General features: G+C 42.4%; 65 protein-coding genes and 1 tRNA gene (1 of these 66 running past the window's edge). 5 read left to right on the forward strand and 61 right to left on the reverse strand.

The features are described from left to right. From ACYQ5K_RS00315 to rpsJ, 46 genes are all read right to left on the reverse strand, one after another. A protein-coding gene (locus ACYQ5K_RS00315; protein ID WP_173687319.1) for a LacI family DNA-binding transcriptional regulator crosses the window boundary here: on the reverse strand, window positions 1–266 show its start. It extends 724 nt beyond the left edge of the window; 266 of the gene's 990 nt are visible here — the first part of the coding sequence; it begins with the start codon at window positions 264–266; the stop codon falls past the left edge of the window. A 270-nt stretch (window positions 267–536) separates the two neighbouring features. Next, entirely contained in the window at window positions 537–2,036 is a 1,500-nt protein-coding gene (gene araA, locus ACYQ5K_RS00320) for an L-arabinose isomerase (protein WP_173687318.1), read from the reverse strand. A 398-nt stretch (window positions 2,037–2,434) separates the two neighbouring features. Further along, complete coding sequence (araD, locus tag ACYQ5K_RS00325) at window positions 2,435–3,121, reverse strand: L-ribulose-5-phosphate 4-epimerase (RefSeq protein WP_173687317.1); 687 nt, start codon at window positions 3,119–3,121, stop codon at window positions 2,435–2,437. Window positions 3,122–3,160: 39 nt separating this feature from the next. Beyond that, window positions 3,161–4,756 (reverse strand): xylulokinase, encoded by a 1,596-nt coding sequence (locus ACYQ5K_RS00330; RefSeq protein WP_173687316.1) that lies wholly within the window; start codon window positions 4,754–4,756, stop codon window positions 3,161–3,163. 50 nt (window positions 4,757–4,806) lie between these two features. Continuing rightward, the gene (locus ACYQ5K_RS00335) at window positions 4,807–5,913 is read right to left on the reverse strand and encodes a GntR family transcriptional regulator (protein ID WP_179963079.1); all 1,107 of its coding nucleotides are present in this window, start codon (window positions 5,911–5,913) and stop codon (window positions 4,807–4,809) included. Between the two features lie 430 nt (window positions 5,914–6,343). Beyond that, on the reverse strand, window positions 6,344–6,787 hold the full coding sequence (rpiB, locus tag ACYQ5K_RS00340) for a ribose 5-phosphate isomerase B (RefSeq protein WP_173687315.1): 444 nt from the start codon (window positions 6,785–6,787) through the stop codon (window positions 6,344–6,346). A gap of 174 nt (window positions 6,788–6,961) precedes the next feature. Beyond that, window positions 6,962–7,987: an ABC transporter permease subunit gene (locus ACYQ5K_RS00345; protein WP_178025577.1), complete on the reverse strand. Its 1,026-nt coding sequence runs from the start codon at window positions 7,985–7,987 to the stop codon at window positions 6,962–6,964. Beyond that, window positions 7,987–9,054, reverse strand: a complete 1,068-nt coding sequence (locus ACYQ5K_RS00350) for an ABC transporter permease (RefSeq protein WP_459777153.1) — start codon at window positions 9,052–9,054, stop codon at window positions 7,987–7,989. The genes ACYQ5K_RS00345 and ACYQ5K_RS00350 overlap by 1 nt, the downstream gene beginning before the upstream one ends. Next, window positions 9,054–10,565: a sugar ABC transporter ATP-binding protein gene (locus tag ACYQ5K_RS00355; protein WP_459777154.1), complete on the reverse strand. Its 1,512-nt coding sequence runs from the start codon at window positions 10,563–10,565 to the stop codon at window positions 9,054–9,056. Before ACYQ5K_RS00355 ends, ACYQ5K_RS00350 begins: the two co-directional genes overlap by 1 nt. A gap of 142 nt (window positions 10,566–10,707) precedes the next feature. After that, window positions 10,708–11,805, reverse strand: a complete 1,098-nt coding sequence (locus tag ACYQ5K_RS00360; RefSeq protein ID WP_459777155.1) for an ABC transporter substrate-binding protein — start codon at window positions 11,803–11,805, stop codon at window positions 10,708–10,710. Between the two features lie 137 nt (window positions 11,806–11,942). Further along, window positions 11,943–13,430: a sensor histidine kinase gene (locus ACYQ5K_RS00365; protein WP_459777156.1), complete on the reverse strand. Its 1,488-nt coding sequence runs from the start codon at window positions 13,428–13,430 to the stop codon at window positions 11,943–11,945. Between the two features lie 3 nt (window positions 13,431–13,433). Continuing rightward, window positions 13,434–14,129 carry a helix-turn-helix domain-containing protein gene (locus ACYQ5K_RS00370; RefSeq protein ID WP_459777157.1) on the reverse strand — a complete coding sequence of 232 codons (696 nt, stop codon included), beginning with the start codon at window positions 14,127–14,129 and terminating at the stop codon, window positions 13,434–13,436. After that, the gene (locus ACYQ5K_RS00375; protein WP_459777158.1) at window positions 14,130–15,050 is read right to left on the reverse strand and encodes a response regulator; all 921 of its coding nucleotides are present in this window, start codon (window positions 15,048–15,050) and stop codon (window positions 14,130–14,132) included. It abuts the gene before it with no gap. Window positions 15,051–15,065: 15 nt separating this feature from the next. Next, window positions 15,066–16,403 (reverse strand): substrate-binding domain-containing protein, encoded by a 1,338-nt coding sequence (locus ACYQ5K_RS00380; RefSeq protein WP_178025576.1) that lies wholly within the window; start codon window positions 16,401–16,403, stop codon window positions 15,066–15,068. 159 nt (window positions 16,404–16,562) lie between these two features. Beyond that, the gene (locus tag ACYQ5K_RS00385) at window positions 16,563–17,099 is read right to left on the reverse strand and encodes a bL17 family ribosomal protein (protein ID WP_022220184.1); all 537 of its coding nucleotides are present in this window, start codon (window positions 17,097–17,099) and stop codon (window positions 16,563–16,565) included. Window positions 17,100–17,246: 147 nt separating this feature from the next. Next, a complete protein-coding gene (locus ACYQ5K_RS00390; RefSeq protein WP_008372575.1) occupies window positions 17,247–18,206 on the reverse strand; it encodes a DNA-directed RNA polymerase subunit alpha in 960 nt (319 codons plus the stop codon). A gap of 146 nt (window positions 18,207–18,352) precedes the next feature. Continuing rightward, window positions 18,353–18,946 carry a 30S ribosomal protein S4 gene (rpsD, locus tag ACYQ5K_RS00395; protein ID WP_022220185.1) on the reverse strand — a complete coding sequence of 198 codons (594 nt, stop codon included), beginning with the start codon at window positions 18,944–18,946 and terminating at the stop codon, window positions 18,353–18,355. A gap of 26 nt (window positions 18,947–18,972) precedes the next feature. Then, on the reverse strand, window positions 18,973–19,368 hold the full coding sequence (gene rpsK, locus ACYQ5K_RS00400; protein ID WP_008372572.1) for a 30S ribosomal protein S11: 396 nt from the start codon (window positions 19,366–19,368) through the stop codon (window positions 18,973–18,975). A 41-nt stretch (window positions 19,369–19,409) separates the two neighbouring features. After that, on the reverse strand, window positions 19,410–19,778 hold the full coding sequence (gene rpsM, locus ACYQ5K_RS00405) for a 30S ribosomal protein S13 (protein WP_022220186.1): 369 nt from the start codon (window positions 19,776–19,778) through the stop codon (window positions 19,410–19,412). Window positions 19,779–20,230: 452 nt separating this feature from the next. Then, entirely contained in the window at window positions 20,231–20,344 is a 114-nt protein-coding gene (gene rpmJ / locus ACYQ5K_RS00410; RefSeq protein ID WP_005339020.1) for a 50S ribosomal protein L36, read from the reverse strand. 119 nt (window positions 20,345–20,463) lie between these two features. Beyond that, the gene (gene infA / locus ACYQ5K_RS00415; RefSeq protein WP_004607275.1) at window positions 20,464–20,682 is read right to left on the reverse strand and encodes a translation initiation factor IF-1; all 219 of its coding nucleotides are present in this window, start codon (window positions 20,680–20,682) and stop codon (window positions 20,464–20,466) included. Beyond that, a complete protein-coding gene (locus ACYQ5K_RS00420; RefSeq protein WP_173687309.1) occupies window positions 20,683–20,943 on the reverse strand; it encodes a KOW domain-containing RNA-binding protein in 261 nt (86 codons plus the stop codon). A gap of 19 nt (window positions 20,944–20,962) precedes the next feature. After that, complete coding sequence (map, locus tag ACYQ5K_RS00425; protein ID WP_173687308.1) at window positions 20,963–21,727, reverse strand: type I methionyl aminopeptidase; 765 nt, start codon at window positions 21,725–21,727, stop codon at window positions 20,963–20,965. Between the two features lie 3 nt (window positions 21,728–21,730). Then, complete coding sequence (locus ACYQ5K_RS00430; RefSeq protein ID WP_173687307.1) at window positions 21,731–22,375, reverse strand: adenylate kinase; 645 nt, start codon at window positions 22,373–22,375, stop codon at window positions 21,731–21,733. Between the two features lie 86 nt (window positions 22,376–22,461). Then, window positions 22,462–23,814 carry a preprotein translocase subunit SecY gene (gene secY / locus ACYQ5K_RS00435; protein WP_173687306.1) on the reverse strand — a complete coding sequence of 451 codons (1,353 nt, stop codon included), beginning with the start codon at window positions 23,812–23,814 and terminating at the stop codon, window positions 22,462–22,464. Further along, window positions 23,814–24,254 (reverse strand): 50S ribosomal protein L15, encoded by a 441-nt coding sequence (gene rplO / locus ACYQ5K_RS00440; RefSeq protein WP_008372558.1) that lies wholly within the window; start codon window positions 24,252–24,254, stop codon window positions 23,814–23,816. The genes secY and rplO overlap by 1 nt, the downstream gene beginning before the upstream one ends. A 22-nt stretch (window positions 24,255–24,276) precedes the next feature. Next, window positions 24,277–24,459, reverse strand: coding sequence for a 50S ribosomal protein L30 (gene rpmD / locus ACYQ5K_RS00445; protein WP_008372557.1), 183 nt, complete (start codon window positions 24,457–24,459; stop codon window positions 24,277–24,279). Between the two features lie 13 nt (window positions 24,460–24,472). Next, complete coding sequence (gene rpsE, locus ACYQ5K_RS00450) at window positions 24,473–24,982, reverse strand: 30S ribosomal protein S5 (protein WP_055297548.1); 510 nt, start codon at window positions 24,980–24,982, stop codon at window positions 24,473–24,475. Window positions 24,983–24,997: 15 nt separating this feature from the next. Further along, window positions 24,998–25,366, reverse strand: a complete 369-nt coding sequence (rplR, locus tag ACYQ5K_RS00455) for a 50S ribosomal protein L18 (RefSeq protein ID WP_008372552.1) — start codon at window positions 25,364–25,366, stop codon at window positions 24,998–25,000. A gap of 19 nt (window positions 25,367–25,385) precedes the next feature. Beyond that, window positions 25,386–25,928 carry a 50S ribosomal protein L6 gene (rplF, locus tag ACYQ5K_RS00460; protein WP_173687305.1) on the reverse strand — a complete coding sequence of 181 codons (543 nt, stop codon included), beginning with the start codon at window positions 25,926–25,928 and terminating at the stop codon, window positions 25,386–25,388. 132 nt (window positions 25,929–26,060) lie between these two features. Further along, window positions 26,061–26,462 (reverse strand): 30S ribosomal protein S8, encoded by a 402-nt coding sequence (rpsH, locus tag ACYQ5K_RS00465; protein ID WP_008372548.1) that lies wholly within the window; start codon window positions 26,460–26,462, stop codon window positions 26,061–26,063. Window positions 26,463–26,481: 19 nt separating this feature from the next. Beyond that, window positions 26,482–26,667, reverse strand: a complete 186-nt coding sequence (locus ACYQ5K_RS00470; RefSeq protein ID WP_008372546.1) for a type Z 30S ribosomal protein S14 — start codon at window positions 26,665–26,667, stop codon at window positions 26,482–26,484. A 13-nt stretch (window positions 26,668–26,680) separates the two neighbouring features. After that, window positions 26,681–27,220 carry a 50S ribosomal protein L5 gene (gene rplE, locus ACYQ5K_RS00475; RefSeq protein WP_008372545.1) on the reverse strand — a complete coding sequence of 180 codons (540 nt, stop codon included), beginning with the start codon at window positions 27,218–27,220 and terminating at the stop codon, window positions 26,681–26,683. A gap of 23 nt (window positions 27,221–27,243) precedes the next feature. After that, entirely contained in the window at window positions 27,244–27,555 is a 312-nt protein-coding gene (gene rplX, locus ACYQ5K_RS00480; protein ID WP_022220190.1) for a 50S ribosomal protein L24, read from the reverse strand. Window positions 27,556–27,567: 12 nt separating this feature from the next. Then, the gene (gene rplN, locus ACYQ5K_RS00485) at window positions 27,568–27,936 is read right to left on the reverse strand and encodes a 50S ribosomal protein L14 (protein WP_008372541.1); all 369 of its coding nucleotides are present in this window, start codon (window positions 27,934–27,936) and stop codon (window positions 27,568–27,570) included. Between the two features lie 36 nt (window positions 27,937–27,972). Further along, complete coding sequence (rpsQ, locus tag ACYQ5K_RS00490) at window positions 27,973–28,227, reverse strand: 30S ribosomal protein S17 (protein ID WP_022220191.1); 255 nt, start codon at window positions 28,225–28,227, stop codon at window positions 27,973–27,975. Between the two features lie 29 nt (window positions 28,228–28,256). Continuing rightward, window positions 28,257–28,463 (reverse strand): 50S ribosomal protein L29, encoded by a 207-nt coding sequence (gene rpmC / locus ACYQ5K_RS00495; RefSeq protein ID WP_008372537.1) that lies wholly within the window; start codon window positions 28,461–28,463, stop codon window positions 28,257–28,259. Then, a complete protein-coding gene (gene rplP, locus ACYQ5K_RS00500) occupies window positions 28,453–28,890 on the reverse strand; it encodes a 50S ribosomal protein L16 (RefSeq protein WP_008372535.1) in 438 nt (145 codons plus the stop codon). Before rplP ends, rpmC begins: the two co-directional genes overlap by 11 nt. Further along, window positions 28,890–29,546 carry a 30S ribosomal protein S3 gene (rpsC, locus tag ACYQ5K_RS00505; RefSeq protein WP_008372532.1) on the reverse strand — a complete coding sequence of 219 codons (657 nt, stop codon included), beginning with the start codon at window positions 29,544–29,546 and terminating at the stop codon, window positions 28,890–28,892. Before rpsC ends, rplP begins: the two co-directional genes overlap by 1 nt. Before the next feature lie 11 nt (window positions 29,547–29,557). Next, the gene (gene rplV / locus ACYQ5K_RS00510; RefSeq protein WP_008372530.1) at window positions 29,558–29,944 is read right to left on the reverse strand and encodes a 50S ribosomal protein L22; all 387 of its coding nucleotides are present in this window, start codon (window positions 29,942–29,944) and stop codon (window positions 29,558–29,560) included. Window positions 29,945–29,975: 31 nt separating this feature from the next. Next, on the reverse strand, window positions 29,976–30,257 hold the full coding sequence (gene rpsS, locus ACYQ5K_RS00515) for a 30S ribosomal protein S19 (RefSeq protein WP_008372528.1): 282 nt from the start codon (window positions 30,255–30,257) through the stop codon (window positions 29,976–29,978). Window positions 30,258–30,282: 25 nt separating this feature from the next. Continuing rightward, window positions 30,283–31,125, reverse strand: coding sequence for a 50S ribosomal protein L2 (rplB, locus tag ACYQ5K_RS00520; RefSeq protein WP_055261675.1), 843 nt, complete (start codon window positions 31,123–31,125; stop codon window positions 30,283–30,285). A 69-nt stretch (window positions 31,126–31,194) separates the two neighbouring features. Beyond that, the gene (gene rplW / locus ACYQ5K_RS00525; protein WP_008372525.1) at window positions 31,195–31,500 is read right to left on the reverse strand and encodes a 50S ribosomal protein L23; all 306 of its coding nucleotides are present in this window, start codon (window positions 31,498–31,500) and stop codon (window positions 31,195–31,197) included. Beyond that, entirely contained in the window at window positions 31,500–32,120 is a 621-nt protein-coding gene (gene rplD / locus ACYQ5K_RS00530; RefSeq protein ID WP_008372524.1) for a 50S ribosomal protein L4, read from the reverse strand. The genes rplW and rplD overlap by 1 nt, the downstream gene beginning before the upstream one ends. A gap of 30 nt (window positions 32,121–32,150) precedes the next feature. Continuing rightward, the gene (gene rplC, locus ACYQ5K_RS00535) at window positions 32,151–32,831 is read right to left on the reverse strand and encodes a 50S ribosomal protein L3 (protein WP_173687304.1); all 681 of its coding nucleotides are present in this window, start codon (window positions 32,829–32,831) and stop codon (window positions 32,151–32,153) included. 90 nt (window positions 32,832–32,921) lie between these two features. Beyond that, on the reverse strand, window positions 32,922–33,239 hold the full coding sequence (gene rpsJ / locus ACYQ5K_RS00540; protein ID WP_195230272.1) for a 30S ribosomal protein S10: 318 nt from the start codon (window positions 33,237–33,239) through the stop codon (window positions 32,922–32,924). A 470-nt stretch (window positions 33,240–33,709) separates the two neighbouring features. Here rpsJ and ACYQ5K_RS00545 point away from each other — a divergent pair, with 470 nt between their 5' ends. Both ACYQ5K_RS00545 and ACYQ5K_RS00550 read left to right on the forward strand, forming a co-directional pair. Then, a complete protein-coding gene (locus ACYQ5K_RS00545; protein WP_459777159.1) occupies window positions 33,710–34,252 on the forward strand; it encodes a nitroreductase family protein in 543 nt (180 codons plus the stop codon). A 427-nt stretch (window positions 34,253–34,679) separates the two neighbouring features. Then, entirely contained in the window at window positions 34,680–34,871 is a 192-nt protein-coding gene (locus tag ACYQ5K_RS00550; protein WP_117834853.1) for a hypothetical protein, read from the forward strand. Window positions 34,872–35,378: 507 nt separating this feature from the next. On the opposite strand, the gene ACYQ5K_RS00555 is transcribed toward ACYQ5K_RS00550, so the two are convergent. Beyond that, window positions 35,379–37,919, reverse strand: coding sequence for a hypothetical protein (locus ACYQ5K_RS00555; protein WP_173687302.1), 2,541 nt, complete (start codon window positions 37,917–37,919; stop codon window positions 35,379–35,381). 196 nt (window positions 37,920–38,115) lie between these two features. Between ACYQ5K_RS00555 and ACYQ5K_RS00560 the strand changes: the two genes are divergently transcribed. Continuing rightward, on the forward strand, window positions 38,116–38,745 hold the full coding sequence (locus tag ACYQ5K_RS00560) for a TetR/AcrR family transcriptional regulator (protein WP_173687301.1): 630 nt from the start codon (window positions 38,116–38,118) through the stop codon (window positions 38,743–38,745). 195 nt (window positions 38,746–38,940) lie between these two features. On the opposite strand, the gene ACYQ5K_RS00565 is transcribed toward ACYQ5K_RS00560, so the two are convergent. From ACYQ5K_RS00565 to ACYQ5K_RS00595, 7 genes are all read right to left on the reverse strand, one after another. Then, complete coding sequence (locus ACYQ5K_RS00565) at window positions 38,941–39,414, reverse strand: glycine/sarcosine/betaine reductase component B subunit (protein WP_173687300.1); 474 nt, start codon at window positions 39,412–39,414, stop codon at window positions 38,941–38,943. 11 nt (window positions 39,415–39,425) lie between these two features. Next, a complete protein-coding gene (prdD, locus tag ACYQ5K_RS00570; RefSeq protein WP_173687299.1) occupies window positions 39,426–40,190 on the reverse strand; it encodes a proline reductase cluster protein PrdD in 765 nt (254 codons plus the stop codon). Window positions 40,191–40,463: 273 nt separating this feature from the next. Next, window positions 40,464–41,189 (reverse strand): D-proline reductase (dithiol) protein PrdB, encoded by a 726-nt coding sequence (gene prdB, locus ACYQ5K_RS00575; protein ID WP_173687298.1) that lies wholly within the window; start codon window positions 41,187–41,189, stop codon window positions 40,464–40,466. 21 nt (window positions 41,190–41,210) lie between these two features. Next, a complete protein-coding gene (locus ACYQ5K_RS00580) occupies window positions 41,211–41,495 on the reverse strand; it encodes a CBO2463/CBO2479 domain-containing protein (RefSeq protein ID WP_420314992.1) in 285 nt (94 codons plus the stop codon). 5 nt (window positions 41,496–41,500) lie between these two features. Next, window positions 41,501–43,372, reverse strand: coding sequence for a D-proline reductase (dithiol) proprotein PrdA (gene prdA, locus ACYQ5K_RS00585; protein WP_459777160.1), 1,872 nt, complete (start codon window positions 43,370–43,372; stop codon window positions 41,501–41,503). A gap of 77 nt (window positions 43,373–43,449) precedes the next feature. Beyond that, the gene (gene prdC / locus ACYQ5K_RS00590; protein WP_173687295.1) at window positions 43,450–44,778 is read right to left on the reverse strand and encodes a proline reductase-associated electron transfer protein PrdC; all 1,329 of its coding nucleotides are present in this window, start codon (window positions 44,776–44,778) and stop codon (window positions 43,450–43,452) included. A gap of 421 nt (window positions 44,779–45,199) precedes the next feature. Continuing rightward, window positions 45,200–45,297, reverse strand: a tRNA-Sec gene (locus tag ACYQ5K_RS00595). Window positions 45,298–45,442: 145 nt separating this feature from the next. On the opposite strand from ACYQ5K_RS00595, the gene ACYQ5K_RS00600 reads away from it, so the two are divergent. Together ACYQ5K_RS00600 and ACYQ5K_RS00605 are read left to right on the forward strand one after the other, a co-directional pair. Then, window positions 45,443–46,474, forward strand: a complete 1,032-nt coding sequence (locus ACYQ5K_RS00600) for a proline racemase family protein (protein WP_173687294.1) — start codon at window positions 45,443–45,445, stop codon at window positions 46,472–46,474. Window positions 46,475–46,610: 136 nt separating this feature from the next. Further along, window positions 46,611–47,198 (forward strand): TetR/AcrR family transcriptional regulator, encoded by a 588-nt coding sequence (locus tag ACYQ5K_RS00605; RefSeq protein WP_173687293.1) that lies wholly within the window; start codon window positions 46,611–46,613, stop codon window positions 47,196–47,198. 143 nt (window positions 47,199–47,341) lie between these two features. Here the strand turns inward: ACYQ5K_RS00605 and ACYQ5K_RS00610 are convergent, their stop codons facing one another. The 7 genes from ACYQ5K_RS00610 to ACYQ5K_RS00640 form a co-directional block, all read right to left on the reverse strand. After that, window positions 47,342–48,544 (reverse strand): Wadjet anti-phage system protein JetD domain-containing protein, encoded by a 1,203-nt coding sequence (locus ACYQ5K_RS00610; RefSeq protein WP_173687292.1) that lies wholly within the window; start codon window positions 48,542–48,544, stop codon window positions 47,342–47,344. 6 nt (window positions 48,545–48,550) lie between these two features. Beyond that, window positions 48,551–51,919, reverse strand: coding sequence for an ATP-binding protein (locus ACYQ5K_RS00615; RefSeq protein WP_330613976.1), 3,369 nt, complete (start codon window positions 51,917–51,919; stop codon window positions 48,551–48,553). Then, a complete protein-coding gene (locus ACYQ5K_RS00620) occupies window positions 51,903–52,529 on the reverse strand; it encodes a DUF4194 domain-containing protein (RefSeq protein WP_173687291.1) in 627 nt (208 codons plus the stop codon). Before ACYQ5K_RS00620 ends, ACYQ5K_RS00615 begins: the two co-directional genes overlap by 17 nt. A 27-nt stretch (window positions 52,530–52,556) precedes the next feature. Further along, window positions 52,557–53,915 (reverse strand): Wadjet anti-phage system protein JetA family protein, encoded by a 1,359-nt coding sequence (locus ACYQ5K_RS00625; protein WP_173687290.1) that lies wholly within the window; start codon window positions 53,913–53,915, stop codon window positions 52,557–52,559. 226 nt (window positions 53,916–54,141) lie between these two features. Continuing rightward, window positions 54,142–54,768 carry a L(+)-tartrate dehydratase subunit beta gene (gene ttdB / locus ACYQ5K_RS00630; protein WP_173687289.1) on the reverse strand — a complete coding sequence of 209 codons (627 nt, stop codon included), beginning with the start codon at window positions 54,766–54,768 and terminating at the stop codon, window positions 54,142–54,144. Next, complete coding sequence (ttdA, locus tag ACYQ5K_RS00635; RefSeq protein ID WP_173687288.1) at window positions 54,768–55,667, reverse strand: L(+)-tartrate dehydratase subunit alpha; 900 nt, start codon at window positions 55,665–55,667, stop codon at window positions 54,768–54,770. Before ttdA ends, ttdB begins: the two co-directional genes overlap by 1 nt. A gap of 56 nt (window positions 55,668–55,723) precedes the next feature. Then, window positions 55,724–56,992 (reverse strand): SLC13 family permease, encoded by a 1,269-nt coding sequence (locus ACYQ5K_RS00640; protein WP_173687287.1) that lies wholly within the window; start codon window positions 56,990–56,992, stop codon window positions 55,724–55,726. Between the last annotated feature and the right edge of the window lie 252 nt (window positions 56,993–57,244).

Genomic DNA, 57,244 nt, shown 5'->3' on the forward strand with positions numbered 1-57,244 from the left:
AGTTTTTTTTCTATAGCAAGTCTGATACAAAGATAATAAGGATCTTGAAGTTCTTCTTCAGGAGAATAAGAATAAAATACACCTATCTTCAGTTTTCGCCTTCGTTTTTTCTGTGCGCGTACTTCGTATTCTAATTCCTCCGCAATTTCAAAAATTCTTTTTTTTGTTTCTTCCTGCGCATTCAAAGTTTCATCATGATTCAACACTCTGGATACTGTCGCTATTGAAACCCCCGCTTTTGCCGCAATGTCCTTAATCGTCGCCATGTCCTTCCCCATTATTTCTCTTTCTTTTTATTTTCTTTCAATATTGCCTTAATGCATTTTCCCTTGATGACTTTCCTTTGCAATTTATTTAATTCATTATAGCACACATTTCGGAGAAATAAATCACTTTAGTAAAATTTAACTTTTTTACTGTTCTGTTTTCCAACTTTTACTTTACCTAGAACTTTATACGTTGTAAAAAACCGGGCAGTTCACTTTTAAATGTGCTTCTGCCCGGCTTTCTATTCCTTAGAATTCATCTGCTGCCATTTATTTTCTATACGCAGCTTCATTCCATCTTAATTCATTTTTGAAATCTCTGATCTTTGTATCTTTATCAATATAAACAGCTTCAATTCCCATTTCTTCTGCCCAGTCACCCATCTGTTCCGGTGTCAGGTCATAAGAGAATGCTGTATGGTGAGCTCCACCTGCCAGAATCCAAGCTTCTGCGCCTGTTCTGAGGTCTGGCTGTGGTGTCCAGAATGCAGTTGCAACCGGAAGCTTCGGCATCGGTTTCTCTGTCTTCTTGCAGTCTACACTGTTGATGATCAGGCGGAATCTGTCGCCAAGATCAACAAGTGATGTTGCGATAGCCGGTCCTTCTTTGGCTGTAAATACAAGACGTGTAGGATCTTCTCTGTCACCCATGCTAAGTGGCTGGCACTTGATGCTGATCGGTCCGTCTGCGATTGTCGGGCAAACTTCCAGCATATGAGCTTCCAGGATGCCTTCTTTTCCAGGTACAAGGTTGTATGTGTAGTCTTCCATGAAGGAAGTTCCCTTTGCATCTTTCTTGCCCTGTGTCATGATCTTCATTACACGGACCATAGCTGCTGTCTTCCAGTCACCTTCCGCACCGAAACCATATCCTTTTTCCATCAGTCTCTGCATTGCAAGTCCCGGAAGCTGCTGAAGTGATCCAAGATCTCCGAAGTGTGTAACAATTGCCTGATAATTGTTTGCTTCGAGGAATCTTTCAAATCCAAGTTCGATCTGAGCCTGAACTGCTACATGTTTTCTGAATTCAGCTTCATCTCTTCCTTCAAGAAGGATCTGATATTTGTCATAATATTCTTCAACAAGAGCATTTACATCGCCCTGTCCAACCTGAGCTACTGCGTCAGCAACTTCATTTACCGGGTAAGCATCAACTTCCCATCCGAATTTGATCTGAGCCTCTACTTTGTCACCTTCTGTTACGGCAACGTTTCTCATGTTGTCAGCTACACGCATAACACGTACATGGCTGCTTTCGATGACGCCAACTGCTGTACGCATCCAGTCACCGATTCTTTCCTGTATTTCTTTGTCTTCCCAGTAACCCATGATGACTTTACGGTTCTTATGAAGGCGTGTGAAAATGTGTCCGAATTCACGGTCGCCATGAGCTGCCTGGTTCTCATTCATAAAGTCCATATCGATGGTGTCGTATGGGATTTCACGGTTGAACTGTGTATGAAGATGAAGTAATGGTTTTCTCAGTTCCTTTAATCCGAGGATCCATGATTTTGCCGGTGAGAATGTATGGCACCATGTAATAACACCTGCACAGTTTTCATCTGTATTTGCTTCGTTGAAGGTTCTTCTGATTACTTCATTCGTGATCAGGGTTGGTTTCCAGACTACTTCGTATGGAAGAATTCCTGATTCGTTGAGGGCTTTTACGATGATCTGTGAATGTTCTGCTACGTGTGCGAGGCATTCATCTCCGTATAAATCCTGTGATCCTGTGCAAAACCAAAATTTGTAATCTTTCTGTACTAACATGTTTTTATTCTCCTTTTTATTTAATTTCTTTGTTGAATGATTTACTACGCTATGTGGGCGCATCTCGCGAGCACAGCTCGTTCGATGCTCATTGGCATTCGCATGAAAACCGTAAGATAGCTAACTGTCAGCAAGCTGACTGTGTTGTCTGAATGATTTACTCTATCTTCCCAACACAAGTTCGGTCTTACTAAGCTCGCGGTCGCATACGCTCCCGCTCACTAAGTGCGCCGAACAGGCAACGCACTAAATTCATGTGTCGAATGATTTACTACGCTATGTGGGCCATCTCACGAGCACAGCTCGTTCGATGCTCATTGGCATTCGCATGAAAACCGTAAGATAGCTAACTGTCAGCAAGCTGACGCCAGCTATCTCCCGGTTTTCGCCCTCATAGCTTATTGTCCATAGTACGCGTCTTTACCGTGTTTTCTGTAGTAGTGTTTATCCTGTAATTCCTGTGGGGCAGGTTTTACGTCTGGATTGATCATTTCACAGCGGGCTGCCATTTTTGCTACTTCTTCGAGTACGACTGCGTTGTGAACTGCATTGTGAGGATCGGTTCCCCAGGTGAACGGTCCGTGGTTCTTGCAGAGTACTGCAGGCATTGCCATGTATTCTGTGTCTTTGAAATGTTCCACAATGAGAACTCCTGTATTCTTCTCATATGCTTCGTCGATTTCTTCTTTTGTCAGATTGCGGACACATGGGATCTCACCGTACATATAGTCGGCATGTGTGGTTCCGTAGCAAGGAATTCCTCTTCCTGCCTGTGCCCAGCTGGTTGCCCATGGGGAATGTGTATGGACGATACCCCCCATCTCCGGGAACGCTTTATAGAGTTCCAGATGTGTTGCCGTATCAGAAGACGGATTTAAGTTGCCTTCCACGCGGTTTCCTTCCAGGTCTACAACAACCATGTCATCTGCTGTCATTTTGTCATAATCCACACCGCTCGGTTTGATCACAACAAGCCCGCTTTCACGGTCGATTCCGCTGACATTGCCCCAGGTAAATGTGACAAGTCCATACTTAGGCAGAAGCATATTGGCTTCATAAACCTCTTTTTTCAGTTCTTCTAACATTACTTTAGCCTCCTGTGTTTATGTAAAATATTTCGGGTTCTATTTCATAGTCTCTGTTGCAGCTTTCATGATCGGAAGCGTCTTCTTGAAGCGTTCGATAAATGCATTGTATCCTTCTACATCCTTCGGATCCGGATTCATCTTTGTACCCTTCTGTCCTGCAAATACTTTTGCATCCAGATAATCATCCAGAGCCTCGCCTTCTGCCTTGTTGTTCATGTAAGATGCAAGAAGTGCGATTCCCCATGCTCCGCCTTCTCCGGCTGTCTCCATAACAGATACCGGTGTGTCAAGTGCTGCTGCCAGGATGCTCTGTCCAACGCCTTTTGTCTTAAAGAGTCCGCCGTGTCCGAGGATCTCATCAACAGCTACTTTCTCTTCTTTCAGAAGAATGTCCATTCCGACTTTCAGGACTTCCAGAGATGCATATAAGTTTGCTCTCATGAAGTTTGCAAGATTGAATTTGCTGTCCGGCATACGAACAAATAACGGACGTCCTTCGTCAAATCCAACAACCGGTTCTCCTGCGAAGAAGTTATAAGACATCAGACCGCCACAGTCTGCGTCACCTTCCAGAGCTTTGTTGTAAAGAGTTCCGAACAGATCGTTCATATCGACTTTCATACCGAATGCTTCTGCAAATTCTTTGAAAATATTTACCCATGCATTCAGATCTGAAGTACAGTTGTTGCAGTGAACCATTGCCACGGCATCTCCTGCAGGTGTTGTTACCATATCGATCTCTTCATGTACTTTCACAAGTGCTTTTTCAAGAACAACCATTGCAAATACGCTGGTTCCTGCTGATACATTACCGGTGCGGACTCTGACGCTGTTCGTAGCTGCCATACCGGTTCCTGCATCACCTTCCGGAGGGCATACCGGAATGCCTGCCTGAAGCTTTCCTGTTGGGTCCAGAAGCTTTGCACCTTCTTCGGTAAGTGTTCCTGCCTTTTCACCTGCAACCAGGACTTTCGGAAGGATATCTTCTACTTTCCAAGGATATCCCTTCGGTGCAACCAGTTCATCGAACTTGGCAAGCATCTCTTTATTCCAGTTACGTGTTGTGCTGTCGATCGGGAACATTCCGGATGCGTCACCAACCCCAAGGACTTTCTCCCCTGTCAGTTTCCAGTGTACATAACCTGCAAGCGTTGTAATAAAATCAATATCCTTTACATGCTCTTCTTTGTTCAGGATTGCCTGATACAGATGTGCTCCGCTCCATCTCTGTGGCATATTGAACTGGAATAATTCTGTCAGTTCTTTTGCTGCCTGCTCTGTCATTGTATTTCTCCATGTACGGAACGGTACAAGCTGTTCTCCTGCTTTGTCAAATACCATATATCCATGCATCATGGCACTGAATCCAAGTGCTCCGACAGTAGTAAGCTCAACGCCATACTGCTTCTTCACATCTTCGGCAAGATCTTTGTAGCAGTCCTGAAGACCTGTCCAGATATCCTCTAACGTGTAAGTCCAGACACCGTTGTCAAGACGGTTCTCCCATTCATGGCTTCCCGAAGCAATCGGTGCATTATCTTCTCCTACCAGAACTGCTTTGATTCGTGTGGAACCAAACTCGATTCCAAGGGAAGTCTTTCCTGCTTCGATCATACTCTTTACATCACTCATTTTTTCTTTACCTTTCCTTTCATAAAATATATTTGATTTGATAAATATTTTTATTTGATAATTTTTACAGAACTCCGGTTGATAATCTCCGGTTTCAGTTCCACACTGTCCGGCACTTCTTTCTCCTGCATAAGATCAAGGATCTCTTCTGCTGCCTTCTTCGCAAGCTCCCGGATCGGATTTTTCACAGAAGCAAGCGGTACTTCGCAATAATTTGCCAGATCAGAATCATCGATTCCAATGATCGACATCTTGTCCGGCACTTTGATCTTCTGTTCCAGACATGTCGCTGCAAGACTGCTCGCGACCTCATCGTTGTAGCATACACATGCCGTACATCCCTGGATCCTTCTTAAGATCCAGCTGCTTTCCTCACGCATATTGCGATTGCGCACATCTTCGGTATCAATCCAGACAACCCGTTCATCTTTGATCCTGATATCTGCTTCCATCAAAGCTTCGATATAACCGGCATACCTTCTGTGTCCCTGCCCGTCATCTGCCTTGAAAATCGCTGCGATCTCACGGTGTCCGCACTGGATCAGATATTCCGTCGCCATCTTTCCTGCCATCTTGTCATCAAGACTTACATGCGGCGCTTTCAGTTCCGGATAATAGCTGTTGATAAAGATTACCGGGATTCCCTGCTCCATGATATGCCTGTACAGATCAAGATTTGGATTAGGAAGACCACTCTTTGTCGGTTCCGCTATAATTCCATCCACTCTTTTCTTATCCAGAATGCTTTTCAATATAAAACGTTCTTTTTCTACAGAATTGTTGGTGATGGAAATCTGGATTCCATATCCGGCGCTTGACATCTTGTTCTCGATTTCCTGAATAATACCAGAAAAAATGTATTCCTGAACAAAAGTTGTCATCACTGCGATCTGCATCGTCTTTTTTCGTCTCACCCCGATGATGCCACTTTCCTTTATATAAGTCCCACTTCCACGGCGTTTCTCGATCATACCTTCTTTTTCCAGAACAGCGATCGCATGTCGGACGGTCTGACGACTTACCCCAAAACGGTCACAAAGCTGGTATTCCGACTCTATCCGCTCTCCCGGCTGCAGTTCTTCCGCTTCAATCTGTTCTCGGATCCATCTTACAATTCCTTCATACTTTGCTGATGTTTCTTTCACTTTTTTCTTCATCCCCCCTGATTTACGTACAAATCCCCTGCTCTCGTTATCTCTAATATACCTTAAAAAACACCTGATTTTCAACCCGTAATATGTTACAAATTATCGTACAACTTTTGTATGTTTTTGCTAAGTTGTATTTATCATATGCGTACAACTTGAATACATATTTGCATTTTATTGCCGTTCCAACTTGTATTCTTCTTTTTGTACCTTTTGTACACTTCTTATAAAACATTAAGTAATATGGAATTGTTTTTTGACACCACCAAAACAAGTATAACAAGCTTTTTCCGGTTCCTGCACTCCTGTAACACCTTCCCTTCACCAGATACAGAACCTTGTGCAGCCACAAATCTGCACTTGGCTCACCGTATACACAAAAAGAGCAGATAAAAGCTTTTTCATTGCCTTTATCCGCTCTTTTTGTTTTTCATCCACTCTACTGATTATCTTCGATCGCCATAATCATATCTACACGATCCTGGTGACGTCCCCCAAGGAACTCTGCACCAAGAAATGTATCAAGGATCATCTTTGCCATCTCGATTCCAATTACTCTTGCACCAAACGCAATCACATTTGCATTGTTATGTTCTCTTGCCATCTTTGCCGTATATGGTTCAGAACATACCGCTGCGCGAACACCGTGAACCTTATTGGCTGCCATTGAAATTCCAAGACCGGTACCACAGATTGCAACTCCGAGATCCACTTCTCCGTCTGCAACTGCTTTTCCAATCTTTTCTCCATATTTCGGATAAGGACAGCTCTCATAAGAATCTGTTCCGTAATTGACAACTTCGTATCCTTTTTCCACAAGATACTCTACCACCTGCTTTTTCATATCCACTGCAGAATGGTCATTCGCAATCCCAATTTTCATATCTTATCTTTCTCCTTCCACTTTATACTCAATACTTACAAAAAGAACACCGGATGTACGATATGAACATCCGGTGTTTAAATCCTACTTTTTTATTATAGGCAATTAAAAAGTTTCCGTCAATACCCGTCGTTTTCTCTTTTCGCCTGTAATGTTTAAAGTACTGTTCTTTCTTTAGTTTTTCTTCTTCAGGCTTGCAAATACAGACTGCAGAACGATGAAGAAGCAGAGGAGTGCGGAAAGTACGATTCGTACCCACCAGCTTGAAAGTGTTCCCTGTGTTGTGATCAGGCTGGAAATCGTTCCTTTGATCAATACACCGAACAGGGTTCCGAATGGAGTTCCGACACCACCACTAAGCAGTGTACCACCGATAACGGCGGATGAAATCGCATCCATCTCAAGACCTTTTGCCTGCTCTACGAATCCGGCACAGCTGTTCATACAGAAGAGGAATCCACCAAGTCCTGCAAGGAAGCCGTCCAGAAGGTATGCACACATTTTTGTTTTCTTAACATTCAGTCCCATCATAAGTGCACTCTGTTCATTTCCACCGATCGCATATACAGAACGTCCGAATTTTGTATACTTCATAATGATCATGATCACGATCAGAACGATGATTGCGATGATAACCGTCGGGTAAATATATGCCGGGAGGAATTTTCCTCTCTTACTGTAAGAACCAAACGGCATGTAAATTTTGTATTTAGCCCATGCCATGAAAGTTGCATTTTTGATAGAAATCATATCTGTACTGATGATCGATGTCATACCACGTCCAAAGAACATACCTGCCAGTGTTACGATGAATGGCTGGATCTCCAGATAAGATACCAGGAATCCCTGAACCAGACCAAAGAGAAGTCCGATCACCAGTGCCATAAGAAGTGCTGTATAAGCGCTTGCGCCGTGATTTTCCATCTGGTTTGCAGCAACCATACATACAAGTGCTGTAACGGAACCAACTGAGATATCGATTCCGGCTGTGATCATAACAATTGTTTCACCCATTGCAATGACCAGAAGACCTGCATTGGAAATGAACAGGTTCAGGAACATCTGCGGTTTCGCAAAACCTTTATCGTTGAACACGATCATACCTGCTGCATACATTACAACAAACAGTAAAATTGTGATCATAAGGAGGAATGTCGTTCCGTTAATTTTCTTTTTTGTTCCGGATACTTTTGCTTTCATTAGTTAGCTCCTCCTTTCACTGCAGCCTTTGATGTTCTTTTTTCTTTCTGTACTGCAATAAATTTCTTGAATACCGGGCTCTGAAGGACAACGATGACTACAACAACGATTGCCTTGTAGACTGGAAGCTGATCGGCTGATACATTCAGTCCGTAAAGAACTGTTGTAAGTGCCTGGATTGTATAAGCTCCGATTACAGATCCCATCAGGCTGAACTTACCACCACCAAGGGCGTTTCCACCGAGGGAAACTGCAAGGATGGCATCCATTTCAAGGTTCAGACCAATGTTGTTGGCGTCTGCAGAATAGATACGGCTGGAAGCCACAAATCCTGCAACACCTGCAAGTACACCACAGATCAGGTAAGTAAGGAATTTGATCATGGTTGAGTTCAGTCCGACCAGTCTGGATGCGGTTCCGTTAATACCAACACTCTCGATGTAAAGTCCAAGAGCTGTCTTTTTCAAAATTGCATATGCAATGATAACTACGATAATCGCAATTACAACCGGCATCGGAATCGGGAATTTTCCAACGTAGCTTCCGAATACCTGGTAAGATTTTACACGGATATATGTAATCTGTCCGTCTGTGATCAGCTGTGCGATACCACGTCCTGCTGTGTAAAGGATCAATGTTGCGACCATCGGCTGAATGTTCAGCTTTGCAACCAGAAATCCGTTAAATGCACCGCAGATTCCTGAAGCAACCAGTGCTGCAAGAAATGCAACGATGATCGGTGCTGACAGAGAGTTTACAGATACTTCTCCACCGGAAAGGATCTGGCAGCATACAGCTGCGGCAACTGCCATAACAGCTCCGACACTGATATCCTGTCCTCCGGATGCTGCTGTAACAAGTGTCATACCAACAGCCAGGATAACCAGCTCGGACGCACGGTTGATAACATCGACCGGATATCCGTATGGAACTCCATTTTTAAGAGATATGCTTAAGAATCCCGGAATTGTAATTGTTGCTACGATAATGATTGCAAGCAGACATACCAGTGGCATGAAAAGCCTCATAGAGGTAAGCTTTTTCCATCCTGATTTATTTGTGCTCATTACTCTTCACCTCCTGCGATTGCTTTCATGATGCCTTCCTGTGATAATTCATCACCGGAAATTTCTCCAACCTTCCTGCCGTCTCGCATGACTGCCATACGTGAGCAGGTACGGAGCATTTCTTCTACTTCAGAAGAAATAAATGCAACCGACATTCCCTGATCTGCAAGATCAAGTACCAGCTTCTGGATCTCTGTCTTGGTTCCGATATCAATACCTCTTGTAGGTTCGTCCAGGATCAGGAAATCCGGATTTGTAAGAAGCCATCTTCCGATGATAACCTTCTGCTGGTTACCACCTGACAGACTCTTGATCGGAGTCTCGCGGCTTGCTGTCTTAATCTGAAGCATCTTGATGTATTTATCTGCTGCTTCATCCATCTCTTTTCTGCTCATTGGATGGAACATACCTTTTTTCGCCTGAAGTGCGATAATGATGTTTTCACGCACAGACAGGTCTGCAATGATACCATCTTTCTTTCTGTCCTCCGGAAGATATGCCATACCAAGCTTCATTGCATCGATTGGAGCATGGATCTTTACTTCTTTTCCATTTACTTTCAATTTACCGGAATCTGCTTTATCAGCTCCGTAAATTGCACGGACAAGTTCAGAACGTCCGGATCCAAGAAGTCCTGTAAATCCGACAACCTCACCTTTATTGATCGTCATATCGAACGGTTTGATCGTTCCTTTATGGCCAAGTCCCTCAGCTTCGATAACCGGGATAAACTCTTTGAGTTCTGCATGATCACCTTTGATATCTGCAAGATCATCAAAGTCTTTACCCATCATCTTGGCTACAAGCATAACTCTTGGCAGATCTTTGACTTCATATTCTCCAACCAGTTCACCATTTCGCAAAACAGTGATCCTGTCGCAGACTTCATATACCTGCTCCAGGAAGTGTGTTACGAAAATAATACCTACGCCTTCTCCTTTCAGTCTGTTCATCAGTTTGAACAGCTTTGCAACCTCATCATCATCCAGAGATGAAGTTGGTTCATCAAGGATCAGAACCTTACATTTCATATCAACTGCACGTGCGATTGCGATCATCTGCTGTCTTGCCAGAGAAACCTCTTCCAGCTTCTGTGTTGCTGAAGCATCGATTTCAAGACTTTCAAGCAATTCTGTTGCACGCTTGTTCATTGTACGCCAGTCAATAAATCCTGCTTTTCTTGGTTCGCGTCCAATAAACAGATTTTCTGCCACCGTCAGGTTCGGACAAAGGTTAACTTCCTGATATACAGTACTGATACCATTATTCTGTGCGTCCTGTGGTGATCTATTGATAATCGGACCGTCTTTTCCATCCAGACGGATCTCGCCATTTTCAAATTCATGTACACCGGTAAGAACTTTGATCAGTGTAGATTTTCCTGCACCGTTCTCACCCATCAGAGCGTGAATCTCGCCCTTGCGAAGTGTAAAATCAACATGCTGCAATGCTTTTACACCGGGAAATGTCTTGGAAATATCCCGCATTGTAAGTACAACATTACCCTCCATACTCTTCCACCTGCTTTCCTTTTTTCAATAAAGAGGGCGTAGTATAAATACCCGGCACATTCCGATTATTATCTACCACGCCTCTCTATTAGTTCACCCTTATGTGTCTGTCAGATGATGTATCCGACTCTCCTACTGCATCTTAGTATGCACGTCCGTCAAGAATATCCTGTGTAAGTGGTGTTACATCAAAATCTTTTTCTTCGTCTAAGCTGTTTGTAGCTTTTACAGATTTAACTGTGTCATCTTTAGCAAAGATTTCTTCATCTACATAGTTCAGTTTTTCAACGTCTTCGCCAGCTTCAAGTTTTTTGATAAGTTCTTCAGCACGTGGTCCGTGAAGTGGGTTACACTCAACGTCACATTCGATCTTTCCGTCAAGAACATCCTGAAGTCCTGCATGTGTTGTATCGAAAGAAATTACCATGATTTCGCCGTTTGTGATATCAGATCCAACTGTCTTACCAGCTGCTTCAATTGCGTCGATTGCTCCGAATGCTTCGTTATCATTCTCGCAGTATACTACGTTGATGTTGTCATACTGTTTCAGCATAGACTCCATAACTTCCTGACCTTTAGCCTGTGTAAATTCACCTGTCTGCTGAGCTACAAGATCCCATCCGTATTTGTCAACGCCTTCTTCAAGACCTTTTGTACGTCCGATCTGAGCTGTAGAGCCGATTGTTCCCTGGATATCAGCGATATGGATATCAGATGCTGCGATTCCTTTTGCTTCTGCAAATCCGTTCAGCCATTCAGCTGCTTTACGGCCTTCGCAAAGAGCATCGGTTCCGATCCATGTTGTGTAAAGGCTGTCATCAGATACATCAACCATACGGTCAACGATGATTACCGGGATGTCTGCATCTTTTGCTTCCTGAAGAACTGTATCCCATCCTGTCTCTGTAACAGGTGCAAGAAGGATGTAATCAACCTCCTGCTGGATGAAGTTACGGATTGCTGTGATCTGGTTCTCCTGTTTCTGCTGAGCATCATCAAAGATCAGGTCATATCCGTTTTCTTTGCTGAATGTGTCTTTCATTGACTGAGAGTTTGCTGTACGCCAGTCAGATTCCGCACCTACCTGTGAAAAACCTACTGTGATCACATCATCGGATGAGCTTGATGAATCACTGCTCTTTTCGCTGCTGTCAGATCCTTTACTTCCACCGCATCCAACTGCTAAAGCTGCTGTCATCGCTGCACATAACAATACTGCTAACACTTTTCTTTTTTTCATTTTACATGTTCCTCCTTTATTGGGTTTCCTCAACCTCTTGATGTACTTATAATAATAAAAAATATATAATTTTTAAACGGACATTTTTCCTTTATTTGTTAAAAATCTTCCACTTTTCAGCAAAAAAGTAGGATTTTTTATGATGGAGGTTGAATATTTTTCGCTGCTATAATGATCGTTGCATTCGTACCTTCATTTTCCTTACTTTCAAAGAACACTCCGTATTCATCCCCGTAATAATACTTGATTCTCTGATTGACATTTGACACACCAAAGCCCTTTTCCTCATTTCCTGTATCTGTTCCTGCCATCTTTTTCCGGAGATTGTTCAGCTCCTCTTCCGTCATTCCTTTTCCATTATCAACAACCTGGAAAATGATCTTATCCCCCTGTTTTTCCCCGGTGATCAGGATTTTCCCTTTTCCACGCTTATTCTTAATTCCATGATAAAGTGCATTTTCAACCAGGGGCTGAAGTGTCAGTTTCGGTATGATATAACCATAGATCTCCTCATTCATCCGGATCTCATAATCCAGAATATCCTGATACCGGAACTGCTGGATCTCCAGATAACTCTCGATATGGGTTCTCTCTTCCTTCACAGTAATGTAATCATGTCCTTTGCTCAAAGTTGTGCGGAAGAAATCGGAAAGGGAAGTTACCATTTTTACGACCTCTGCGCTTTTGTTTTCTTCAGCAAGCCATACAATTGCATCAAGCGTGTTATAAAGAAAATGTGGATTGATCTGCTCCTGCAGAAGCCGATTCTCAATGATTCTGAGATTCTCCTGTTTCTTCCGGATATCATCTACCAGAATTCCGATCTCTTCCGTCATATCATTAAAGCTTCGTGTGAGTACTGCAATCTCATCTCCCGTTTCAACCTGTGTTTTTACAGAGAAATCTCCACCGGCGACCTTTTCAGTCAGATTACACAAATCATGGATCGGTCTGGTCACACTTCTGGAAGCCCGTCCGCTTAACAACAGAGAAATGCTCATTGCAACGATCGCCACCCCGATTGCCAGCATCGTTGAATGACGGTTATTCCGGTTCAACTCTGTCTGTACTGTCACAAAATTAGATGTTTCCAGATAAACATAGTCCTGGATTCCGGCCTGTACCAGTGTCGTCAGATCTTTGACATTACTGTTAAAATATTCCATTCTCTCATCATAAGGAGTCCGTTCTTTAATCTGTTTATCCAGATCCTGTACACAATAACGGAGTGAAGACAGTGAATTTTTAATACGTCTTGCCTGTGACTGGTTAAGCGGAACCGTCGCATTTTGCGTCATCTTATCACACGCCTCTTCCATCTCCGTAATATAGTCGTATGGATTCACCGTCACTACTCCGTTTACCGTCGTAACTCCATCTCCGACCTCCTTAAGCTGCATATTACTTACCACAGCAAGATACATGCTGTAATCCAGCCGGCTTTTAAAGTCTTTCACATAACGGTTGGCATAGGCAACACTTTTTGTAATCTCAGAATAGGCTGATGCCGCATTATTTAAAGACACGATCAGATAGGCGGCCAGAATTACCATCGGCAGAAATGCTGACAGCGAAATGGAAAGCAGTTTCTTATTGATCGACCAGTTCTTATATTTCACCTTCATATTCTATCCCCTTCCTCTTGAACGGAATTCCTTCGGCGAACATCCCTGTGTCTTTTTGAATATGTAGCTGAAATAATGGGAATCCTTGTATCCCACCTCATATCCGATGTCCGATGTCCTCTTATCCGAACACATCAGAAGCTCTTTTGCTTTTTCCATACGGACGCCCGTCAGATATTCTACAAAGGTTGAGCCAACCTCCTGACTAAACAAAGAGCTAAAATAGCTCGGACTGATGTTGACACTCGCAGCCACCAGGTTCAGTGAAATATTCTCTGACATATAATTCTGTCCGATATAATCTCTCGCTTTTTCGATAATTTCTGAATAGCGTCTGCCCGATGCCTGCTCTCTTAACCGGATCATTCGTCTGACTATATTTTCCAGATATTTTCTCGTTGCCCCCAGTTCCTGCACATACTGCGATACCTCCCGTACATCGCCAAGCTCCCTTTCAATATCTTCTTTTTCAATGTTCAGACTGTCTCCCAGACTTTGGACGCTGATAAAGGTATCCATTACAATATACTGTCTCAGCATCATCGACTGCAGGTTCTGCTCACCAACTGCATCAAAATATGCATCCATAAAACTATTTACTTCATTTTCTGTTCCTGTCTTCAGGAAACGCTCCAGCATTTTCCGGTTCTCCGCCATGGTTCCGAGTCTGTGCATCTCAACGTCATTCTGAACCCCCACCTAATGAACCTCTAAATAACTCACAAACTGGCTCAAGCTTCTTGAAAAACGCTCTGCAAAGGCTCTGTTTGCATCATTGTAGGATTTTTTAATCTCACTGAACCGCCCCACCTGACTTCCAATTCCTCCAAAATATCCCAGATTTTTATATTTTTCCAGAACTTTTTCAAGATCTCCCCTAAACGTCTGAGCTCTTGCAGTCAGTTCTTCCCCAATAGCTCCCTGTGCAATAAATCCCCATCCTTCTACACCTCTCCGGAACCACAGGAGCTTTTCTGTCTGCTCACTCAGATTTTCTATATCTTCAGTTGCACTTACAATATCCTCGTTATAATCCATCGGATGATCGATCATAATGATCTTAAAGAGAATCACACAATATCCCTCTGCACTTATTTCAATTCCCAGCTGCTTTCCCTGCTCCAGGCATTCTCCAAATGGCATACTTCCTGCAAACACCTGATTGAAAAACTGAAACTTTTCTCTTTCTTTGTTTTCCTGCATTTCACGGGCATATTGATTCATCTGCTCTTTTTCACTTTGCTCTTTCCGAATTTCTTCTGCTACTTTGTTAACTGCCTCCAACAATTTTTCTGAAGAAATTGGCTTGAGAAGGTAATCGGTTACACCGATCTTGATTGCCATCTTTGCATAATCAAACTCATTGTATCCACTCAGAATCATAATTTTCGTAGCCGGAAGTGCTTTTTTTACCTGCTCACTGAGTTCCAGTCCATCCATAAAAGGCATCTTAATATCCGTGATCAGGATGTCTGGTTTCTTTTCAAGAATCATCGGTAACGCAAGTTCTCCATCACTTGCCTCTCCGACAAAGTCATATCCATGCATTTCCCAGTCAATACTGTTCTTAATCCCGTTTCTGATAATAATTTCATCCTCAACCAAAAATACTTTTATCATTTCTCTTTCCTGCCTTTAATATGTTCTGTTGTCTATAATTTCATCCAAATCCATAGTTGTATCGAAATATGTTTCTTCCACGTACTGTTCCTTATCAATGGAAATATCGGATTCCAGTCTCTGGATCAGTTCTGCCGCTTTCGGTCCCTGGTTTGGATTGCATTCAAAGGTTACATTCAATTTACCTTCTTTTACAGCTTCGATCCCTGCTTTGCTTCCCCCAAATGAAATCACAATAATATCTCCATCCTCTCCGCAGGTCTTTACGGATTCCTCGATCGCATCGATGGCTCCCAGTGCCATCTCGTCACTCTCTGCAAACACTACCCGTAAATCCGGTTCCTGCTCAAGAAACAGTTTCATGACTTTCTGTGCCTCTTCTCTGGAATTGTCACCGGTCTGCTGTGCCACCATCTCCCAGTCCGAATACTTCTCCAGCATAGTCTGATATCCCTGTGCTCTCGTCAGCTGCTCTTCCGAGCCGATGGATTCCTGAATCGCGGCAATCTTGATGGTAATGTCTTCTTCTGTCTGCTCCTCCTCTGTCGAATCCGTCTGGTCTTTCGCTGACGAACTACCTTTTATAATCTTATTCAGAATAGATGTACTGCTGTCTGATGACTCAGTCCTGGTGTTGCCCGATATATTTGAACTGCTATCGGTTGTTTTAGAACCATCCACTGATGTTTTGCTATCTGTCGCTTTGGAACTATCTGACGCCTTACTATCCATTTTCTGAGAATCCTCCGCCGAATCCTCTACCGCTTCACTTTCCGTCTGTTCTGCTTCTCTCTGTGCATCAGCAGCCGCCTTTTCTTCCTCTGCCTTTTTCTCGTCCTCTTCTTTCAGATATTCATCCAGCCATTTTCCTGCCTTTTTCATCTGTTTACCGTAATCACTTCCAAGCATGCACGAATAAAGGCTGCTGTCATCCGTATCAATACCATTATTTACAAGGATTACAGGAATATGTGCCTTTTTCGCATCTTCCAACACATCATCCCAGCCAATTTCTGAAATCGGATTCAGAATGATATAGTCCACGCCCTGTTTTATAAATCCTTCCACATCTTCAATCTGTTTTTCCTGATCGCTACCTGCATCTGCATACACCGCTTCATAGCCGTTTGATTTGACAAATGTATCCATAAAAGACGCTGTATTTGCATCCTTCCATGAGCTTTCTTCTCCACTCTGTGAAATTCCCACTGTGATCAGATAATCAAACTCGCTTTGCAGATTATCCCCATTTCTGGTCTCTCCTGTAAACAAAGAAAGTGCAAATGTACCCGCCGATACAATCAATATCAATACTGCCGCAACCTTTAAAATAAATCGTCCTACACGTCCCATGTCGTTCCTCCTTCACGTCTGCTAAAGGACATTCTTTTCAGATGTTTTCTATTATACACTGACTTTTATCAGAAAGAAAGGTAGAAATCGAGCAGGCCGGCTCACTATATACACAAAAAGCCACAGGCATAAATGCCTGTGGCTTTCGATCTCATTTGATTATACAAGCTCAAGAATAACTTCCATTGCAGCGTCACCTTTACGCTGTCCAATTTTGATGATTCTTGTGTATCCGCCGTTGCGGTCTGCATACTTAGGAGCGATCTCTGTAAACAGTTTGTCTACCAGATCAACTTCTTTTGTATTTTTCTTCTTTCCAGCTGCAGCAGTCGGAACTTCTGTTACAGGGTAAAGTACTTTCAGCATCTGACGTCTTGCATGAAGTCTTGACGGATTGTCTTTTTTGATTGTCTTTTCAACTTCTTCGTATACAGTAACTTTCTTACCATCTACTACTTCTTTAACTCTCTTGCCTTCTGCATCTTTCTTAGCAACTTTAGCTTTGATTGTAACTTCTTCGAAGTTATCTTTTTCTTTTACAGCTGAAGCGATAAGACCTTCTGCGATCTTACGGATTTCTTTAGCTTTAGCTTCTGTTGTTCTGATTTTTCCGTGCTGAAGAAGCATTGTTACCTGATTTCTCAGTAATGCTTTTCTCTGACTTGCTGTTCTTCCAAGTTTTCTATACTTTGCCATTTTTTTAATCCTCCATTATTCGGGACATACCGGCATGCACCTTCGGTCTTACTGCGGATATGCCATCTGGTTATGCTTTCATCGGGCTTACTAGCCAGATCGTGTGTCAGTGTTTCTGCCTGTATTCACATGCGAAACGGGAACTTCTTATTCGTCTCCCTGGCTGAGTTCAAGACCAAGTTCTTTTAATTTAGCAAGAACTTCTTCAAGAGATTTACGTCCAAGGTTACGAACTTTCATCATATCTTCTGATGTTCTGTTTGTAAGTTCTTCTACAGTATTGATTCCTGCTCTCTTCAGACAGTTGTATGAACGAACAGAAAGTTCAAGTTCATCAATACTCATTTCAAGAACTTTTTCTTTTTCATCGTCTTCCTTTTCAATCATAACTTCCGCTGACTGAGCAACTTCAGAAAGATCAATAAAGAGCTTGAGATGTTCATTTAATACTTTTGCAGCAAGGCTGACTGCTTCATCCGGTGCAAGAGTACCATTTGTATAAACATCAAGTGTGAGTTTATCATAATCGGTAATCTGTCCGACACGAGTATTCTGAACTGTAAGATTTACACGCTCAACCGGTGTATAGATAGAGTCGATCGGAATCACACCAATCGGCATATCTTCTGTCTTATTCTTATCAGAACCTACATATCCTCTTCCCTTTGTGATAGTCAGTTCCATATAAAGCTTGCTGTCTGCACCACCGTTAAGTGTAGCGATTACAGTTTCCGGATTCATGATTTCAATATCAGAATCTGCCTGAATATCAGCAGCTGTAACTACGCCCTCTCCCTCAAATTCGATGTAAGCTGTCTTCGGCTCATCTGTCTCGGAAGAATTCTTAATTGCGAGTGTTTTTAAGTTCATGATAATTTCAGTTACGTCTTCCTTTACGCCCGGAATAGAACTGAACTCATGCAATACTCCGTCGATTTTAATCTGGCTGATTGCAGCTCCCGGCAGAGAAGAAAGCATAATTCTTCTCAGAGAGTTTCCAAGTGTTGTACCATATCCTCTTTCGAGTGGTTCTACAACAAATCTGCCATACTTCTTATCATCTGAAATCTCTGCAATTTCAATATTAGGTTTATTAAAATCAAACACTATTTTAGTCCCTCCTTATGGGTTTTTGTATGTTGAGGGTGTCAGTTTTTGTCCTGTTTTCGATAAAAAACAGGATATTTCCTAACAGAACCTTAACGAACCCAGAAATCAGGTCCGTTAAGTATTGCATTTTATATAAATGCGTTCTATTTAGAATATAACTCGACGATCATCATTTCGTCAACTGGAACATCGATTGCTTCACGAGTAGGAAGTTCTTTAACTGTTCCTTTCAGGTTTTCGATATCTGATTCAAGCCATTCCGGAACAAGACGTCCGCCTGTAACTTCTACGATATCTTTGTATCTCTGTGAAGACTTTTTGCCTTCTTTGATTTCGATTACGTCACCAGCTTTGATGAGGTAAGAAGGGATGTTAACCTGTTTTCCGTTAACAAGAACCTGTTTGTGATCAACGATCTGTCTTGCTTCACGTCTTGTTCTTGCAAATCCAAGACGGAATACTACGTTATCCAGTCTTGATTCAAGAAGAACCATCAGGTTTTCACCTGTCATTCCGCTCATCTGATCTGCTTTCTTGAAGTAGTTCAGGAACGGTTTTTCTAATACACCATAGATGAATTTAGCTTTCTGTTTTTCACGTAACTGAAGACCATACTCGCTCATTTTTCTATTGGATCTCTTTAACTGTCTGTTAGACTTTTTATCAATTCCAAGATATACCGGATCCATTCCAAGGGAACGGCATCTTTTAAGAACCGGGACTCTATTTACTGCCATGTTCGTATCCTCCTATAATAATTCGACTAGACTCTTCTTCTCTTCGGCGGGCGGCATCCATTGTGTGGTACCGGTGTTACGTCTCTGATGCTTGTTACATCAATTCCGCATGCCTGAAGAGCACGGATTGCTGCTTCTCTTCCTGAACCTGGTCCTTTTACGAATACGTCTACTGATTTAAGACCATGCGGCAGAGCTGCTTTAGCTGCTGTTTCAGCTGCCATCTGAGCTGCGTATGGAGTAGATTTTCTTGAACCTCTAAAACCAAGACCACCGGCACTTGCCCATGATAAAGCATTTCCCTGTGCATCTGTCAAAGTAACGATTGTATTATTGAAAGATGACTGGATATGTGCCTGTCCGCGTTCAACGTTTTTCTTGACACGTTTTTTTGTCACTTTTTTTGTAACTTTCTTAGCCATTTAAACTAACCTACACTTTCCTTATTTATTATTTGTCGAAATTATTTCTTCTTGTTTGCTACTGTTCTCTTAGGACCTTTTCTTGTTCTTGCATTGGTCTTTGTCTTCTGACCACGAACCGGAAGTCCTTTTCTGTGACGGATTCCTCTATAGCATCCGATTTCCTGAAGTCTCTTGATGTTAAGAGCGATCTCTCTTCTAAGATCACCTTCAACAGTCTGAGTTTCATCGATCACTGCACTGATCTTTTTAACTTCGTCGTCTGTAAGATCTCTGCAGCGAGTATCAGGATTAACTCCTGCTTCTGCGAGAATACGGGTTGCACTTGTTCTTCCGATTCCATAGATATAAGTCAATCCGATTTCTACACGTTTGTCTCTTGGTAAATCTACACCTGCAATACGAGCCATTTGTGATTTCCTCCATTTTCTTTCTTTTTTTGGTTTCACATTGTCCTATAATGAGGCTGCGGGCATCCCGTTATCAAAAAGAGCCCTACCGGACTTTTCAAAATGTATCCAATGCCTCAGATACGTCCGATATCCCAGCCCAGATGCGGTTCGGTATCCGCATCCTTTCCGGCAACCGATCTCTCGGCTAATGACCGCCGGTTTTTAAGCAATATACTAGAAACCACTTGCCCGTGGTGTTCATGTATATTAAATAGTGGATAGCGCTCTACACACACCCTGGCGTATCCTCTATCAGCCGCCTAATTAAGTTTACATAAATCTGTCTTTCGCTGCTCCGTGCGCCTAAGTTCCTCTGTCGCCTACGGCTCGTCGTCACTAAGGCTTGGGAGCGGCTTTTACACTAAATTCAAGCTGCGCCTGAAGGCTTGCTTTCATTAAGTGTAAAATGCCTATCCCTGACGCTGTTTATGTTTCGGATTCTCGCAGATAATTCTGACGCTTCCTTTTCTCTTGATAACTTTGCATTTTTCGCAAATCGGTTTTACTGATGATCTAACCTTCACGTCAAATCCTCCTTTCATACCTTGCCTGGTCTGCATTTTCCCCCTGTGCGCAAAAAAAGTCCTTCGCACAGTTCGCATAAAATTATATCACCTGGCTTTTGGTTTTGTCAAGTAATATTTTATTTATCTCTCCAGATAATTCTTCCTTTAGATAAATCGTATGGTGACAGTTCCAGAGTAACTTTGTCACCCGGTAAAATTTTGATAAAGTTCATACGCAGCTTTCCGCTGATATGAGCAAGTACCTGATGTCCATTTTCCAGTTCTACCTGAAACATGGCATTCGGAAGTTTTTCTACTACTGTTCCTTCGATTTCAATTACATCTGCTTTAGACATTTATTTGTCCTCCTTCTTTTCTGACATCTTATATTCTTTTAATATCCGTTTCAGCTTTACATCATCCGCTTCGGAAATCTCATGTTTTTCTCTAATGAGCTGTACATGTTTCTTTTTCTTTTTCTTTGGACTCTGAAGCGTTTTCCTCTCCCCGTCTGCAAGATATGTATACTGTTCATCCAGTCCGACGATCACATATACCTTATCTTTATCATGACCGGCCAGAGATTTCGCAAGCATTCCTGTTTCCCATCTATCCATTTTCTGTTCCTCTGTTCTGTTATACATTTCCATCTGCAATCGACAGGATCTTCGGTTCGTCTTTTGTGATCAGAATTGTATTTTCATAATGTGCTGATGCTTTTCCGTCTGCCGTCACCACTGTCCAGTTATCACTCATCCAGCGGATCCGCTCAGTTCCGAGATTGATCATCGGCTCAATTGCCAGTGTCATTCCGGCTTTCAGTTTCGGTCCTCTTCTTCGCATCTGGAAATTCGGAATCTCCGGTGACTCATGAAGACCGGTCCCTATTCCATGTCCGCACAGTTCCCTGACAACACCGTATCCAAAGCTTTCCGCATACTCACCGATCGCTCTGGATATATCATATAGATGATTGCCTTCTTTTGCGAACTTTATTCCTTCGAAAAAGCTTTCCCGCGTTACATCGATCAGTTTCTGAAGATCCGGTCTGATCTCGCCGACAGCATGTGTCCTCGCAGCATCAGAATGGTAACCTTTGTAGATCACTCCTGCGTCCAGGCTCACGATATCACCTTCTTTTATGATATGCTTTGCTGACGGGATCCCGTGAACGATTTCATCATTTACAGAAACACAGATAGACGCCGGATATCCATTGTAATTCAGAAAAGAAGGTTCGCAGCCATAGCTGCGAATAACTTCTTCACCTAATGCATCGATATCCAGTGTACTCATTCCTGGTTTTAATGCCTTCTCCAGTTCCTTATGTACGATCCCCAGAATCCTTCCGGCTTCTGTCATCAGTTCAATTTCTCTTTCTGATTTAATCGTAATCGGCATCTGTTACTCTCCTAATATAGAAACAATGGCTCCGAATACATCTTCCATATCCACTGTTCCATCAACGCTTTTCAGAATTCCCGCTTTTGTATAATAATCGATCAGCGGCTGTGTCTGTTCATGATATACATGCAGTCTCTTTTCAACTGTCTCCGGTTTGTCATCATCACGAAGGATCAGTTCTCCTCCGCAGACATCACAGATTCCGTCTTTCTTCGGTGCTGCATATACAAGATGGTAAGTTGCGCCACATCCTACGCATGCGCGTCTTCCACCCATACGCTTTACAATATTTTCGTCCGGAACATCTACATCGATTGCATAGTCCATCTTCTGTCCCTTCGCTTCCAGTGCCTTATCAAGCGCCTCAGCCTGTGGAATTGTACGTGGAAAACCGTCCAGTACATATCCCTTCGTACAGTCATCCTGACTCACACGGTCTACAACCAGATCTACGACCAGTTCATCCGGAACAAGAAGTCCCTGATCCATATAAGTCTTCGCTTTCTTTCCAAGTTCTGTTCCGTTCTTAATATTTGCGCGGAAAATATCTCCTGTTGAAATATGAGGAATTCCGTACTTAGCGGCAATTTTTTTTGCCTGTGTACCTTTTCCTGCACCAGGAGCACCTAACATAATGATTTTCATTTTACTATTCCTCCTTCAAATGTCATAATGGCAAAAGAGCCCGTTGTCTTTGATTATACTCTAAAAGACAACGGGCTACAATTGTTTTAATATCCAAGAAAACTATTTTTCATAGATTTTCCTTTGACATTCAAAAATCCTGTGTAATTACGAACGAGCATCTGAGACTCAATCTGTTTGAGTGTCTCAAGAACAACACCGATGATAATGATCAGGGAAGTTCCACCGAATGATACATTCGCTCCAAACACACCATTGAACACAAACGGAATTACCTGTACAATTACAAGTCCGCATGCACCAATAAAGATAATATAATTCAATATCTTATTTAAGTAGTCCACAGTAGGTTTTCCTGGTCTGATACCTGGGATAAATCCACCGCTTTTTTTCATATTATTTGCAATTTCCAACGGGTTAAAAGTAATGCTCGTATAGAAATATGCAAAGAAAATCGTAAGTACGATATATACTATAAGTCCCCAGGAATAGTAAATCTTATCCGGATTACACCAGTTTCCTGAACTTAAGCCTCTGAGGATTTCACTTCCGATGCCTTTTCCGTTGCCCTTGCCCATAAATGAAGCAATAACAACCGGGAACTGCATAATAGATGAAGCGAAAATAACCGGAATTACTCCGGCGGTATTAACCTTCAGCGGAATGTTCGTTGACTGTCCACCTACTGATTTTCTTCCCTGTACTTTCTGCGAATACTGAACCGGAATTCGTCTCTCCGCATCCTGAAGTATTACCGTAAATACTACAAGTACGAGAATGATTGCAATGATAATGATCGCTGCAAGTCCTCCACTGGCAAGACCTTTGCCACTGATGAACTTCTCATACAGTGAAGTCATATCACTTGGAATACGTGATAAAATGTTAATGAGCAGGACGATAGAAATACCATTTCCCACTCCTTTTTCTGTAATTCGTTCCCCGATCCACATAAGGAATGCAGATCCTGCAGTTAATGTAAGAACTACAATTGCAGCATTTACAAAATTGAACTTTTCCAGAAGTCCCTGACGTCCAAATCCGACAGCCATAGCAGTAGATTCGATCAGAGCAAGCACAACTGTCACATAGCGAGTTAATGCAGTAAGCTTCTTCCTTCCATCTTCTCCTTCTTTCTGCATTTCCTCAAGTTTCGGAATTGCAATCGTAAGAAGCTGGATGATAATGGAAGATGTGATATACGGGGTAATACTCAATGCAAAGATGGACATTGTCTCAAACGAACCACCGGTGAAAGCGTTAAAGAAGTTAAACGAATCACCGGTCTGGTTCGCAAAGAAATTCTGAATATAGGTCGGATCAACTCCCGGTGTCGGAAGCTGAGATCCGAGTCTTACTACAAACAACATTGCAAGGGTATACAATATTTTTCTCCGTATGTCTTCAATCTGAAATGCTTTACGGAATGTTTGTAGCATTAGATCACCTCTGCTTTTCCACCAACAGCTTCAATCTTTTCTACAGCACCTGCGCTGAATGCATTTGCCTGAACAGTAAGCTTTTTGGTTAACTCTCCATTTCCAAGAATTTTAACACCATCTCTGGCATGTTTTACGATTCCTGCTTCAATCAGAGTTTCAACTGAAACTACTGCATCGTTGTCAAATACTTCGAGAGCACTGACATTGATTCCAACGATTTCCTTAGAGTTTCTGCAAGTGAAACCTCTCTTAGGAATACGTCTGTATAATGGCATCTGTCCACCTTCGAAACCTGGTCTCGGAGCTCCGGAACGAGCTTTCTGACCTTTGTGTCCCTTACCAGCAGTCTTACCATTTCCTGAGCCGTGTCCACGACCTCTTCTGAAATTATCACTATGTTTTGATCCGTCAGCCGGTCTTAAATTAGATAAGTCCATTGTGACACCTCCTATCTAAGATTTATGCTTCTTCTTCTACTTTTACCAGATGTCTTACCTGCTGAACCATTCCTCTGGTTGCAGCGTTATCCGGAAGGACAACTGTCTTATTAACCTTCTTAAGGCCTAATGCTTCTACTGTTCTTCTGTGTTTCGGAACAGCACCGATTGTTGATTTTACTAATGTGATTTTTAAATTTGCCATTGTAATCTCCTCCCTAGCCTAAGATCTCTTCTACAGTTTTACCGCGAAGTTTAGCTACGTCTTCTGGAGCTTTCAGCTGACTTAAACCTTCGATAGTAGCAAGTACTACGTTCTGTTTATTGTTAGATCCGAGAGATTTTGTACGGATGTTCTTGATACCTGCAAGTTCGATTACGGCACGAGCCGGTCCACCTGCGATAACACCAGTACCTTCCGGAGCTTTCTTCAGAAGTACAGAAGCACTTCCGAATTTTCCAATATAATCATGTGTAATACTTTCATTTTCATCTAAAGTAACTTTGATAAGTTTCTTCATAGCATCTTCTTTTCCTTTGCGGATTGCTTCCGGAATTTCAGCTGCTTTTCCTAAACCTGCACCAACATGGCCGTTTCCGTCGCCAACAACTACTAAAGCTGTGAATCTCATGTTACGACCACCCTTAACAACTTTGGTAACACGTTTGATTGATACTACTTTTTCGGTAAGTTCTAACTGATTAGCATCAATACGTTCCTGTTTCATGTGTCCGTCCTCCTTCTAGAAATTCAAACCAGCTTCTCTTGCTGCGTCTGCTAATGCTTTGATTTTTCCGTGATAGATAAATCCTCCTCTGTCAAATACAACAGAAGTGATACCTTTCTCGATTGCTTTCTTTGCAATTACTGTTCCAAGGTATGCTGCTGCTTCAACGTTGTTGGTTTTTTCCAGTTCAGCTTTCACATCTTTCTGAAGAGTGGAAGCGGAAACCAGAGTGTTTCCAACTGTATCGTCAATAATCTGAGCATACATATGATTATTACTTCTAAACACAGCGAGACGCGGTCTTTCAGCTGTACCACTGAAACGGTTACGCAGTTTTCTATGTTTATTTACACGAACTTCGCTTCTTGATTTCTTACTAACCATTTGTTCACACTCTCCTTACTTATTTTTTACCAGTTTTACCAACTTTACGTCTGATAACTTCATCAGCATATTTGATTCCCTTGCCCTTATAAGGTTCCGGTCTTCTCTTATCTCTGATTTCAGCTGCGTACTGGCCAACTTTTTCTTTACTGATTCCCTTAACGATGATTTTGTTCTGTCCGTCAAGAACAGTTTCGATTCCTTCCGGATCTTCCATCTCAACCGGGTGAGAGTATCCCAAATTCAATGTTAATTTGTTTCCAGATTTGGAAGCTCTGTAACCTACACCGTTTACTTCAAGAACTTTTTCATATCCTTCAGTAACACCGATTACCATGTTGTTGATCAGTGTTCTTGTAAGACCATGAAGAGATTTCATCTTCTTGAGATCGTTCGGTCTTGTTACGATAACTTCTTCGCCTTCTTTTTTGATTTCCATTTCAACTGGAAGTTCTCTTACGAGAGTTCCCTTAGGACCTGTTACAGTCACTACATTGTTCTCTGCGATTTCAACAGTTACGCCTGCCGGGATCGCTACTGGATGTCTTCCGATACGTGACATACCCTTTACCTCCTACACTTACATTTTCGGAACAGCACCTTTTGGCTGCTCTGTTTTCAGTTGCAATTTATTGAGTATCGAATGAAATCACAGAAACATGATTCCATTCGTTTTCTCCATTTTATCTGGTTATTACCATACGAAGCAAAGAACTTCTCCGCCTACGCCGAGCTTTCTTGCTTCTTTGTCTGTAATCACGCCCTGGTTTGTAGAGATGATTGCAGTTCCAAGTCCTCCAAGTACTCTCGGAAGTTCGTCTTTACCAGCGTAAACACGAAGACCTGGTTTAGAAATCTTTTTGATTCCAGAAATAACTTTTTCGTTCTTATCTGCACCATATTTTAATGTGATGCGGATTGTATTGAAGTTTCCTTCTTCAACGATATCATATTTTGTGATGTATCCTTCGTTAACAAGAATGTCAGCGATAGCAATCTTCATCTTTGAAGCCGGAACATCTACTGTATCATGTTTTGCAGTGTTTGCGTTACGAATTCTTGTAAGCATATCTGCAATTGGATCACTCATAGTCATTGTGGATTATCCTCCTTTTCTACCAACTTGCTTTCTTTACGCCCGGAATTTCACCTTTGTATGCCAGTTCACGGAAGCATACACGGCAGATTCCATATTTTCTTAAATATGCATGTGGACGTCCACAGATTCTGCAACGATTATATTCTCTAGTAGAGAATTTCTGTTTGCGCTGCTGTTTCAGTTTCATTGCTGTCTTTGCCATGAAAATTTCCTCCTTATTTTGTGAATGGCATGTTGAACTGTGTTAACAATTCACGTGCTTCTTCGTCTGTGTTAGCAGTTGTTACGAAGATAACATCCATACCTCTAACCTTATCTACTTTATCATATTCGATTTCCGGGAAGATAAGCTGCTCTTTGATACCAAGAGCGTAGTTACCTCTTCCGTCGAATGCGTTCGGATTAACTCCTCTGAAGTCACGTACACGAGGCAGTGCAAGGTTGATGAGACGATCAACGAACTCATACATCTTTTCTCCTCTTAAAGTAACTTTGCATCCGATAGCCATTCCTTCACGGATCTTGAAGTTAGCTACTGAATTTTTAGCTCTGGTCAGAACTGCTTTCTGTCCAGTGATCTTTTCCATATCAGCTACAGCTGAGTCTAATGCTTTTGCATTGTCTTTTGCTTCGCCAACGCCCATGTTGATAACAACTTTGTCGAGCTTCGGCACTTCCATAATATTCTTATAACCAAATTTCTTGATCATTGCGTCAATGATCTCGTTCTGGTACTGTTCTTTAAGTCTACTCAAAGCCTTTGACCTCCTTCCTAGAACTAATCAATTACTTCGCCTGTTGATTTTGCAACACGTACTTTTTTGTCTCCATCAAGTTTGAAGCCTACTCTTGTAGCTTTTCCCTTGTGAACATACATTACGTTAGATGCATCGATCGGTCCTTCCTGATGAAGGATTCCACCTTCCGGATTAGAAGCGCTTGGTTTAGCATGTTTTGTTCTCATGTTAACGCCTTCTACCAGGACTGTACCGTTTTTCTGATCTACTGCGATTACTTTGCCTTCTTTGTCTTTATCTTTTCCAGCGATAACTTTAACGGTGTCGCCTTTTTTGATCTTCATTGTTGACATACTCGAACCTCCTTACAGTACTTCCGGAGCCAGTGAAACAATTTTCATAAACTGTTTCTCACGAAGTTCTCTGGCTACAGGTCCAAAAATACGAGTTCCTTTTGGGTTTTTGTCATCTTTAATAATAACAGCAGCGTTTTCATCGAATCTGATGTATGATCCATCTTTACGACGAGTGCTGTTTACAGTACGAACAACTACAGCCTTAACGACATCACCTTTTTTAACAACGCCGCCTGGTGTTGCATCTTTAACCGAAGCAACGATTACATCACCGATAGCTGCATATCTTCTTGTAGAACCGCCTAATACACGGATACAGAGTAATTCTTTAGCACCTGTATTATCTGCTACTTTTAATCTGCTTTCTTGCTGTATCATGCAGGTAAACCTCCTTATACTTTTATCAAAGTCAAATTATTTAACTTTTTCTACGATTTCAACAAGTCTCCATCTCTTATCTTTAGATAACGGTCTTGTCTCCATAACTTTTACTCTATCACCAATATTGCATTCATTATTTTCATCATGCGCTTTCAGTTTGTAAGTTCTTTTTACGATCTTATTGTAAAGCGGATGTTTTACATGGTCTTCTACTGCAACGACGATTGTTTTGTCCATCTTGTTGCTTACAACCTTACCAACTCTCGTTTTTCTCAGGTTTCTTTCCACGGTTATACTCCTTTCTGAATATCACCTAATTAAGCATTCTGGCTTTTTTCTGTGATCACTGTCTGGATTCTTGCGATATTCTTTCTTACTTCTTTGATTCTGCTTGTATTATCTAACTGATTTGTTGCGTTCTGGAATCTCAGATTGAAGAGTTCCTTTTTAGCAGCTACTAATTCTTCATTTAATTCTGCAACAGATTTTGCTTTTAAATCTTCTACAAATGTCTTAATTTTCACTGTTATCACCGCCTTCTAAGTCTGCACGAGAAACGATTTTACATTTACATGGTAATTTGTGCATAGCAAGACGTAATGCTTCTTTCGCAACTTCTTCAGGTACTCCTGCAAGTTCGAACATTACACGTCCTGGCTTAACTACAGCTACCCAGTATTCAAGAGTTCCTTTTCCAGAACCCATACGTGTCTCAGCCGGTTTCGTTGTTACTGGTTTATCAGGGAAGATCTTGATCCAAACCTTACCACCACGTTTGATGTAACGTGTCATAGCGATACGGGCAGCTTCAATCTGGTTAGATCTGATCCAACATGGTTCCATTGCTACAAGACCATATTCACCGTTTGTGATCTTGTTTCCTCTTAATGCTTTACCTTTCATGGAGCCACGGAACTGTTTTCTACGTTTTACTCTTTTTGGCATTAACATTATTTATCGCTCCCTTCCTTACCTGCCTTTGTTGGAAGTACTTCGCCTTTGTAAATCCATACCTTAACACCAACTTTTCCGTAAGTTGTGTCTGCTTCAGCGAAGCCATAGTCAATGTCTGCTCTCAGTGTCTGAAGCGGAATAGTTCCTTCGCTGTAGAACTCTGTACGAGCCATATCAGCTCCGCCGAGACGTCCGGATACGGATGTCTTAACACCAAGTGCTCCTGATTTCATAGTTCTTGACATGCAAGATTTCATTGCACGACGGAAGGAAATACGATTTTCCAGCTGCTGTGCGATGTTTTCAGCAACGAGCTGAGCATCTTTGTCAGGTCTTTTTACTTCTTTGATGTCAACGATAACTTTCTTATCTGTCATTTTCTGAAGTTCAGCTTTTACTTTTTCGATCTCAGAACCGCCTTTACCGATTACAACACCCGGTTTAGCAGTATAAACGATGATCTTAACACGATCAGAAGCTCTTTCGATTTCAATCTTAGAAACTCCTGCGCTGTATAATTTATTCTTCAGAAATTTTCTGATTTTATGATCTTCTACTAAATAGTCAGCAAAATCTTTTTCTGCATACCATTTAGAGTCCCAGTCTTTGATAACACCGACTCTTAAGCCATGAGGATTAACTTTCTGTCCCATTATTGCCCTCCTTATCTTTCATTAAGCACAAGTGTAATATGACTCATTCTCTTTTCGATTCTGTAAGCTCTGCCCTGTGCTCTCGGTCTGATTCTCTTCATTGTTGGTCCTTTATTTGCGTAGCATTCCTCAATATAAAGGTTTTCAACACTCATACCGTTGTTATTCTCAGCATTTGCGATAGCTGATTCCAATAATTTCTTTATAATGCTTGAAGCGTATCTTGGATTGTATGTTAAAATACCAAGCGCTGTTGTTACATCCTTACCTCTGATGGCATCTAATACGAAGCATGCTTTCTGAACAGAAACTCTGGCGTAAGATAACTTAGCTGAAGGTCTGGTGTCCTTGTTTGCATTTCTTTCTCTCTTAATTTGACTTCTATGTCCTTTTGCCATGGGATGAAACCTCCTTTCAATACGTTAAATATTATCTAACTTTCGATTTCTTTTCGTCTTTTCCATGTCCTCTGTATGTTCTGGTTGCTACGAACTCTCCGAGTTTGTGTCCAACCATATCTTCTGTTACATATACCGGAACATGTTTTCTTCCATCATGAACTGCGATTGTATGTCCAACCATAATCGGGAAGATTGTAGAACGACGAGACCATGTTTTGATAACACCCTTGTCTCCTGATGCGTTCATTGCTTCCACTTTCTTAAGCAGGCTTGCGTCTGCGAATGGTCCTTTTTTAAGTGAACGAGCCATAGGTTCTAACCTCCTTGAAAATTAACTATTTGATTCCTCTACCGTCTTTTCTTCTGATGATCAGCTTGTTAGACTGTTTGTTTTTCTTACGAGTCTTAAGACCAAGTGCCGGTTTACCCCAAGGAGTGCACGGACCCGGACGACCGATTCCAGTCTTACCTTCACCACCACCATGCGGATGATCATTCGGGTTCATAACGGAACCACGAACTGTAGGTCTGATACCCATGTGACGTTTACGTCCTGCTTTACCAATGTTTACAAGGTTGTGATCGCCATTTCCAACAACACCAACTGATGCGCGGCATTCGATCGGAACCATTCTCATTTCTCCTGAAGGAAGACGAAGTGTTGCGTACTTTCCTTCTTTAGCCATGAGCTGTGCGCTGTTTCCTGCTGAACGAACCATCTGTCCGCCTTTTCCAGGATGAAGCTCAATGTTATGAACCTGTGTACCAACCGGGATAGCTGAAAGCGGCAGGCAGTTTCCTACTCTTACTTCTGCTTCTGGTCCGTTCATAACCTTCATTCCGTCTGTAAGTCCTTCTGGTGCGATGATGTAAGCTTTTTCTCCATCAGCGTAGCAGATAAGTGCGATGTTAGCACTTCTGTTCGGATCGTATTCGATTCCGATTACAGTTGCCGGAATTCCGTCTTTTTTACGTTTGAAGTCGATTACTCTATATTTTCTCTTAACTCCGCCTCCGCGGTGTCTAACAGTGATTTTACCCTGATTGTTACGTCCGGCAGTCTTGCTCAGAGAAACTACTAAAGATTTCTCCGGTGTTGTTTTTGTGATTTCTGAGAAATCAGAGCCGGTCATATGTCTTCTGGAAGGTGTATATGGGCGGTATGTTTTAATTCCCATTACTCTATCTCCTTTCGCATTTTGCTAGTTATTTTTGTCACGGATTTGCACCGTTTAGGTTCCAGTTTCTTACAGTCCCTGGAAAATTTCGATCTCTGCTGATTCTTCTGTCAGCTGAACGATTGCTTTCTTTGTCTTAGCTGTTTTTCCGAATGTCATGGTTCCGCGAACTCGTTTGTTCTTTCCATCCATGTTGATCGTGTTAACGCCAGCAACTTTTGTTCCTGGGAACATTTTTTCTACAGCTTCTTTGATCTGAGTCTTATTAGCTTCTGTGTGTACAAGGAATGTGTATTTCTTGTCAGCCATAAGAGCCATTGTCTTTTCGGTTACTACCGGTTTAAGGATTACATCATAATACTGAATGTTTGCCATTATGCGTACACCTCCTCGATTGCCTGTACAGCAGCCTTAGTTGCGATTACTGTATTGTACTTCAGGATGTCATACACATTGATTGTGTTTGTCTTAGCAGTTTTAACATCAGCAATGTTTCTAGCTGAAAGTTCTGCGTTCTTGTTTCCGTCTTCCAGAACTACGAGAGCTTTGGATACTGACAGGTTGTTAAGAACATCCTGGAATTTCTTTGTCTTGATCTCGTCGAAGTTGATTTCGTCAACAACGATGAATTTCTTTTCTTCTACTCTTGATGTCAGAGCGGATTTGAGAGCTGCTCTTCTTTCTTTCTTGTTAAGTTTGAAAGAGTAATCTCTCGGTGTCGGAGCAAATACTACTCCACCGCCTGTCCACTGCGGAGCTCTTGTAGATCCCTGTCTTGCATGACCGGTACCTTTCTGTCTCCATGGTTTTCTTCCGCCGCCGGAAACTTCTGAACGAGTTTTCGCTTTCTGTGTTCCCTGACGTTTATTTGCAAGCTGGCTTACAACTGCCATGTGTACAAGGTGTTCGTTTACTTCTACACCGAATACAGCATCGTTTAAGTCGATTGTTCCAACTTCTTTACCTTCGATATTGTAAACAGATACGTTTGCCATCTGTATGTTCCTCCTTTCCTAGTGCCAATCTTAGATAGATTTTACAGATTCTTTAATCGTTACAAGAGATTTCTTTGGTCCCGGAACTGCGCCTTTAACCAGAAGAAGGTTGTTTTCAACGTCTACTCTTACGATTTCAAGGTTCTGAATTGTAATCTTCTTTGCTCCCATGTGTCCTGGCATCTTTTTGCCCTTGAATACTTTACTCGGGTCAGATGCAGCACCGTTGGAACCAGCATGACGATGGAACTTAGAACCGTGAGCCATAGGTCCTCTGTGCTGGTTGTGTCTCTTGATAGCACCCTGGAATCCTTTACCTTTGGAAATAGCTGTTGCGTCTACTTTGTCGCCAGCCTCAAAGATATCTGCTTTAATTTCCTGAGCTAACTGATATTCATCAGCGTTCTCGAATTTGAATTCTCTTACGAATCTCTTTCCTGTTACTCCAGCTTTGTCAAAGTGTCCTTTTTCAGCTTTTGTAACACCGTGTCTGTGCACGATTTCTTTCTTTCCGTTCTTGTCAACGTTAACAATTTTTTCTTTCTTATCAACGTATCCAACCTGAACTGCGCTGTATCCGTCATTTTCAACGGTTTTGATCTGTGTTACAACACATGGTCCAGCCTGAAGAACAGTTACCGGAGTAAGTACTCCATCTTCGTTGAAGATTTGAGTCATTCCGACTTTGGTAGCTAAGATAGCTTTCTTCATTTTATTTTACCTCCTGTGATTTACAGCGGAACGCCCTTACGGGTGTTCATCCTAAATATTAGGAACTACTGTGTTTTAATTTATTAGAACTTATTTGTTCTTCATTTTGATATCGATGTATACACCAGCTGGCATTTCCAGTCTTGACAGAGCATCTACAGTCTTCTGTGTCGGTGCAATGATATCGATCAGTCTCTTATGAGTTCTCTGTTCGAACTGTTCTCTGGAATCTTTGTATTTGTGAACCGCTCTTAAGATTGTTACAACTTCCTTCTTAGTCGGAAGCGGTACCGGTCCGCTAACCTTTGCTCCATTTTTCTTTACAGTTTCGATAATTTTCTTGGCAGATGCATCTACAAGCTGATGATCATATGCCTTCAATGTGATTCTCATTATTTGACTTGCCATAAAAAAAGTCGCCTCCTTTTCGTACTTAAACCTCAGTACGACAAGCGGTGACTGTACACTTCCCCGTGTGTGTCGTGAGAAACTCACACGTTGTTACTGCATCTCAGCAGCTGTTATGATTTCGTACAGTGACTTGTCGCCAGTTTCCTAACTTGACATTCGCTCCACGGAAAACCTGCCATTCTTCTCGGCAGCAACCTCGCGCTTCTTTGCTATCATGTCACAGCTTTTTTAGTATACCCGATGTTTCCGCATTTTGCAAGCATTTTATTTTATTTTTTGTACTTTTTTTCATACAAAATTTTCTTGAAAAAACTTCTCTTTTTGTGCTATTTTGCTTACACTCTTTTTGCGGTATAATATTCTCATATTCAGTGGGGTATCAGATCCATAGGCTTCTTCGCTAAATGCAGCCTGTCTTTCGATTTCCCCCGCACCATCTTATATATAATAGAAGGAGGACGCATATTATGCATACATTAGATGCAATCAAAACAAGAAGAACGATCCGCAAATTTACAGAGGAGCCTGTCTCACATAAAGTGATCGAGAAAATCGTAGAAGCAAGTGCCTACGCTCCATCCTGGAAGAATACGCAGACAGCAAGATATATTATAATAGAAGAAACAGCGCTCAAAGACAGGATCGCCAGAGAAGCTGTTATGGGCTTTGAATGGAATACAGGTATCATTCTTGGTGCTCCGGCACTGGTTGTTCTCGCTTCCGTTTCGGGGAAAAGCGGTTACGAAAAGGACGGAGCTTATTCCACCTCCAAAAAGGATAAATGGGAAATGTTTGATGCCGGTATCGCTGCGCAGACTTTCCAGCTCGCTGCACACGAATGTGGAATCGGTTCTGTTGTCATGGGCATCTTCGATGAAACACAAGTAAAAGAAATTCTCGGTCTCGATGACAGTCTGAATGTATCTGCCCTGATTGCGATCGGTCATCCGGCTGTCAGCCCAACTGCTCCGGCACGTAAATCAGTCCAGGAGCTGATCCAATACCGTTAATCTCTCACAGGCGTACAGTTGACCGTGTTGTACACATTTTAATACACAAATTATCTAAAAATTTACCAGTTTCTTGTTGACACTACCGTGATAAAGTGATATAGTTTAACCAACTTAATCAGAGAGCTAAACCAAAGGCGGTTTCCAACACAAGGATACCGCTATTTTAAAAAACACTTGATTAAGCTACAACATTGGTTGTTATTGCAGTTATATTGTTGCCGGTCGTTTCCCCCAAGAATGGTCTTGCAACGATAAAACTCCAATTTATATATACATCCTCTTTGTAGGAGCATTCCCCAGCTTTGTATATAAGGCAAACTGCAATGCAACGAGGAAAAACCTCTCAATGACATACCAAAAAGAAAAGACATGACCTCGAGGGGTCATGTTTTTTCTTTCCAAAAAGTAAAGGAGACGTGAAAATATGAGTAGTTCAAGACCAATAGATAACCCGAAAGATCCCCGTACAGACGAGAAACCCGTATTTTCAAAAGAGCTGGTGCAGGAAGATCTGAAAGATGAATTCAAAGCAGGCTCCAACTCCGAATGGGCCACTGATTCCCAGGATGAACTCGAAGACTGGATTGAGGAGCAGGGGATACAGTTGCGGTACTAGATTTTTTGTTAAATAAATACAGATATTTATGCCGGGAAAGCTTCTTTGACTTCCCGGCATTTTTTTCATTCATATTTTTTATACACATCTTACGTTTCCAAAGGATGATTGTGAAACACGAATTTTGATCTCGAATTGCAAAACCAAAAATCAAATCAATAAAAATGAATTAAATTTTTGACTTTAAATCGCAAATATTAAAAGCAAATCAATAAAATGAGATTGAAAACTTGATTTAGAATTAGAAAAAGCCCAAACCAATCAATATAATAATCTTAAATGCTTGACTTAGAATTGTAAAGTTCAAAAACAAATCAATACAACAAGCTCAAATACTTGATTCAGAATTGTAAAGTCCAAAAGTAAATCAATACAGCAAGCTTAAATACTTGATTCAAAATTATAAAACTTAAAAATTAGTCAACAAATCTAAATGTCCTGCACTCTTAATACGAAAAGGAGACAGATTCAAAACCTGTCTCCCATGTTCTATCCATTATTCATCCATTATTTATCACTTACGAAAATGAATTTTACGCTTCCATCCATTCCGTCTGCGATTCCAGAGAAGTTCTTGTATTCTTTGGATGCATCCAGAAGTTCGTTTGCCTTATCCAGAAGTGCATCGATGTCCCCGTCAAATACGCTTACCAGTTTTTCAATTCCTTCTTCGTTGAACTGGATCATACCACTGTTCAGTTCAGCTGCTCCGGAATCAAGCTGTTCTACACCAGATACCAATGCGCCTGTGCTGCTCTGGAGAGTACTCAGACCTGTTGACAGAGTTCCGGCTCCGCTGTTGAGCTGGGATGCACCGCTTGCCAGCTGACTTGATCCTGCTGCAAGCTGACCAAGCCCAGATGCAAGACCATTCGTTCCATCAACTCCGGCTAACAGCTGTGCTGTACCACTCTTAAGCTGAAGAACACCGCTATTTACCTGGCTTACAAGTCCATCTTTTCCATTTACGCCTTCATTTAACTCAGTTGCTCCATCTGCAACCTGTTTAATTCCAGCGGCAAGCGCCGGTGTGCCTGCTTTCAATTCTTTCAGTCCTTCATTTACAGCACTTGCAACTGCAACCGCGGATGGATGTTGCTCATCGGTTCCTACATTAACTGCTGTATTCAAGGCAGCCACGTTAGCAGCCAAATTATATCCTCCATGCGCAATATCATCTTTATTAAACGCATCGTCAATACTTTTTGTGCCTTGTTCAAGTATTGCAAGATTGTTTAACGCTTCTTTTACTTTTGGATTTTCCACTTCTATTGTCGTATTTACAGTTGCTTTTCCTTTTTCCATATTTGCATTTTCTATGGTAGCATTATTGATAGTCGCTTCTTGAATAGTTGCATTTTCAATAGTAGCATTTCCTTTTACACTTTGATCGCTTGCGGAAAGAGAATCTATTGCTGTTTGAATAGCCCTTGTTGCCTCTTCATTTCCTTCCACTTTACCCAATGCCTCTTGCAAGCTATCTATCGCTGTTTTATTTTGAATTGCTCCATTATATAATACAGTTGCCGTTCCTGTAGCCGTTCCTGTAGCTGTTCCTATAGCTGTTCCTGTAGCCGTTCCCACAGCATTCGATACATCCATTTTATCGCTACTCACATTCACTTTTTGTTTGCTATTATCTGCCACATCTTTCAGACTACTATATGCTTTTTCAGCTGTACCCTTTAATTCATCTGTTTTACTTGCAACTCCACGAATCACATCATTCAAACTGCTTACACTTTTTCCAATGTTGGCAACACCTACATTTAATCCACTTGCGCCTGTTGCCGCTGCCTGTACTCCATCATTTACACTCTTTGCAGCTACAACCAGACTAGGCTGACCTTCTGCTGCATTCCCCGTATTCAATGCAGCATCTAATGTTGCAACTCCTGTCGTAAGCTTCGGCAGTGCATCATCTGCTGCAAGCTTGCTCTGCATCTCAGACACCCCGAGGTCCAATGCTTTTACTCCCGGAAGGAGAGTTCCGCTTACCTTTGATGACGCTGTCTGTAATCCTGCATTCAGTGTATTTGCTCCGCTCACCAGACTACCAGTTCCGCTAGCCAATGTATTTCCGCCACTTGCCAGCTGATCAATTCCGCTTACCAGTGTTCCTGATGAAGAAAGCAGTGTATCCAGTCCGTCTTTCAACTGTCCGGAACCATCTACAAGTTTGTTTGATGCATCCTGAAGCTCTGCCATAGAATCTTTCAGTTCATCCAGGCTGTCAAATTTATCTGCATCTACTTCGTTGAATACTTCATTTGTCGCAACAGTAACAGCTTCTACTTTTTCATAATCTGTCACATCTGCTTCTACCGTAAATGAATCCGGAATGTCCAGATCATCTACTTCGCTGCTTACTGATGTGAGCTGTTCTTTCAACTGTGGAAGTCCCATTCCGATTACGATGTTTCTGTCACCATCTGAGATAACTTTTCCATTATCAACCGTTACATTCGAGAATTTTTCACCATCCATCAGAAGTCCGGTTGCCATCAAAAATGGTGTATATTTTCCGCTGTCAGCACTTGTATTCTGATATTCATAATGGATCTTTAAGTGTCCACTCTTTCCTTCCAGATCATCTGCGCTGACTTTCTTTCCGTCAAGTTCATAAGTAACCTTCATTCCTACAGGAATCTTCTTGGTTGTAGTTCCCTGATAGCAGATGTCCTTCTTATCTCCCTGCCATACCAGTTTACCGTTATTTTCTGAATAGGTCTCGTCGCCTTTTACATTCTTGATGTCTTTCAGATCTGACACATCATCGATGGTTCCAAGACTTGAAATATTTTTCAGCTGATCAGATACTGTCACATCTTTCTGGTTTCCTGCATCATCTACTTTTACATATACAGTCTCATCTTTTGTAGGTGTTCCTGTACTGCTTGTTTTTGTTTCGCTTGTTTTCTTTGTCTCTGTACTTTTATCTTTATTATCTGCCGCCTGTACATTTACAGATGTTCCTGCAACATTTCCAACTACAAGCGATGCCATAAGTGCAAGTGTAACTAATACTCTGTATTCCCTGTTCTTCATAATTAAAAACCTCCTGTAAGCCTCTACTGACTTTCCTGTCGGTATGCTTTTTTCTTTTTGACTACTGGTCATTTTCTAACTCGCACTTACTATAACTCAAAAATGACCACAAGTCAATATTTTTCTATAAAAAAGTTGACTCCGAGTCATTTTAATTTTATAATAAGGATAATTCAAAGGAAAAGAGGAATGAATCATGGGAAAAGTAGATGAAAACAAGCATCAGAAAATGGATGCTCTCTTTCAAAGCGCATACGATTTATTTCTGAATCAGGGGATCGAGAAAACATCAATCAGTGATATAGCAAAAAAGGCCGGAGTTGCGAAGGGAACCTTCTATTTATATTTTGCAGACAAATACGAGATACGCGACCGGCTGATTGCACGGACAGCCAGCCGGCTTTTCCAGAGAGCGCATAAAGCCCTGGAGACAGCCGACATTCCCGAATTCGAAGATAAGATTATTTTTATTGTAGATTATGTGTTAAATGCGATGCAAAAGAACAAACTGATTCTGAGATTTATCTCTAAGAATCTCAGCTGGGGAATCTTCCGCCAGGCAATCACCAATAACGCGCAGGATGATTCCGGCGATATTCTTGCTTATTTCAGGAATATCCTGACCGATCATCCTACCATTCATTTTCGCGCGCCGGAGACCATGCTCTTTCTGATCATTGAGCTCGCAAGTTCAACTTCATACAGCACGATTCTGGACAATGATCCGATGTCATTTGAGGAGTTAAAGCCTTACCTCAATGAAAGCATCCGTGCGATCATCCGTAACCACATCATTGAAGATGCATCAGAAACTCAAGTGAACTGATCTACTAATATTTTTGACAGGGAAAATCATCCTTACACCGTCCATTGCAGGCAATCCTGTTTCCGGCGGTTAAAAAAGAGCAAAAAAGTCCCGTTAAGAAGCCAGATTCAATATCCGGCAGCTTAACAGGACTTTTTCTATATCTTCTTTTCCAGCCAGATTTACTTCTGGCAATTTTCTGCAACTTCCAAAGCCTTAACGCTCCTCATTTTTTCGCATTTTCAGCTTCAGCATTGCTGTGACTTTTTTTGCATCAAGCTCTGTCACATTATTTTCGCCGAGCACATCCGTCTCAACGCCCTCTTCACTTTTATTGATATCCAGAATTCCACCCAGATGTTCATTCTCTACTACGAACTGTCCAACCATACCGCTGAATTTCAGCCCTGTGACCGGGATTCCCCTGATTTCCATCTGCTCTGCCATATTTGCAAAGTCCACATCACTGTTGCCCCACCCATCCGTTGAAAGAATGGCTCCATCTGCGCGCATGGCTTCTGCCCACACTGCCGCACGGGTTCCCACAAGTAGCTTATCTGTATTATCATCCGGGGTTCCAACAATCATAATTCCCATCAGATCCAGGTCTTCATCTGATGATACAACATCAAGAAGCGGATCCCTGAAATGGTGTAGTGATGTTTCCTTTGTCGATGGTCCAATTCCCATAATCGCACCTCCTACTGCATAGAACGGATGATTCCGTCCCGATATTCATTTGGTGTTACGATCACCGGCATATTTCCCATATCAATGATCGAGCGTCCATTTTCAGTTCCCGAAGGCTCTTCTGCAAACAGCGAAGTGTCATACATTGCGCCCTGTCCGGCAACCTGCTTCACGATCAGGACACGCTTTTTGCCCGGGCGGACCACATCATGATATTCGTGTCTCTCTGTGCAGAGATCGCCCCTGAACTTCTTCATCTGCTCGCGGAAAATCTGTATAAATTCGTCACAGGCATGGTGCGCTGCAAGCACGCCTTCTCTTTCCTGCCCCATTCCCGGCTTCAGGACCACATCAAACGACACAATATAGTCGCCTTCTCCCGGAGTACCTGCCCGGTTCAGATACAGCATCTCTTTCAGATTACCTTCACTGGATCCGAACTCATGTGCCTGCTTTCCGTTTTCATCTACACCGGTAAGGATCACATAGACACCGGTGAGTGTATGCGTGATCCCGTCCCCGATCTTCCCAAGTACCTTTGTTGATATCGGAATGATATCCATCATCGTATTGGTATATCGGTCATGTTCTCCCGGCTTTATGATCTGTACATCCAGTTTAGAAAGCTGTGGATATTTCGGTAAAATATCATCCAGGATTTTCTTCTCGATCATCATTTTCCCGGATGCTGTCACTTTGTTTTCTTCGCCTTCTTCCACATCAGTAATATGGAAGGCTTTGATCACAAGCCGGCGCAGATCTATTTCTTTCTCCATATATCATCCTCAATTCTAAATTGAACAAAAATGTGTCCTGGCACATTCCCGACATGTAATGCCTTTTATTTAACAGGAAGTTCCATCAAAATATCCAGTTAAATAAAAAGGACATCCCCGGCACAAACCAGGGCTTTCGCCCCAATCCTGCCGGGGATGTCCCCTTCTAGCCAGTCTTTTGCCTTATTCGGCAATTTTCACTTCGTAAGCGGATAATCGCAATCCGCTTCACTACCTGTTCATAATCAAACAACTGCTTCGCAGTGGATTTGATTATACTTTCGCTACATATTCGAACGGAAGCGGAACAACTTTTCCCGGAGTATCCAGCTTCACAAGCTGTTCCAGAGTTGCTTTTACGATGCCAGTCTGCATCTCAACATTGTGTGGTTCACCAGCGTTAGCTCCCATAGGAACACGCGGAGCAACCGCACGTGGGGTACCGGTCTGACGTACAACCGGTGGAAGCGCAGCAATAATAATTGTAGGAATTCCTGCGGCTTCAATCGCTCTCTGCACCAGAACTGCAGAGCGGTGGCAGGTACCTCAACCAGCGGTCAGGATAACTGCATCTACCCCTTCTTCAACGAACATCTTTGCAATGGCCGGACCAGTTTCATGTTTGAATTTCTCCTGGTTTCCACCACCACCCATGAATCCGGCATGTACCGGTGCACAAGCTTTGATAAATCCTTCTTTTGCAAGTTCATGGATACGGTCAATCGGGAACATACAGTTGATATCTTTGTTTACATCACTGTTATCATATCCACCGTGAGATACCATTAATTCATCTGACGGCATTTTATCTGTTATTTTTCTCCAGGTAAAGTCACCGGCAAGGTTGAATCTCTTCTGTTCCTTGTGGTGTACACCTGCTGCTGTAGCGAGGGCAATTGTCATATCCTTCAGTTCCTTTTTCACCGGAGCCCATACTGGCGGCGGAGTTACCGGAACGAAGATTTCTGACTGAAGTCCTTTAACAACGGTCAAACTCATGTCTATTTCCTCCTGATATAATTACACTTCATCTTTTTTATGAGACTTCATTTCTTCCTGACGTCTCTGGTATGTCTGCAGGTTACTAACATATTTTTCATTGGCGTCCGGACCAAGCTGTTCAACAAAACTCATATTCCATCCAACTTCCTGTCCTACCACTAATGGATAATCCGTAATCAGCATTCTCATCGGGATCTTCAGGTAACCCAGTCTTCCCTTTAAGTCGATTCCAACACATCCATCATGGATTTCTACGATTACGCCTTCCATATAAATGATCTTATCGCCATATTTCATAGTCATTCACCTTAATCGTATTTTTCTTTTCTCTTCTGGCTCATTGGCAGTGACTGCTCGTTTTTAACCAGTTCGATTGTTCTGTCCATAGTTTTTGAAATCAGTTCAATGTTGTTTGCTTTTACATTCGGATTCCATTTTCTTTCTGCCTTCTTAACTTCTTCTCCAGCCATTCCTGCTTTCAGCATAGCAAGTGCACGAATTGCTTCTTCCTGGCAAAGAGTGTTGCATGCAAGGACTTCGTTTTCGATTCCAGATTCAGATTTGTTGTTATCTACCATGTACTGCATGTATTTGTTTCCAACTACAAGTGCTCCCTGTACTGCGCAGAATGAAAGACCAACAACCGGAATTCCTCTCATACCAATCTGTTCAATATGGCTTGCGAAATCGATGTGGTTGTTACCAAATCCTTCAGTTGTAACGAATGCACCGTCAACATCAAGAGCTTCTACCATCATACCAACACGTTTTGATACATAGAATTTTTCTGTATTGATCTGTGGGCTACCAACAAAGATAACGCCGCAAAGGTCAACTTCTTCATCATGAAGAGTTTCAAGAACCAGTGGTTCTCTCCAGTAATGTCTTGACATTTCTTTTGATGCAGGTCCGATACAGGTAAGTGCATGGATACATCCATCAAGTACTTCCAGTGGAGATGCCATGATCGGTACGTTTCCAAGGTCAACGTTCGGTCTTGCACCAAGTACTCCGACTGGTTCCATAGGAAGAATCAGGTTATCATGCATAGCGCCCTGTCCCATGATTTCTTTTACGATAACGACTTTCTTTTTACCAGGTCTTCTTACCTGATTGAATGTCTCTGTATCTACTACAAGGCTTTCGTCTTCTACTTTCTTCAGAGCTTCACGGATTTCCTGAGTAATAACATCTGTTGCAGAATGTGCTGCAAGCGGGCCAGGTCTTTCCATGTTGGTTCCTGCTTCGATGATAACTTCTGTCTTAATGAAGATTTCACCTTTATCAGGAGCTCCCGGACGTCCCCACATGATATTTTCATCCAGGTATCCTTCGGAAGAACCGAATTCACCGATCTGAACACCATTGTCGTCTGTTCCGGTAACCATCATGATAACGCCATCAAGTACTCTTGTTGTACCTGTACCGATTTCGTCTTCGCCCTCTTTTGTAGCGATCGGCTGTACGTCCATGATTGTATTAGAATAAGTATGGTACTGATCCGGTGTAATGATATCAATCTTTAACTGATGAACCAGTTCCTGTGAAGCAACTGCTTCTTCTTCAATTCCTTCTCGGATGTAAAGAGTTGTTCCTTCGATCTTTGTCTCCGGTCCACGCTTTACTTCTGTAATTTTATAATGCTTTCTGGTAACGCTTCTTACGACTTTCGGTTCCAGCTCTTTTGTCGGTGCTGCGCCTGAAACCACGCCTGCCGGTAATTCTACCTCTGCCGGTACTTCCGCTACTGCAACACCGTTATTAAAACCCATCGGCATTTCGATATCGATATCTTTGCCTTCTCCAATGTGGATTTTTAACACGCCGCCAACTTTCTGTACACTTGCTGTAGGATTTGCAGTAACTGCTGGTGCTTCTTCTTTCACTTCTTCTTTTGCTTCTTCAGCCGGTGCTTCCTCTGCTGCAGGTGCTTTTGCGCCTTCAACAAGATCAGCTGTAAGTGGTGTAAGAGAATCGCAGGTCTTAACAAGCTTTGCTCCAAGTACCTGTTCGATTGTAAGTGTTCCATCAAGTTTCAGAAGTCCTGAATCTACCAGATCATCAAAGATAGCCGGATCTTCAAGGTTTGCAGCCTGGATTGTAATGCCGCCTTCTGCTCTACAGCATAATACTGCAGGATCTTTTGCATGTTCTTTTGCGGTTTCCGCTGTAATTGACATAATAATTTCCTCCTTGTTAATTTAACAATCATTCAATTAACTATTTATACACTCACCGAAGTGAGGTATCAACTTATCTATTTACCTTCCGGTAACTGTTCTACCTGCTTTGAAACGCGCAGATATCTGTAAAGTGGATGTCCGATCGTACGCATGACATGGTCTGTCTGGTGGAATACCTTAAGCCCCATCTTCGGTGCTGATCCCATGACTGTATTCGAACAGTCTGAGCAGTTACCAATAATAATGTACTCACATCCATCCTTCTTGAACTGGATATTATTCTTAGCCTGTCCAGGACAGTTTCCAGGTCTCTCGCATTTAAGCGGAGCTCCCGGTTTGTTTTCAATTGCCTGTTTACATCTGGCTACTGATTTCACTACACCATTCATCTTCTGGCAAATATCTCTCATACGTTCTTCGCTACCACCGCAGGCACATACCAAAAGACCTACGCTTGCACCATGAAGATCCGGGAAATCAATTGTAACAATGATTCCACCGGTTGTCTTTGTAATCGGTGCATCCTCTGTAGTAGCACGTCCGGTAAATGGACCACCCATGATGATTTCCCCATATACACCATCAATACCGCCGGCACGTTCGATCATTTCCCCAACGCTTGTGCCGACCGGTACATCCATAAATACATGTGGCTCATTACCGCCATTGATCTTACCGATAACAGTAAGGTTCTTAGAAAAGCATGGCTTTCTCTCTTCAATTGCTTCCGCAACTCTTGCAAGAGTTTCTACATTACAGACAATCGCATTTGCTGCTGACGGAAGCTGTGTTGTATTCAGTTCGATTCCAAGACATTCTCTTACAACCGCACGTTCTTCTCCCATCGGATAAATATCTGGAAGTAAGTGGATCGTGATCGCCTCTTCATCTTTTAATGCTTCGCGCAGTGCATTTACTGCTTTTTCATTTTTCTTCTTAATTGCAAAAATAGCTTTTGATGCATTGGAAATCTCCATGCAGTGTTTAACTCCGCGGATAACTTTCGCACAGTCATCTTCCAGCTGCTGAATGTTATGACGAAGTCCCGGCTCACACTCCGCTGCATTTACAAGGATATATCCCCCCTGCAGATCTGTTCCGAGTTTTACACCTGTCGGGAATCCGGCGCCGCCCATTCCGACAACACCTGCCGCTTTTACCATATCAAGCTTGCTGCCTTCCGGAATCTTTACATATTCATCCTTCTGTTCTTCATCCGGCTTGATGATGATACGGTCTTCCAGTACGTCTTCTACCACACCATATGCACTTGAAAAAATATTAGCTCCAAGACCTGTCGGTGTTGCAATCAGAGTCCCTTTTTCTACTCTGTCTCCGGCTTTTACAACCGGTGCACAAGGAGCTCCTACATGCTGACGCAGCAAAATCTGTAAGTTTGCCATGTCTCTTCTCTTCCTTTCTCCTCTACGTCGAAATCTATATCTTATCTTGTCCTACGCGTATTTGACTATAGTTTAACAAATAGATATATCTTTTTCAATAGCATTTATAGATTTTCACTCTTCATGTTGGACTCAATACTAGAATCTAGTCTAGTGATTGATCTGTACTATAGTCTATATGATTTTACTTGAAAATTCAATATCTTTTTTATATATAATCTATTTATTTTTTTCATCGGTTCTGTATGATTTTTACAGATTGTCTATTTCTTCTCATTTTACTTATTCATATTATCTATAAGTATTCTATTCAACAGGATCTACGTCAAAAAAAGAAAAGCCACCGTACTATTTCCCCTAAAACAATACAGCAGCTTTTCTCTTTATCTTTTTAAGGCTTTCGCCCAAAAACCTCTCTTTTTGGCGAGGGCATGTGGGAATCGAACCCACCCAGGACGCTCCTAACGCCCCACACTGGTTTTGAAGACCAGGAGACACACCAGTTATCCATCTACCCCCATATATTGATTATTTCAATCAAGCTTATTCATTATAGCAAATTACCATTGACTTTTCAAGTGTTTTCGTACATAATATTTTTAAAGAAAACTGAACTGCATACTAGACTCTGGTCTGGTCTTTCAACTAAGGAGGAATATTAAAAATGGAAATCAATCCAAAACTGAATCTTGACGCATTTGAGGCATCTTTCCATGCGATCGACACACATACAGTTGGGGAATTTACAAGAATCATTACATCAGGTTTCCCGAAGCTTGAAGGGAATACAATGATCGAACGTAAGAACTTTCTCGCAGAGCATTACGACAAATACCGTCAGGCTCTGATGTTTGAACCACGTGGACATCATGATATGTTTGGTGCTCTTCTGACAGATCCGATCCACCCGGAAGCTGATTTTGGTGTGATCTTCATGGACACCGGAGAATATCTGAATATGTGCGGCCACGGAACAATCGGTTCAGTTACAGCAATCATTGAAACAGGACTTGTCCCTGCCGTAGAGCCTTATACAGAAGTTGTTCTGGATGCTCCTGCAGGAATTATCCGTACCAAAGCAGAAGTCAAAAACGGAAAGGTACTTAATGTAACACTTACTAATGTACCGGCTTTCCTTTACAAAGAAAATCTCACCACAGAAGTTGATGGCAGAGAAGTTCACTATGATATTTCTTTCGGCGGAAGCTTCTTCGCACTTGTTGATATCGAACAGTTCGGATGGCACGTAGATCCACAGTCAATCCCACAGCTTACCGATTTCGGTATGAAGCTGATCGAAAAGGTCAATGCCGAAGTAGAGATCCAGCATCCGGAACTTGATATCACAACTGTCGACCTCGCAGAGCTTTACTGCTCTACCGATACTCCTGGATGTGACAAACGTAATGTCGTTATCTTCGGAGATCATATGGCTGACCGTTCTCCTTGCGGAACCGGAACCAGCGCAAAGCTCGCCACTCTTTACAAAAAAGGTGAGATCAAAATCGGACAGCCTTTCGTATATGAAAGCTTTATCGGCTCTCAGTTCAAAGGCGTAATCTTAGACACTACAAAGGTTGCCGACTATGATGCCGTTATTCCGCAGATTACCGGAAGTGCTTATCTGACAGGGGAAGCTACTTATGTGATCGATCCAGATGATCCGTTAAAATATGGTTTCAAAGTAGGCCGTTAAGTCGAAATCTTTCAGAAGACAGAGCTATGTATATGGTTTTGTCTTCTTTTTTTGTAAACAAATTACTTTCTTGTTATTTCATGCCCATTCTGCTATAATAAAAAAAGATTACTATTTTCAAAGGAGGGGAATTTTCATGCCAAAGAAAAGAAGTTCCACCAAAAGCCGTATCATAAAAGCCGCGTGGAATCTATTCTACAAGCATGGTTATGAACAGACTACCGTTGATGAGATCATCTCGGCTTCTAAGACCTCAAAAGGAACCTTTTACCACTATTTCAAAGGAAAAGAAGCTCTTCTCAACACACTTTCTTATCTGTTTGACGAAAAGTATGAAGAGCTTGCAGGAATCGTAGATCCAGATCTTTCTGCTTATGACAAGCTGTTATTTTTTAACCATGAACTATTTCATATGATTGAGACCAGTGTCGATGTCGGGCTTTTAGCCTCCCTCTACTCGTCCCAGCTGATCACAAAGGATAAGCGCTCCCTTCTTGAAAACGATCGTTACTATTTCGTGTGGCTGACCGAGACAATCAGCACTGCACTGAAAAATGGAGAATTCAACGCCACCAGTACTGCCGATGAACTTCTGAAGATTTACGCAATGTACGAACGTGCTGTTCTTTATGACTGGGCATTATGCAAAGGCAAGTATTCTCTCACCGCTTACAGTGACAAGCTTCTCCCACATGTACTTGACCAGTTTGTAGAAGGTTTTTAATTCTGTCATTTTTTCATTGACAGTATGGACACCAGTCTGCACATGGATCATCGCATACATAAAAAGACCAGAACTCACCCCACTACAAGGGCATTCTGGTCTTTTTCTTTTCACTGCCGCACTTTTTCCTTAAGCACTGCACTCTATTCTTCAATCAGGAAGCTTTCCTGTTCGATTCCCTTTCCGGTCTCAAGAAGCTTTTCTTTTAACTCCTCCAAAAGCGGAACATTTACCTTTTCCAGCTTTTCCATCGTCTCTTTCGAGATCGTTTTCGCATATTCTTCGTATTTCTCATAAGTTTCCACATCCATCTGCAATGGCTTTATTCCCGGAAAAATATGCTTCTGGATATATTCAAAAATCCGGATTCCACCGTAATCCATATCTCCGCTGTGGAATACTTCCACGTCTTTTCCCTCGATCACTCTCTGCAGCTTCTTCAGAAATTCTCTTTCAAGTGGTGAAAAATATCCATGACTGTAGATATAAAGGATCTCCGGATCATATTCCATTGCAAGGTAATTCGTCTTATTCTCGATCGTCACGATTTTTTTCAGTGCCGGCTGCTCTACCTCAACCATTGCATGCTTGACTGTCTGGCTGTTCAGCACAACTCCATATGTAAAATCGGAAAGATCCACTCTTTTTGCTTCTGATCCCTTCCAGATCTTCAGTTTAAGCGGTCCTTTCACTGCCAGCTCCTGGGAATTTTCTTCAATCAGCAGCTGCTCCAGAACCGTCTGGATATCCATATCTGCCGTAATCTCCGGGCAATATCTTCTTGCAGCCGTCACCACATTTCGTTCCATCTCCCGCTCGAAGATCTTACTGTCCTTCAGATAGCGTTTACTGAAAATCCGCTTCATCATCGGTTCTTCCAGAGAATCCAGTCCCCGGTAACAGTCCAGATATTTTTCCAGCTTCTCTATATTTTTCGGCAGATCACCTTCTGCGATCCGCTCTTTCAGCTTTTCCAGATAATTCTCGATCCATTCTTTCTGGAAGCCTTCCGAAAGCTCCTGGTCAATCTTACGTATATAATAATTTACCTTCGCCTGCTTCGGCCAGTATTCTTCTCCACTTTCGCTGTCTGCAAGACGGTAAAAATCCGGAAGATGCTCCACCTGATATGCCACAAGCTCTACATCACTGTCCGGAACAACCCATTTTTTCACAGTCAGAAGTCCTGCTCTTTCCAGGCGCTGCACCTCTTCGATCAACTCTTCTTTCCCACAGGCATCATAATCCTCCTGTGTGATCCGAAGAGTCCTCCCTCCAGCCGCTCCTTCCCGCCAGTCTCGGCTGCTGTTCTCACATCTTTCTATAATCCTGTCTACCAGATACATTTTCTATCACCCCTGTTCTTCCTCATCCGCAAGCTGTGCGAACTCGGTTTTTTCAAATTCCTGAATTGATATATGCCGTTTATTCGGGTTGGCATATACAAAGGTTTTATCAACATTTTCCAGATAATTCTGAATCTTATCATTTGTGGCACTGATGATTGCCTGGAAACCAAGTCCACGGATCAGCGCAATACAGCTTGCCACCTTCTCGGCATCCATTTTTGAAAATGCCTCATCCAGAACGACCAGTCTGAGCGTCGGATTCCTGTGGATTTTCGGGGAAAGATTGATCCTGTAAATCTGTGCAAAGCTTGCAAGAAGTGCAACATAAAGAGGATTCTGTCCTTCTCCTCCGGAATTCTTGCGGATCATCTTGCCAAGACCGATTTTCATATCTTCCTCACCCTGGACGATCTGCTGCATATCAAACGAAAGATAAGTACGGTAATCCGCGTACTTGTCCATATTTTTCTTCGCCTCTTCCAGTTCCTCATGGGTAGCATTTTCCGGTGGGATAAAGATGCCGATCAGTTCATTCATCATATCACCGTAGTTTTCTTCATGCTCCATCGTGAACAGATTCATCTGGTTCTCAATAGAACCTGAAAGCTGTGCCGGATTGATCTGCAGGGTATCGTCCATAAACATCTTATAGTACTTTCCGTCTGCACCCTTATTCTTCGTGATCACAAACTGGTACTTATCTTTTCCGAAATCCAGCCGGCTGATGATCCGGTTCAGCTCATCTCTTCTCTGGTAAGCCTCACGGATCGCACTGCGGATTTTGAAAACGAAGTCATCCTTGAAGTGCTCGACCGCTGCCTTTGCCTGTTCATTCGCTGCCTGCCGGTAGGTTTCCAGATCGTCACATGACAGGTTTTCCAGAAGCTCCTGATAAACCTTATTATCTTCTTCTACCACTGAAAAATTACGCTGCGTATATTTTTTGGTATAAGCACTGCGGGCTGCCACCAGCTCCTGATAGATCTCTTCTTTTTTCTTTCCAAGCTGCTGCAGCTGCCTTGTACTTGCCTCTTTCAAATAAATATAGTTCCTGCTTTTCTGTGCTTCCAGATACTCTTCAAACTGCTTCTCAAACCCTTCGTTTTCCTGAAATTCTTTCTGGATTCCCGTAAGTGCAGATTCAGACTCTGTAATGCTGTTCTTGAATTTTTCAATCTCTTCTCCGTTTTTCCAGATTTCTTTCTCTGTCTTCGTGATCTCTCTCTGCATTGCATCCCGTCTGTCCTGCACTTCTTTCATCTGTGCTTCCAGGATATCAACAGATTCTGCACGTAGCTTCTGAAGCTTTTCAAGCAAATCCTTTTTACGGTTTTCTTTTTCCTTTATTGCTTTTGCATCCAGGATCTGGCTGATATAATCCTCTGTCGGGAGCGGCATTGCCTCCAGTTCCAGAAGCTTCTTCGCCTCTTCCACAAGTGCCGCAAGCGGTAGTCTCTTCTCCTGAAGCTGCTCGCAGTACTTTTGAAGCTGCCGGATCCTCTGCCGGAGACTGATCTCGCCGATATAAGCACGTCTGGTGTAATTTTCCGGATTGATGTGCTGCAGACGATAGCTGTGATAAAGCATACAGTCTGGTGTCACACCGATCCTGCATTCCCGGAGTTCCTCAATACTCTCACATTTCATAACGTTTCCAAGGAAGAAATTGATGTAAGACTGCACGTATTTTTCTTTTGCTTTTACTTCTTCTGCAAGAGCTCCCTGACGGACGATGTGCTCTTCTTCCATTACTTTTTCCGTATCCAGAATTGCAGCACGGAAGAATTTCTTCTTATCCATCTCCTGATAAATATCCATTGCCGCTTTCGCGTATTTTGGCTCTACGATCAGCAGAAGCTTATTATTTCCCATATAGCCTTCCACTGCATTGTGCCATCTTTCATCCCGGATCTCCAGAAGGTCTGCAAGGATCTGTACAGAAACAAATTTTCCACAATCCTCCTGCAGCCGGTTCTGCAATTCCAGTCTCGCCTCTTCCAGTTCTTTTGGATATGCTTTTCTCCCCTGTTTCAGCTCTTTTAACTCTTCTTTGGCTTCCCGTTCTTCTTTTTTGATCTGACGAAGCGTACTGTCCGTATCCCGGCGCTCTTCTTCAATCTCTGCACGCATCTGCGTAATATTTTCTTTGAGCCTTGTAAGCTCACCTTCCGAAATCGTACCGGCTTCAAATTTATCAATATCCCAGATTGTCTGGTTGGAAGTAATCTCCTGTTCTTTCCATTCCTTAAGTCTCTGCGCAGTCTTTGTCAGACTCGCCCTGCTTTTTCCGAGATGCTCCAACGTTTCATTTAAACCTGCAAGTTCTGCTTCCAGTGCTTTATAACCACTGTTATTCAGACGAAGCAGCAACTCCTCATGTTCCTTTTGCAGCTCCCCGCTCTGACGCACCAGTTCTGCTTTCGTATGCTCCTGTACCTTGATGCCTTCTTCTCTGGTTCTGATCTTATCATGGAGTCCCTGGATATCTGCCTGCAGCCGGAGCATTTCCAGACGGGTAAGTCGGTACTCACATTCCCTGCTTTTTTCCCTTTTTTCATCAAAATCCTGATAGATTCCATCGATCTTCTTCAGATCCTCAATCTCTTCCATCGTTGACTCGATCTTGCTGCGCATTCTTCCATACTGCATGATACTTTCTTTCAGATCCTCGATCTGGATATCCTGTTCCATGCAGATATATTCTTTTACAAATTCTTCCAGCTTGATATTCATCCGAAACGGGATTGCCCGCTTAAAAAGACGTGGGAACTTTTCTTTATCCAGTCCGCCCAGATACACATCATAAAGCTGACGTCGGAAACGCTCATTGCTTGGTCCGCAGTAGAATGCCTCTTCCCCAAAGGTACGCTGCAGATATTCTCTTATTTCCACAGTAGAAAGACATCTCTTTTCCCCACGGTAAGCATTTTCAAGCAGACCACTCCTGTGCCAGAAGAACAGGCGGCTTATCTCATTCGTCGCCGTCTCCACGTCAAATACAACTCCCACACACTGTTTTTCATGGGTTCTTGTCTGCTCCAGCTCGATCACGATCGTACTGGAAAAATTCTTGTTCCGCAGATACTGGGACTCATTATTTTCACTGATGTTCACCATTCCGCGCAGATACTCGATCAGAGTACGGTCCGAATCATCCGCTGCTGCCTTGTTGAAAAATCCACGCCCATCCGTGTTGGCATAGAGCACAATCTGAATTGCATCGATAACCGTTGATTTTCCACTTCCGGAATGCCCGGTGAAAAAGTTGATCCCTTCGCTCAAAGTCAGTATTTTTCTGTCTATATAATGCCAGTTGTTCAGGCAGATTTTTGAAATCGCCCAGAACGGCTGCCTGTTATCCAATGTCTCCAAGAGTCTCCTCCTCTTCTTCCCGGCTGTTTCCGAATGATTCCAGAACTTCTCTCACCGCATCTCCCTGCAATACTGCATGGATACACGGATAGATCAGAAGTCTTGTACTTTCATTTAACTCTTCCAGTAGATCCAGCGGCTCGATCAGCTGGTATTTTTTCAGCATGGCAATGGTCCTTTTCATCTCTGTCGGTGACGGGATACTGCGAAGCACACGAAAATCTCCTGCTTTTCCGTTGAGTGCCCCAAGCGTTGTCACGATCTGACTACTTGACGAAACCGATGCCATCTGTTCATCATAAATCAGCTTCAGTAATAAGATGTAAATCGTTGCAAGACGCGGAAGCTTTTCTCCCCAGATCATTTCATCCTGAATGTAGATCAGTCCCAGGTGTACGTTCTCACATAATGTGATCCCGGCGATCTGAAAATACATTTTCAGAAAATCAATGTGCTTTTCACAGATGCGGTACTCTCGCTGATACTTAAGTCTGCCCGCACGCTTGTCGAACTTCCTCTCCAGAAGGAACGTCTGTCTGTAGAGAAGCCGGATCACATCTGTCAGGTCTTCCTGTTCTTCCTGCGTAAGCTGCTCAAAATATTCTATCATCCATTCTCTCCAATTTCCGTATACTTTTTATAAATGCCTTCTTACAAACTTCAGTGCCGGATAACGGTATCCGTTCTTTTCAACCGTTTCCGCATCCTCTTCCAGCGCTTTGTATTTGCTGTTCTTACGGGTACTGAGGTCGTATGCAAGAATCAGCTTTTCAAAATCATCCTCTGATGTAAGGGAAAGCTTTTCCGTATCCAGCACATCTTTCTCCATATGTTCTTCGATAAATTCTTCAATCTGCTTTTTGCTGAATCTGAGCTTGATCCGGTTCAGCCGGAGCACATCTTCTCTGTCCAGATCATCTACTTCCTCTTCTTGTGCCATCTTGCTGACAAAATCCTTCCGGCTTCTTCTTCGCTTATAAAGAGATTTTTCTGACAGGATTTCGGTCAAAGACAGATTCATCTTCTCTCCCGTCTTTTGAATGACCTCTTCATAGTCATTCTCTGACATCCGGTTCAGGAGCTGAATCACCAGTCCCTTCGTGTCGCTCTCTCCGCTCAGAAGATAATTCAGCCTTGTCACCGTCGCACGCACATATTTGCTGTGCTCCTTATCCATATTGGAAATGCGGTGCTCGATATCATCAAAGCCTCTCTCGATCATATCCAGAAGCTCCAGAACGTCTTCTCCCGTATCTCCGGTTGCCCTGGCGCGCTCACGGATCTTCTCGATCCATTCCTCATCATCACGCATCTGACGCAGGCATTCTTTGATATCTGTCTTATAGATATAAAAATTATCCGAAGTCTTCAGGATATGGTATTTTTTCCGGACAATCTCTTCCACATATCCGTCCAGATGCTCCTTCAGAAGATCTCCGTAAAACTGCTGTTCCAGAAGCCTTGCAAAGAACTTGTCCATATTGTGCAGCATATCCTGCAATGCCTTATTAAGTCTTCGGGTATTGACAAGCGCTGTCCGGAGCATATTCATGTTCACTCTTGGATCATTCCTGAACGAAAACAGCGTTGCATACACATTCTGGATATAGATCTCTGTCTCCTCCAGATCCTCCGAGGAAAGCCGCTCAAACGCATCAACAAAGACTGCCGCATAATCCGGAATCACGATGTTCGTCACCAGTGTATTATAATCTTCAATTTTCTTCAGCCATCCTTTTCGGATCAACCAGTTCAGAATCCTTGCTGACGGAGTTTCCAGCATATCAAACTCGGTCTCATCTTCCTCCCGCTTAAGTTCGATCTGCTTCTTCATATACAGGTCACGAAGCACCTGAATACAGACCTCCCTGGTCAGGAAATAATTGCTGTACTGGTATTCTTCATTGATCGCCATCAAAGCTTCAATGTATGTCTCTCTGTTCACAGACCGGAACAGACTCCAGAAACTCTCCGGAATTTCAAAACGTAACTGCATGCTTTGCCTTTCTGTAAATCCATAAATTTTTCCATTATCTATAAGTATACCATATTCTACCCTTTAAATGGGAAAAACATTGTAAAAAGGCATTACGAAAAAGTGCTGCAAAACCGATCACTCTCATCGGCTTGCAGCACTTCTCCATAACGAGACCAAATATCTGGCAGAATATTTGATTATTATTTTAATTAAGCAAGTATGGGTTCCATATTTTTCAGTATGACTATTTGATAAAGCCTACCTGTTTACTGATAATTTCATACTGTTCGTCTTTTCTCTTATTGTAGACTACTTTTCTTTCTTCAAAGAGGTTGTTTCCTTCTGTATCGATGGATACGATCAGCGGTCCAAACTCTTTTACGCGGCAGTTCCAGAGAGTTTCCGGCATTCCGAGATCTCTCCACTCAGCTCTTACGATCTCTTCAACCTCTGTTGCTGCTACTACGGCATTACCAGCCGGGAATACACAGTGGATTGCTCCGAACTCTTTACATGCACGTTCGGTGTTTTCTTTCATTCCACCTTTTCCGATGATCACACGTACACCAGATTTCTGTACGAATTCATATTCGAATTTTTCCATACGCATACTGGTTGTCGGTCCTACGGAAACCATCTCGAATTTATCATTTTCCAGTGGACGGATGATCGGTCCTGCATGGAAAATTGCGTTGTTTCTAACATCTACAGGAAGTTCTCTTCCTTCTTCTACCAGACGACGATGCGCAACGTCACGGCATGTTGTCATACTTCCGTTCAGGTAAATGATGTCTCCGACTTTAATGTCTTTTAAATCCTCTGCTGAAATTGGTGTTGTTAAAATTTTCTTTCCATCTTTTACTTCTACCATTATAATTCCACCCCCGAATGTGTTGTGATTGTGTAATTAAGGTCCTTATCAAATACAATGTGTCCTCTTCTGTGGCTCCAGCATCCTACGTTTACAGCTACACCGATTGCAGATGGATGACGTGCTGTATTTTCGATGTTAACACCCATTACAGAGTATTTTCCACCCATTCCCTGTGGTCCAAGGCCGATTGCGTTGATTCCGTCTTCCAGAAGGGTTTCCATCTTTGCAGCTCTTTCGTTGTCATTGTGAGAGCCGATCGGACGCATCAGAGCTTTCTTTGAAAGCAGGGCTGCTGTTTCTACAGAAGTTGCTACACCTACACCTACAAGAAGCGGAGGACATGCATTTAGTCCGTAGCTTGTCATAACATCGAGAACGAATTTTGTTACACCTTCATATCCTTCACCTGGCATCAGAACCATAGCTTTTCCCGGAAGTGTACATCCGCCACCTGCCATGTATGTGTAGATCTCACATTTGTCAGAGTTCGGAACGATATCCCAGAATACGGTCGGTGTTCCTTTTCCTACATTCTTTCCTGTGTTATATTCGTCGAATGTCTCAACGCTGTTGTGACGAAGCGGTGCTTCGAATGTAGCCTTTACAACTGCTTCTTTCAGTAATGCTTCCAGATCATCGATCAGTGGGAATTTTGTTCCACATTTTACCCAGAACTGAAGGACACCTGTATCCTGGCAGCTTGGTCTGTTAAGCGCTACTGCAAGTTCCTGATTACGGAACATGGTGTCATAGATTGTCTTAGACAGCGGACTGTCCTCTTTCTCTCTGAGTTCCTGAAGTTTTGCGATGACATCATCCGGAAGTTTTTTGGCAACGTGTGCAATGAACTTTGCCATGTAATCTGTAAGCTGTGTTACCTGTTCTTCTCTTGACATTTTAAAATCCTCCTCTTTTTATATTGCATTTAATTTGATTACTTTGTTATCCCTTCTTACGGGAAGAATGGATAGAATATCGGAAGTAAGATCATACTTACTACGGTGGATACCAGAATCAGCGGCACACCTGCTTTTGCATAATCTTTAAATGTATATCCTCCGGCTGTGACAACCATTGTGTTCGCCGGCATTCCGATCGGTGTTGCGTATGCGCAGGATCCTCCGATGACACATGCCATAAGTACTGCGCTTGGGTCTGCTCCCATTCCCTGTGCGATTGACACAGCGATTGGTGCCATAAGTGCTGTTGTTGCTGTATTTGACATAAAATTGGTAAGTACACAGCACAGCATGAAAATTACAAATGTAAGTACATAAGGTGACGGGTTCTTTCCAAGAAGTCCGATTACTTTATCCGCGATCAGCTCACCTGCTCCTGTCGAATCAAGTGCTGCTGCAAGGGAAAGGGTTCCACCGAACAGGAAGATCGTCTTCAGATCGATGGAAAGAAGTGCATCTTTCTCACTGATAACTCCTGTAAGGATCAGGGCGATTGCTCCGACACATCCTGTCACACAAAGCTTGATTCCGATCTGTTCTTCAAAGATCATTCCGAGAAGTGTAAGAATCAAAATAACCAGGGAAAGTGTCTGTTTCCACTTTGGCACATTGCTGAAATCCTGTACCTCATCATAAATGCTGTCTCCGGCTGCATCTGTCTTGTTCGGAAGAAATTTGTATCCGATCAGTGCGAAATAAATGATTCCGACGATCAGGATCGGTACACCTACTTTTGCGTAATCGAAGAATCCGAATTTCAGTCCGATACTTTCCATTTGTGACTGTGCGATCATGTTACCCGGAGCTCCGATCAGGGAAAGGTTACCTCCCATCGCTGCAGCGAATACAAGCGGCATCAGAAGTCTTGATCTTGAATATCCCGACTTTGCTGCGATACCGATGACTACCGGAATCAGAATTGCGGCTGTTCCTGTGTTGGAAAGGAAACCGCTCATCACTCCTACGATGATCATAATCGCAACGATCAGCTGCTTCTCTGTCTTGGCGAAATGTGTTACAACTCCCCCTATTTTGTTTGCCATTCCTGTTTCAAAAAGTGCGCCACCTACAATGAACATCGCAACAAACAGAATGACGTTGCTGTCAATGAATCCCGAAAATGCTGTCTTCCAGTCCAGAACTCCTGTGACTACCAGTCCCACACAGACAATCATGGATGTCAGTCCCAACGGAATTTTCTCCCACATGAACATCACGATTGCAAACAGCAGGAACAATAATGTGATAGTTACCTGACTCATTTTGCTACCTCCTCATTTCTCTTTTTAGTTTCTTTTCTGGATGCCTTTTATTTGATATCTGATTTATGATATCTGATTTTGTATCCAAATCTTGATTTTAATATAATTCATTGACACCAAAATGTCAATCACTTTTTATCATTTTGGCGGATAGCATAATTCTGCATATTCTGTTTTGTATATTCTGACTAAGATTCTTCTGTTATATTGCACGAAATCGACTTTAAAAACGAGTTGTTGTATGCAGTATAC

This window comes from Allocoprococcus similis (assembly GCF_054660775.1).

Coding starts and splice junctions, on each gene's coding strand:
- araA (WP_173687318.1), bottom strand. CDS start 2,036: ATGTTAGTACAGAAAGATTACAAATTTTGGTTTTGCACAGGATCACAG.
- araD (WP_173687317.1), bottom strand. CDS start 3,121: ATGTTAGAAGAACTGAAAAAAGAGGTTTATGAAGCCAATATGCTTCTG.
- ACYQ5K_RS00330 (WP_173687316.1), bottom strand. CDS start 4,756: ATGAGTGATGTAAAGAGTATGATCGAAGCAGGAAAGACTTCCCTTGGA.
- ACYQ5K_RS00335 (WP_179963079.1), bottom strand. CDS start 5,913: ATGAAGAAAAAAGTGAAAGAAACATCAGCAAAGTATGAAGGAATTGTA.
- rpiB (WP_173687315.1), bottom strand. CDS start 6,787: ATGAAAATTGGGATTGCGAATGACCATTCTGCAGTGGATATGAAAAAG.
- ACYQ5K_RS00345 (WP_178025577.1), bottom strand. CDS start 7,987: ATGAAAGCAAAAGTATCCGGAACAAAAAAGAAAATTAACGGAACGACA.
- ACYQ5K_RS00350 (WP_459777153.1), bottom strand. CDS start 9,054: ATGAGCACAAATAAATCAGGATGGAAAAAGCTTACCTCTATGAGGCTT.
- ACYQ5K_RS00355 (WP_459777154.1), bottom strand. CDS start 10,565: ATGGAGGGTAATGTTGTACTTACAATGCGGGATATTTCCAAGACATTT.
- ACYQ5K_RS00360 (WP_459777155.1), bottom strand. CDS start 11,805: ATGAAAAAAAGAAAAGTGTTAGCAGTATTGTTATGTGCAGCGATGACA.
- ACYQ5K_RS00365 (WP_459777156.1), bottom strand. CDS start 13,430: ATGAAGGTGAAATATAAGAACTGGTCGATCAATAAGAAACTGCTTTCC.
- ACYQ5K_RS00375 (WP_459777158.1), bottom strand. CDS start 15,050: ATGATAAAAGTATTTTTGGTTGAGGATGAAATTATTATCAGAAACGGG.
- ACYQ5K_RS00380 (WP_178025576.1), bottom strand. CDS start 16,403: ATGGGACGTGTAGGACGATTTATTTTAAAGGTTGCGGCAGTATTGATA.
- ACYQ5K_RS00385 (WP_022220184.1), bottom strand. CDS start 17,099: ATGGCAAAGTATAGAAAACTTGGAAGAACAGCAAGTCAGAGAAAAGCA.
- rpsD (WP_022220185.1), bottom strand. CDS start 18,946: ATGGCAGTAAATAGAGTCCCGGTTCTTAAAAGATGCCGTTCCCTTGGA.
- rpsK (WP_008372572.1), bottom strand. CDS start 19,368: ATGGCTAAGAAAGTTACAAAAAAAGTGACAAAAAAACGTGTCAAGAAA.
- rpsM (WP_022220186.1), bottom strand. CDS start 19,778: ATGGCTCGTATTGCAGGTGTAGATTTACCAAGAGACAAACGTGTAGAA.
- infA (WP_004607275.1), bottom strand. CDS start 20,682: ATGTCTAAAGCAGATGTAATTGAAATCGAAGGAACAGTAGTAGAAAAA.
- ACYQ5K_RS00420 (WP_173687309.1), bottom strand. CDS start 20,943: ATGGATAGATGGGAAACAGGAATGCTTGCGAAATCTCTGGCCGGTCAT.
- map (WP_173687308.1), bottom strand. CDS start 21,727: ATGCCGATTACGATTAAATCAGAAAGAGAAATTGAACTGATGACAGAA.
- ACYQ5K_RS00430 (WP_173687307.1), bottom strand. CDS start 22,375: ATGAAAATCATTATGTTAGGTGCTCCTGGTGCAGGAAAAGGTACACAG.
- secY (WP_173687306.1), bottom strand. CDS start 23,814: ATGCTACAAACATTCCGTAAAGCATTTCAGATTGAAGACATACGGAGA.
- rplO (WP_008372558.1), bottom strand. CDS start 24,254: ATGGACTTATCTAATTTAAGACCGGCTGACGGATCAAAACATAGTGAT.
- rpmD (WP_008372557.1), bottom strand. CDS start 24,459: ATGGCAAATTTAAAAATCACATTAGTAAAATCAACAATCGGTGCTGTT.
- rpsE (WP_055297548.1), bottom strand. CDS start 24,982: ATGAAACAGGAACGTATTGATGCTAATCAGTTAGAACTTACCGAAAAA.
- rplR (WP_008372552.1), bottom strand. CDS start 25,366: ATGGTTAGTAAGAAATCAAGAAGCGAAGTTCGTGTAAATAAACATAGA.
- rplF (WP_173687305.1), bottom strand. CDS start 25,928: ATGTCACGTATCGGAAGACATCCAGTAGCGATCCCGGCAGGCGTAACT.
- rpsH (WP_008372548.1), bottom strand. CDS start 26,462: ATGACTATGAGTGATCCAATTGCAGATATGCTTACAAGAATTCGTAAC.
- ACYQ5K_RS00470 (WP_008372546.1), bottom strand. CDS start 26,667: ATGGCAAAGACAGCAATGAAACTGAAACAGCAGCGCAAACAGAAATTC.
- rplX (WP_022220190.1), bottom strand. CDS start 27,555: ATGTCAACAATGAAGATCAAAAAAGGCGACACCGTTAAAGTTATCGCT.
- rplN (WP_008372541.1), bottom strand. CDS start 27,936: ATGATACAGCAAGAAAGCAGATTAAAAGTAGCAGATAATACAGGTGCT.
- rplP (WP_008372535.1), bottom strand. CDS start 28,890: ATGTTAATGCCAAAAAGAGTAAAACGTAGAAAACAGTTCCGTGGCTCC.
- rpsC (WP_008372532.1), bottom strand. CDS start 29,546: ATGGGACAGAAAGTTAATCCTCATGGCTTAAGAGTCGGTGTTATCAAA.
- rplV (WP_008372530.1), bottom strand. CDS start 29,944: ATGGCAAAAGGACATAGAAGTCAAATTAAGAGAGAAAGAAATGCAAAC.
- rpsS (WP_008372528.1), bottom strand. CDS start 30,257: ATGGCTCGTTCACTTAAAAAAGGACCATTCGCAGACGCAAGCCTGCTT.
- rplB (WP_055261675.1), bottom strand. CDS start 31,125: ATGGGAATTAAAACATACCGCCCATATACACCTTCCAGAAGACATATG.
- rplW (WP_008372525.1), bottom strand. CDS start 31,500: ATGGCAAACATTCAGTATTATGATGTAATCCTTAAACCGGTAGTAACC.
- rplD (WP_008372524.1), bottom strand. CDS start 32,120: ATGGCAAACGTATCTGTTTACAATATCGAAGGTAAAGAAGTTGGAACA.
- rplC (WP_173687304.1), bottom strand. CDS start 32,831: ATGAAGAAAGCTATCTTAGCTACCAAAGTCGGAATGACTCAAATCTTC.
- rpsJ (WP_195230272.1), bottom strand. CDS start 33,239: ATGGCAAGTCAAATAATGAGAATCACATTGAAGGCATATGATCATCAG.
- ACYQ5K_RS00545 (WP_459777159.1), top strand. CDS start 33,710: ATGCATACATTAGATGCAATCAAAACAAGAAGAACGATCCGCAAATTT.
- ACYQ5K_RS00550 (WP_117834853.1), top strand. CDS start 34,680: ATGAGTAGTTCAAGACCAATAGATAACCCGAAAGATCCCCGTACAGAC.
- ACYQ5K_RS00555 (WP_173687302.1), bottom strand. CDS start 37,919: ATGAAGAACAGGGAATACAGAGTATTAGTTACACTTGCACTTATGGCA.
- ACYQ5K_RS00560 (WP_173687301.1), top strand. CDS start 38,116: ATGGGAAAAGTAGATGAAAACAAGCATCAGAAAATGGATGCTCTCTTT.
- ACYQ5K_RS00565 (WP_173687300.1), bottom strand. CDS start 39,414: ATGGGAATTGGACCATCGACAAAGGAAACATCACTACACCATTTCAGG.
- prdD (WP_173687299.1), bottom strand. CDS start 40,190: ATGGAGAAAGAAATAGATCTGCGCCGGCTTGTGATCAAAGCCTTCCAT.
- ACYQ5K_RS00580 (WP_420314992.1), bottom strand. CDS start 41,495: ATGACTATGAAATATGGCGATAAGATCATTTATATGGAAGGCGTAATC.
- prdA (WP_459777160.1), bottom strand. CDS start 43,372: ATGTCAATTACAGCGGAAACCGCAAAAGAACATGCAAAAGATCCTGCA.
- prdC (WP_173687295.1), bottom strand. CDS start 44,778: ATGGCAAACTTACAGATTTTGCTGCGTCAGCATGTAGGAGCTCCTTGT.
- ACYQ5K_RS00600 (WP_173687294.1), top strand. CDS start 45,443: ATGGAAATCAATCCAAAACTGAATCTTGACGCATTTGAGGCATCTTTC.
- ACYQ5K_RS00605 (WP_173687293.1), top strand. CDS start 46,611: ATGCCAAAGAAAAGAAGTTCCACCAAAAGCCGTATCATAAAAGCCGCG.
- ACYQ5K_RS00610 (WP_173687292.1), bottom strand. CDS start 48,544: ATGTATCTGGTAGACAGGATTATAGAAAGATGTGAGAACAGCAGCCGA.
- ACYQ5K_RS00620 (WP_173687291.1), bottom strand. CDS start 52,529: ATGATAGAATATTTTGAGCAGCTTACGCAGGAAGAACAGGAAGACCTG.
- ACYQ5K_RS00625 (WP_173687290.1), bottom strand. CDS start 53,915: ATGCAGTTACGTTTTGAAATTCCGGAGAGTTTCTGGAGTCTGTTCCGG.
- ttdB (WP_173687289.1), bottom strand. CDS start 54,768: ATGGTAGAAGTAAAAGATGGAAAGAAAATTTTAACAACACCAATTTCA.
- ttdA (WP_173687288.1), bottom strand. CDS start 55,667: ATGTCAAGAGAAGAACAGGTAACACAGCTTACAGATTACATGGCAAAG.
- ACYQ5K_RS00640 (WP_173687287.1), bottom strand. CDS start 56,992: ATGAGTCAGGTAACTATCACATTATTGTTCCTGCTGTTTGCAATCGTG.